Raw genomic sequence first — 57671 nt, forward strand, 5'->3', positions numbered from 1 at the left:
GAAGTAAGGAGACAGGTAACCACGGTCGAACTGCATACCTTCCACTACGTCCAGTTCGTTTTCCAGGCCGCTGCCTTCTTCAACGGTGATAACGCCTTCTTTGCCCACTTTTTCCATCGCTTCAGCGATGATGGTGCCCACGGTGTCGTCGCTGTTGGCAGAGATCGTACCCACCTGGGCGATCGCCTTGGAGTCTTCACAGGGAGTGGACATGCTTTGCAGTTGTTCAACAACGGCGGCAGTGGCCTTGTCGATACCACGCTTCAGGTCCATGGGGTTCATACCAGCGGCTACCGCGCGCAGGCCTTCAGACACGATGGCCTGAGCCAGAACGGTTGCCGTGGTGGTGCCGTCACCGGCCACGTCGTTGGCCTGGGAAGCCACTTCTTTCACCATCTGGGCGCCCATGTTCTCGAACTTGTCTTCCAGTTCGATTTCCTTCGCTACAGACACACCGTCTTTGGTGATGGTGGGAGCACCAAACGCTTTGTCCAGAACCACGTTACGGCCTTTGGGGCCCAGGGTTACTTTAACTGCGTCTGCCAGTACGTTAACGCCTTTCACCATTTTGGCGCGGGCGCTGTCGCCGAATTTAACTTCTTTAGCTGCCATGATAATTTCCTTTTGAATTCCTGAGTTTCTTCAATCGTTAATTGCGGATTAGAGCAAAACCGGGTTCGAGGCTTAGCCTTCCAGAACGCCGAAGATTTCGCTTTCGCCCATGATCAACAGCTCTTCGCCGTCAATCTTAACGGTGCTGCCTGCGTACTGACCGAAGATAACCTTGTCACCGGCTTTGACATCCAGAGGGCGGGTTTCACCATTTTCTGTTACGCGACCGGGGCCCACGGCCAGCACTTCGCCTTGAGAAGGTTTTTCAGTAGCAGAACCCGGCAGCACGATACCACCAGCGCTTTTGGTTTCCTCTTCAACACGACGAATCACGACGCGATCATGCAAAGGACGGATTTTCATGAGTTTTCTATCTCCCAATTAGCCTTGTTTAAGCCAAGTTTCTTAGTGCGTTTGAAGCGCTTTCCATTATTAGCACTCCCAACCTCAGAGTGCTAATAATAGTGTCGCGAATGCATCCGTCAAGAGCCCTGTGCGCTTTTGTGGGCTCATTGCCGGGGATGCCCCTTAAGTGGGGTTGCCGGCTATGATTTCAAGGGTTGATTGCAGGTTTTTTTCAGCGGGGGCGGCTAGCGCTGGGGGCTGTCGTCTTTTTTCTCCACTTCGCCCTCGATTATGAAATGGCCTTGACGATCTTCGCGAACCGTGGGGCCTGATCCCGGGGGCTCGGCATCATAGGTCTGCCCGGGGCTGCGAGATTGCCAGGTACGCTGGTAGACCCAGACATTGCCCTGCCCCGGCCCCCGGTTGAAAGCCTGCATCACCCCCTTCTTCACAATGTAAGACGCCATCCAGCGGCGGCTCTGGGGCAGCAACAGCAGGAACCCGATTGCGTCAGTGATAAAGCCAGGGGTAATCAGCAGGGCGCCGCCCAACAGCAGCATGACGCCCTCCACCATCTCCTCACCGGGCATTTCCCCCTGCTGCATGCGGCTGTTGAGCCGAATCCAGGTCTCAACCCCCTGCCAGCGGAACAGCAAAGACCCCATCATGGCGGTGAGCACCGTCAACAGGATGGTCACTGGCCAGCCGATGGTCTGGGCCACCTGTCCCAGTACGATGGCTTCCAGCAGTGCAAAGATGAAGATGAAAAGAAAAATGCGCCCGAATCCCATGCTTGTCCTACCTGATGTTGTGCTTTCTTGAAGTGCTTTCCTGGCGGGTTTACGCGTTCAGCGGCGTTCGGGCCATTTCCACCAAAATCGCCCTGGCTTCTTCTGAAGTGGTGACGATTCGATCAAAATCAACCCGACGCAGACGATTATTCACCAACAGGGTCATCCCCTCCCCATCGATACCCGCCATGATGGCATCGTTTCCGGGGTTGGGTATCTGCCGCAACGCGCAATAGTGCTGAATGGCATCGCCGTGGTCCTCATTCATATGATCCACAATACGCAGCCATTGTTCCGCAGAAAACGGGCTGGGCTGCACCACATCCCCCGGCGACAGCCAACGGGCCTGGCCAAAGCCCTCGATAAAGCGTAACTGCACCGGGTTCAGGCGATAGAAGTCAAAGTCCAGCTCGTCATGGTAGCCCCGGGCCTGGGGGAAGCAGCGATAGTAACGCTGGGCCGCCGCGGCCACGTCGTCCACCCGCTTGGCGTCTGCGATGAGGGTCAGCCGCTCCACCTGCTGCACGTCTCCCTGCTGGCTGTCTCCCTGGGTAGCCTCGGTATCCAGCAGCGTGAGAGACACCTTGGGGTTGTCGGCAATGTTCTGGGTATGTTGCGCCAGGCGGCTGATGAGGATCAGGGGCTGGCCACTCTGATCCAGGCAGAATGGCACCACCGAACCAAACGGATACCCTGCGTATTTTTTCGAGTGGGTACTGAGCACCCCGCTGAACAGGCTCTGCAAAACACTCCGCGCGCGCTTGCCGGCTTCCATGGTATTCCCCTTTTTTTTAAGCTGATCCCGGTGGTCAATGAACTTTAAGGCGACCATTCCGAATGGTACCATGCCGGCAGATTTTTGCGGGGGCATGAGTAGGAAATGGCAGTCAGCAAGTGGGGCGTCATCGCGCTGGTATTGGGATGCATCGGAGGCACGGCGGTGCGGGCAGAAGAATCCGCCCCGAAGGAACCCGCCAACTACGCCTTTGCCGCCTACATGGGCAGCGGTTTGTATGGCGCCACCGACGCCTCGCTGTTCGTGCTCAACCTGCCCATGACGTTCCAGTGGCGGGAACGAAAAGACATTCGCATTCGATTCTCCACCTCCGCCGGTTTTTTTGATTACGGGCGCGAGAACATTGAAGAGTTGGAAATTCCAGACTCCATCGGCACCCTCACCCTGATTCCAGGCGTGGAAAAAGTCTACGCGGCCAGCGATCGGTGGGAGCTGATTCCCCACATCGATTATGGCTATGCGAAAAACTTCTCCACCAAGGAGGAAGCCCAGGTCTATTCTGTGGGCCTGCACTCCCGCTACTACACTAAAGGGGAAATTGACCGGCATGTGTGGGTGAACAAAATCATCCTGGCAGGTTATCGCACCTTTTCCAGCGATCTGCAGGATAATTATGTAAAGCTGTTGTCCGGTTTTGATTACAAATCCAATCTGTACATCACTCTCAATGCTGGCATTGCCATACCCACCCTCTACGGCTCCGTTTCCTGGAGTTACAACGGCATTGACTACGTGGAAAAATGGAAGGACCGCACCGCCCGGGACCTGAACTACGAAATGGGGATTTCATTGTACGCCCCCAAGCCCATCGACCTATGGGTGACTGAGGTGAACCGGGTTGGGTTAGGTTATCAATACAACCAGTTTGGGAATGTGATACGCCTGTTTGCCGGAACCCCGTTCTGAGATTCCGGCCACGCTGCGCTGACTACAGTGGTTGGGAAACGGACTCCACTGCAGGTTTGGACGGGGGTTTGACCAGCGATACCGCATAAGCTTCGGTGTGTGTGACCACCACCGTCTGGCCGATTCGGAGCTTGGTGATGTTCTCAGGATTCTTGATCACCACCACCCGGTACTTGCCGTTGGCGTCCTTCAGGGTTCCGGTCATATTGACGGCATTCAGGTCCACAATGCTGCAGACAGAACGGTACTGTTTGAGCATGGCCCCCGCCGGTAATTCCTCCGCTTGAGCCTTCACGGTATGGTTCAGTTCCACATAGGGTTGTTTCAACTCTTCCTGGGTGGGCTCACGCACCTCATAAACGGCGGACACGAAGAAATCCACGGTGACCTGGTCACCCACTGCCACCTCATGCAGGCGCTTGACGTGATCCCCCACCACCAGGTGTTTAAGATGTCCGTCAGGATCGCGCAACACCACTTCCCGGGTTTCCAGGTTGATGGCTTCCACCGTCTCGGTCACGCTGATGCGCTCGATATCCTCCCGCCCCGGGGCCTGTGCCAGCAGGGGCTGTGCACACAACATACCGACAACGCCCAACACCCCCATCCAACTGCTCAGTACCTGTTTCATATGTGTCCCTGCCATCCTGTGTGACTCATTATAATAGGTTGAAAAATCGGCACATTTTGCGCTGCACGCCCAACCAACCCGTGCCTTTTCGGCGCAAACATTACTCCACTTGCGCAAGTATTCCAAGCCGGAAACGACAGCGTGACGGCCGGACCACAGCCGTCTGCTGGCCACTCTCCCTCTGGAAATCCGGTGCCAAAACAGGAATAATCGCGACTCGCAAGTCAAGCCGACTATTACAGCGTATTAAAAGCGGACCAAATATAGAGGGTTAGTAGTTATGGATTTAAAAGATAAAGTCGTGGTCATCACCGGTGCCGGACGGGGTTTGGGACGGGGCATGGCTCTGGCATTCGCCCAGAAAGGGGCCAATGTGGCGGTTGTGGACTTGAATGCCGATGATATCGCTCAGACCGTAACCCTGTGCGAAGAACAAGGGGTGAAAGCCAAGGGATACACCGTCAACGTAGCCAAAGACACCGAAGTTGAAAAGCTGTTTGACGATGTGGTGGCGGATTTCGGCACCCTGAGCGGCGTGGTCAACAACGCCGGCATCACCCGCGACGGTCTGCTGGTGAAAGCCAAAGACGGCGAGATCACCAAGATGTCCACCCAACAGTGGCAGATGGTCATTGACGTTAACCTGACCGGCGTATTCCTGTGCGCCCGTGAAGCCGCCGCCAAGATGATCCAGCTGGGTGTGGAAGAAGGCGTGATCGTCAGCATCTCCAGCCTGGCCCGTCAGGGCAGCTTCGGCCAGACCAACTACTCTGCAGCCAAAGCCGGCGTGGTGGCCATGACCGAATCCTGGGCCAAGGAACTGTCCCGTTACAACATTCGGACCGGCGCCATTGCCCCCGGCACCATCAACACCGACATGATCGCGGCCATGAAACCGGAAGCCCGTGATCGCCTGATCGGTGCAGTGCCCCTGAAGCGCCTGGGTGAGCCCAGCAACATTGCCAAGGCAGCCACCTTCATTTTCGAAAACGATTACTTCACCGGTCGGGTGATTGATGTGGACGGTGGTCTGCGCTAAACGCAGATTTCAACATCCCCATTGAAAAGAGTGGCAATTCCGCCGTAAGGTGGAGCCACTCTTTTTTTATGGTTGTTCTTGATGAGCAAACCCACCCCCACCGATACAGCCACCTCCCGCCAGGACGCCAGACACAGCATCATTCAAGTTGTGGGGGCGATTCCCAAAGGCCGGGTCTGCACCTACGGGCGTGTGGCGGAACGGGCCGGACTGCCTGGCTACGCCCGCTATGTGGGCACGGTACTGAAGCAGCTTCCCGCCAACAGCAGCCTGCCCTGGCATCGGGTGATCAACGGCCAGGGTAAAATCGCCTTCCCCGTGGGCAGCGATCAATGGCAATTGCAGAAGCAGAAACTGGAACAGGAAGGCGTTGGCTTTTGTGGCGAACGGGTATCCCTGCGCCAGTATCTATGGTGATCCGGCGTTATTGGATCAATCCGGAGTTTCAGTGCCAGCCTGAGCCAGCTCCAGGTGTTTCGCCGCCAGATAGATGAAGAACAACACCGGCAGCCCCAGCAAGCCGGTAATAGTGAAAAACGGCACGTAACCCAGGGCCTCCACAATGGAACCGGAATAGCCTGCGGTGAGCTTGGGAATCAGCGTCATCAGAGAACTGAAAATGGCGTATTGCATGGCGGTAAAACGCACATTCACCAACGCCGACAGGAACGCGATGAACGAGGCACTGGCAATCCCGGCCGCCAGGTTGTCCGCCGACACCACCCCATAAAGGACATAAACGTCGTGGCCGGTTTGGGCCAGCAGAATGAAGCACAGGTTGGTGGCCACCACCAGAATGGCACTCACCGCCAGCATCAGCATCACCCCAAAGCGCATGGTGAGCACACCCCCGAGAAATCCCCCCAGAATGGTCATCCAAACGCCGAACAGTTTCACCGCCGTAGCGATCTCTTCTTTGGAAAATCCCATTTCCGTGTAGAAGATATTGGAGATCACCCCCAGCACCACATCCGAGATGCGGAACAGGCTCACCAGGCACAACAAAATGACGGTGGTCCGAGTCCCATAGGTATAGAGGAAGTTACGGATGGGCTCCAGGTAGCTGACCACCACCAGCTCCCGGCTGGCCACCCCCATTGCCACCAGTCCCCAGGCGAGCCCGAAGGCAATGGTGACCGCCGCACTGAAGCGAAGCACTTCCAGCAAAAAAGCACTGAGGTGCCCGCCCATCCCGGGTACAGAGGCTTTGAGCTGGGCAATGCCCTGCCCGCCCCAGAAAAAGGTGGCCACAAAACCGGTGGCCGCCAGCACAAACAACGCACAGAGCCTGACGTAGTCGGTATTGGCGAAGCGGTCGTAATCCCGCTTGATCACCGCCGGCTCCTTGATCCAGAACGCGGTCGCCACCCCCACCAGCATGAACAGGGGGATGATCAGGTGGGTCATGCGCCAGGCTTCATACAGATAGTGTTCCCGGGTGGTACCAAAGTAGGCTGCCAGGTACAGCGCGCCGGCGCCGGTGACGATCATGCCCAGCCGATAGCCGGCGATGTAGGTGGCGGACATCATGGCCTGCATGTCGGCATCCGCCGCCTCAATCCGATAGGCGTCGATTACAATGTCCTGGGTGGCGGAACTGAACCCCAACAGCACTGCCGCCATGGCCATCACCAGGACCGCACTCTGCCCTTGTGCCGGATCGGTCACCGCCATCAACAGAATCGCGCTGATGATGCCGAACTGGGCCAGCAGCATCCAGGAACGACGGGCACCAAACGCCCGGGTCAGCCAGGGTATCGGCACCCGATCCACCAAGGGCGCCCACACAAACTTGAACGAGTATCCCAGGGCCGCCCAACTGAAATAGGTGACCTCGGACTTCTGAATGCCCGCCTCCAGTAGCCAGATGGAGAGTGAGGAAAAAATCAACATGATCGGCAGGCCGGCGGAGAATCCCAGCAGCAGCATCACCCAAACCTGGGGCTGCAACACAACAGAGAGGCTCTCGCGCCAGGAGTGATGAAATTTCAGGTGGTTGCTCATAAACGCTGGGTCTACCGACGGCTGCAAGGGAAACTGCACCCGCATGCTAACCAAAAAAAACCGGGCAGGCCAAAAAAATCCGATAAATCAGTGGGCTATTTCACTGAACGGCATCGCGGAATTAGACATATCTCAGACTCTCGGCCACACTTATTCTTCAGAAGCCCGACCACGAATAATAACAAGCCGGAATGAAATAGGTTCCTATGCCGAATGCCGATCTGCCCATCATGATTGTGGACGATGCCAAGTTTTCCGGTGCCGTCATTGGTCGCACACTGAAAGCCGCCGGTTTTAGGGACATACGCACGGCCAGCAGCGCCCAACAGGGCCTGGCCATGCTGGAATCCCGCCCGGTCAACGTCTTGATTGCTGACTGGCTGATGCCGGAAATGGACGGTCTGGAGCTGGCCGGGCGGGTCCGCCAACTGGACGAAGCCACCAATCATTTCACCTACATCATGCTGCTCACTGCCAAGGAAGGGGATCAGGCCCTGCGCCAGGCCTTCGACCAGGGGGTGGACGACTTCATCAACAAGTCCGTCATGAACCAGCAATTGCTGCCCAGAATCTATGCGGCCGACCGCCTGTCCTGTCTGCAGAACCGGCTGCTGCAGGAGAATCAGTTACTGGTGGAATCCAACCAGCGCTTCAAGAAGCACTCCCTGGTGGACCCACTCACCGGGCTGGGGAACGGACACTTCGCCATCGAGCGTCTCACCGCCACCATCAAACACGCCGAATCCCGCCAGGGCGCTGCCTGTGTCATGGTGATCAACCTGGATAACTATAAAGAGTTGATGGTCACCCACGGCAAAAAGATTATGCGGGAGATCGTGGTCAGCACGGCCCGGCGACTGCGGCAGCTGGTGCGCCCCCTGGACGTGGTGTCCCGCCTTTCCAACGAACAATTTGTCGTCGTCACCCACCAACCTGATATCATGCAGGCTAACGCCGTCACCTATCGCCGGATATACGACGCGTTGAACGTAAAGGCCGTGAAGACCTCCAAGGGCTTTGTCAACATTCGGGCCGCCATGTGCATGTCTGCCGCAGATGAGGAAACGGGGTTTCCTTCCGCCGACAAAATGCTGGCGATCACCCAACAGCAAATCCCCAATGCCCGGGACACCGGGCGCCTGATGGTCATTCGCTGGCGCACCGCCAAATCCAACTGACCACACGCGTATGACTGAACCCTGGTATGTCCTGGGGCCCGGTGCCATGGGCTCACTGTTTGCCTGCTATCTGCAACAGGCGGGTTTCCCGGTGCACCTGATGGGGCGCGGGGGGCAGGCCGTCACCTGCACCATTGAACGGATTGAGACAGACGCCCGTTTCCTGCACGCATTTACCAGCGCGCCGACACAAGCCCTCATTCGGCAGCTGCTGGTCACGGTCAAGGCCCACCAGACCCAGGCGGCCCTGCAGTCTGTTCAAGCGCGACTGGCCCCGGATGCGACCATCGTCTTCCTGCAGAATGGTATGGGCGCCTGGGGGGCAGCCGAGCAGGCGTTTCCCCACAGTACCCTGCTGCTGGGCACCACCACCGAAGGCGCCAACCGCCCCACACCCCGCCAGGTCAGGCACGCCGGTGCCGGAGCCACTTACGTCGGCGCCCTCCACCCGGCACAACACCCTGCGGCATTGGCGCTCAGCCGGCAATGGTCGGGGCTGCCATTGACCCTCGGGGCAGACTCGAACATTCAAGTCCGACTTTGGCAAAAACTCGCCATCAATTGCGCCATCAACCCGCTGACGGCGCTCTACGATTGCCCTAATGGGGCCTTGCTGGCGAACCCCGAGGCACTGGCGCAAATGGAGGCGATCTGTGAAGAGGTGGAGGCAGTCATAGCGCGGGTGTTCGAGCTGAACGGGGTTGCGGAACCGGTGCAGGGCCTGTTTCTGCTGGCCAAAACCGTGGCCACCAAAACCGGTGATAATATTTCCTCCATGCTGCAGGATGTGCGCAAACGTCAGGCGACGGAAATCGACTACATAACCGGATTCCTGTTGCAGGAAGCGCGGCGACAGGGCATTCGCTGCCCGCTCAACGAGCGAATCTATGACCAGGTCAGGCAGTTGTGCTGAGGCTTTTATCCACTTTGCGGATCAGGGTACCGCTGGTGGATCTGAGCTCAGAATGGCGGTTCAAGGCGTCCAGAGCCAGCTGCTGGCACAACAGCTCCAGCTCTTCGTTATCGGAACCGGCGCAGAGCACATACGCCATGTTGGCGGTGGCCTCAAGCTGCCCCAGCACATAACATTCATGCTCACTGCCGCGGTGGGTCAATGCGGTACGGGAGGCTGCGTTCAGCAGCTCTCGAAGCAATTCAACGTCTACACTCACTCTGCTCATGCTGCCCTCCGTCTAATACTGCTGCGTGGCAATTTCAGGCCAAATCGCGTCTCCGTCGACTTGACCCATGTAAAGCTTAGTCGTAAATTGCAGCCCGATTCTGTGACTTTTGATACAAAAGAAGCCCGCAATTCCACATAAATTGCTCACCCAGTAGCCGAATAATCCATATTCTATAGCCAAAAGGAGTAAACCCTATGGGCAACCGCCTTTCCAAGATATATACCCGCACCGGAGACCAGGGCAGTACCGGGCTGGGAGACGGTAGCCGTGTGGACAAGGACAGCCTGCGGGTGGAGGCCTACGGCACCACAGACGAACTGAATTCGGTTCTCGGCATGGTGTTGTCTGAAACCGAAGTCAGCGCGCCACTGCGGGACTGGTTATTCGAAATCCAGCACGACCTGTTTGATCTGGGTGCCGAGCTGTGTGTACCCGGACATACCGTATTGACGGAAGCCTTTGTGCAGCGACTGGAACAACACATCGACGCCATGAACGCGGACCTGCCCTACCTGAAGGAATTCATTTTGCCCGGCGGCAACCGGGCCGCCACCACCTGCCATCTGGCCAGAACCGTGTGCCGCCGCGCCGAGCGCCGGGTGCTGACTTTGTCCAAACAGGAAAGCATCAATGACTGGGGCTTGAAATACCTGAACCGGCTCTCCGACTTTCTGTTCGTGGCGGCGCGGGTTCTGGCCCGGGCCAATGGGGGCGAAGAGATCATGTGGAACCGCAAACGCTTTGAATCATGATTGAACTGATCCTGGGTGGGGCCCGCTCCGGTAAAAGCCAACTGGCGGAACAGCGGGCGCTGGCCAGCAATAAAGCCGTGGTCTATGTAGCCACTGCCCAGAATCTGGACGGGGAAATGGCCAAGCGCATCGATCACCACCAGCGCCGCCGCCCACCGCACTGGACCACCCTGGAACAGCCCATTGCCCTGGCGCAAAGCCTGAAGCAGGTGGATGCAAAGGACACCCTGATCCTGATCGACTGCCTGACCCTGTGGGTCTCGAACCTCCTCTGCCTGGAAGAGGGCCACCATTTCGCTCTGGAAAAGCAGGCCCTGTTGGACCTGCTGCCCCAAATGCAGAGCGACGTGATTATGGTGAGCAATGAAACCGGACTGGGTGTGGTGCCCATGGGCGAGCTCAGCCGCCGCTTTGTGGATGAGAGTGGCTGGCTGCATCAGGCACTGGCCGCCCTGGCAGATCAGGTCACCCTGGTGGTGGCTGGCCTCCCCTTACAACTCAAACCGACCCAACTCATACCGACGCAAAACACATGACTGAGACCACTTCGACCGCCCTTGATCCAGCCTGGTGGAGCGAACCCGCTGCGCGCCCCAGCGTCAGCGTAAAGGCCGCCGCCAGCGAGCGCCAAAACCAGCTCACCAAGCCACCGGGGGCCCTGGGCCGGCTGGAGCAGATCGCTATCCAGTTGGCGGCCATTCAGAATCAGGTCAAGCCCAGCCTGGAGCAGGTACACATCGCCGTGTTTGCCGGTGATCACGGCATTGTGGAGGAAGGGGTCTCCGCCTTTCCCCAGGCCGTGACGGTGGAGATGCAGCGTAACTTTATCCGCGGTGGCGCTGCCATCAGCGTGCTGGCCCGGGAATTGGACGCCACCCTGGAAGTGATCAACACCGGCACCCACGCCGATCCCAGCCACCTGGCAGGTGTGGTGCACGGCCCCATCGCCCCGCAAACCGCCAATTTCCGCCACCAGGCGGCCATGACCGAAGCACAATGGCAACAGGCACTGTGCCTGGGGTGGGAATCTGTGCAACGGGCCGCTGAGCGGGGAGTTAAGCTCTATATCGGTGGTGAAATGGGGATCGGCAACACCACCGCTGCCACTGCCTTGCTGGCGCGCCTGCTGAACCTGGCAGTAGGCGACATCACCGGACCCGGCACCGGCCTGAACCAACAAGGGGTGCAACACAAAATCCGGGTGATTCAGCACGCCCTGGATCGCCATACCAACAGCCTGACGGACGCCGGAGCCATTTCCCGCATTCTGGGGGGCTTCGAAATCACGGCCTTGACCGGTGCCTACATTGCGGCCGCCCAACAGGGCATTGCGGTCATCGTGGACGGCTTTATCTGCACCGCCGCTGCCGCCGTTGCCTTGCAGCTGAACCCCTCCATCCGCCCCTACCTCTTCTTCAGCCACTGTTCTGCAGAGCCGGGCCATCAGAAGGTCATTGAACAACTGGGCGTGGAACCCATCGTGGACCTGAACCTGCGCCTGGGAGAGGGCAGCGGCGCCGCCATGGTGGTGCCCCTGCTGCGCCTGGCCTGCGCGCTGCACAATCAAATGGCCACTTTTGCGGAAGCCGCGGTGTCGGAAAAGCTGGAGAACGGATGATGTTTGGCTCCCCCACTGAACAGCGCAAAATCACCCTGGACCTGATCCGCCACGGCGAGCCGGAAGGCGGCGTGCGCTATCGCGGCTCCATCGATGACCCTTTGTCTGCCGCCGGCTGGCAACATATGCACCACGCCACCGACCAGGCCATGGCCAGTGGCACCCGCTGGGACGCCATCATCAGCTCCCCCATGCAGCGCTGCCAGGCGTTTGCCACCACGCTGGCACACTCCCTGGATCTGCCCTTAACGGTGGAGCCCGACCTGCGGGAACTGTGTTTCGGTGAATTGGAAGGGTTGACGCCCACCCAGGCCTGGGCGCAACACCCGGAGTTGCTGCAACGACTGTGGGAGGACCCGACTCAACATACCCCGCCCGGGGGTGAACTGTTCACGGATTTCAGCGCACGGGTAGCCTCCTGTCTTGACCACCGGATTCTGGCCTCTCCTCCGGGTGAGCACCTTCTGCTAGTGGTCCACGGCGGTGTGATCCGCTCGACCCTGTCCCACTTTATCCACCTGACGCCCCAGGACAGTTTCCGTGTAGATGTACCGTACGCCGGGCTGACCCGCTTCAAAATCTATCTGGAAGACAACGGCCACTACAACGCGGCCCTCAGCTTCATCAATCGTTTCACCGGTACCCCATGAACCCGTTGAAGATTGCCCTGGCGTTCCTCACCCGTCTCCCGGTGCGCCACGTGGATTACAACGAGGGCGACCTGAAAGCATCGATTTACTGGTATGGCGTGGTGGGCCTGGTCATCGGTGGGATACTCTGGCTGAGCCAGGCCATTCTGCTGTGGATTGCCCCTCTGCTGAACCCCGCCATTGCCGCCGCCGTATTGCTCGGCGTGTGGGTTCTGGTCACCGGGGCGTTGCATCTGGATGGATTGGCGGACAGCGCGGACGCCTGGCTGGCAGGCGGCGACCGGGAACGAACCCTGGCCATCATGAAGGACCCGCGCAGTGGCCCGGCGGGGGTGGCCAGCATGGTGCTGGTGTTACTGGTGAAATTTGCCTGCCTGCAACAACTGGTTGCCACCGCCCCTGCCTTGCTTTTACTGGCGCCTTCCCTGGCACGGAGCCTGATGCCGATCCTGTTTCTGCACACCCCCTATGTGCGGGAAGCCGGTTTGGCCACGCCCTTCAGAGATGGTCTGGACAGCGCCACCAGCTATCTGCAAGCCGCACTATTGGCCCTGATGTGGTGGTGGTTGATGGGCGTCAGCGCGTTGCTCGCTCTGTTGCTTGTAGGCGCCGTGTTTGGCTGGCTGCGCCGCTTGATGATGCAGCGTATCGGTGGCACCACCGGTGATACCGCCGGAGCCTGTGTGGAGATTCTGGAAGCCGTCGCGCTGCTGGGCATGGCCCTGGCGGTGGCCTGACGAGCTCAGATCAGCCCCTGAATGCAGTCCATATCCAGGTGCTGCTCCGCCGCGTCCGCCAGCCGGTCAATCTGCCGCTCCCGCTCCCGGTTGTAATCAAAGCGTTCCGCCTGGCTCAGGCCCGCCCATTGCAACAGGCTCTGCAGGGCGGCCTCAGTGTCAAAAATACCGTGTAGATAGGTGCCCATCACATTTCCGTCCTGGGAGCAGGCGCCGTCCAGGTCACCGTTGCCAAAGCGCACCAGGGGCTGCGCCAGGGCCGGGCCGGTGGACACGCCGGCGTGGATTTCATAGCCGCTGCAAGGGACATTACCGGTTAAAGGGCTGTTGCCGGTTAGCAGAACACCTTCACGACGCTTCAGTTGTTTCTCGGGCAAGAGGCGGGTTTCCATCGACAGCCAACCCAGCCCCGCCTCCTCGGCAGGCCGCCCTTCGATGCCCAGGTCATCCACCAGCCGTTGTCCCAGCATTTGAAAGCCGCCGCAAATGCCCAGCAGTTTTCCGCCGTAACGCAGGTGCCTTTGCAGGGCCGCATCCCACCCCTGTTGTTTAAGCCAACGCAGGTCGGCAATGGTGTTTTTGCTGCCGGGCAGGATAATCAGATCCGCCGCCGGCATCGGCTCACCGGCGCGAAGGTAATGAAACGCCACCTGGGGATGCAAACGCAGGGGGTCGAAATCCGTATGATTACTGATGCGCGGAAACACCGGCACCACCACCTTCAGGGGCTGTTCCTGCTTGTGGCTCTCATCCACAGGGTTGATGCCGTCTTCCCCATCGATGTGGAGACCGTGCAAATAGGGCAACACCCCCAGCACCGGTTTGCCAGTGTATTGCTGCAACCAATCCAGGCCCGGTTGCAGCAAGGCGATATCACCCCGAAAGCGATTGATGACAAAGCCCTTCACCCGGGACTGTTCCGATGGGCTGAGCAGGGCCAGGGTGCCCACCAGATGGGCAAACACACCGCCCTTATCAATATCGGCGATCAGAATCACCGGGCAATCCACCGCTTCGGCAAAGCCCATATTGGCGATGTCCCGGTCCCGCAGATTGATCTCTGCCGGGCTACCGGCCCCTTCCACCAGAATCAGTTCATATTGCTGTTGCAACCGCTGATGGCTCTCCAGCACCGCACTCATGGCCTGGGTTTTGTACTCGTGATAGTCCACCGCATTCATCTGGTGCCGGGCTTTACCGTGGATGATCACCTGGGCTCCAATGTCGGTGGTGGGTTTCAGCAGCACCGGATTCATGTCCACCACCGGCTCCAGCCCGGCCGCGGCCGCCTGCAGGGCCTGGGCCCGACCGATCTCACCACCGTCTGCGGTGACCGCGCTGTTAAGGGCCATGTTCTGGGGTTTGAACGGCACCACGCGCACCCCGCGGCGGGCGAACACCCGGCACAGCGCAGCCACCAGCGTGGATTTTCCGGCATCGGAGGTGGTGCCCTGCACCATCAAAGTGTTGGCCGTCATGCTACAATCGCTTCCTTTTTCCGGCAGGCTGAAAAACGTGCCTATTGTAGTGATTAAAATTCTGATTGCACTGGGTTTGGACCAGATCCTGGGGGAACCCAAACGCTATCACCCCCTGGTGGGTTTCGGTCGTCTGGCCACAGCGCTGGAAACCCGCTGCAATCGCCCTGATTCCCCCGCACGCACTCGAGCCAGGGGCCTGTGCGCCTGGCTGCTGGCGGTGCTGCCCTTACCCCTGTTCATTACCATCATCAGCCAGGGACTGGGCACATCCTGGTGGGCGTGGGCGCTGGACATCGGCCTGCTCTATCTCTGCATTGGCCGCAAAAGCCTGGCTGAACACGGGCTGAGGGTATTTCAGGCCTTACGTGGAGAAGACCTGGAACAGGCTCGCCACCATACCAGCATGATCGTGAGCCGGGACACCGGGCCACTGGACGCCGCCGGTTGCACCCGCGCCACCGTGGAGTCCCTGCTCGAGAACGGTAACGACAGTGTTTATGGTGCGCTGTTCTGGTTCCTGTTGTTCGGCGGGGCCGGGGCCGTACTGTATCGGTTGGCGAACACCCTGGATGCCATGTGGGGCTACCGCAACGAGCGCTATCTGCATTTCGGCTGGGCAGCGGCAAAACTGGACGACCTGCTGAATTACCTGCCGGCCCGCCTCTGCGCCCTGAGCTACGCCCTGGCGGGCGATCGGCGGCGGGCCTGGCGGAGCTGGCAACGGGAGTCTACCGCCCTCAGCAGCCCCAACGGCGGACCCGTGATGTGCTCCGGGGCCGGTGCTCTCAATGTCAAGCTGGGCGGGCCAGCCCTCTACCACGGGCGACTGCTGCAAAAACCGTACTTTGGTGGCGAAGACACCGCCCAACCCCGCCACATCCCTGCCGCCCTGCAACTGCTGGATCGCAGCCTGATGATTCTGCTCGCAGCACTGTGGCTGGCCTGGCTGGTATTGCCCTCGGGGTGGTTCTTATGAGCGCAGCACCGCTCCATGGGGGCCGCCTGCTGGCGGCAGCAGAGCAGTTCAGGATTCCGCTGAACGACTGGCTGGATCTTTCCACCGGCATCAACCCCACCAGCTGGCCGGTGCCCGCCCTCCCCGACCACGTCTGGCAGCGCCTGCCGGACAGCTATGCACCACTGGAAGCGGTTGCCGGCGACTATTATGGAGCACCGGTGTTTGCGGTGCCCGGCAGTCAGTGGGCCATTCAAACCCTGCCTTCCGTCTTGAATGCAGAGCGGGTTTGGCTGCCACTGGAGGGCTATGAAGAACATCAATATTGGTGGCAGCAATACCAGCACCGGATGCTGAAGTATGAAACCCTGGACAGCATTACTCCGCAGCACGGGGACAGCGTGGTGGTGATCAATCCCAACAACCCCACCACTCATACGGAGAACCCCGAAACCCTGCTGCGCCTGGCGGACCACCTGACCACCCTTCAGGGACATCTGATTCTGGACGAAGCCTTTGTGGACCCGACCCCCCACGCTTCCGTATTGCATCAAAACCGCATGCTGCCGGACAGCCTGGTGGTATTGAGATCACTGGGAAAATTTTTCGGCCTGGCCGGTGTGCGTTTGGGATTTGTTTATTGTAATGACGCCATTCGTGCCCGTCTGCAACCTAAACTGGGGCCCTGGGCCATCAGTCATCCCGCTGCCTGGATCGGTGAACAAGCATTGCAGGACACCCAATGGCACCGCCATGCCCGGGCGTGGCTGATGTCACAGCAAACGCAGTTACATGGCCTGCTCCAGCAGCACATAAAACCCACCCAGCTGCACTCCACGCCACTGTTCTGCACGGTGCAGCTGCCTTCCGCGAAAGCCACCGATTTGTTTAACCATTGCGCAGGACAGGGCATCCTTTTGCGGCACTTCCCACAATGGGACAGAATCCGGGTGGGAATCACGACAAAAAATGGACTGGAGCGGCTGCAATCTGCCTTACAGTGTTGGGATCTTTAACAACTTTCGCATTTTGCAAATTTTACCAATGGGTGGAACCCCCGGGTGCTTAAGCTAATTTATTATGAGCAAGGCAATGGTCAGAACCAGCCTCAATAAGCGCTGAAAAAGACAGCCGGAACGATTGCGCCACAGCACCGCTTTTCCATATTCCAAAACACCATTTGCCGTTGGCAATAATCACAGAATCGATCTTAGTAAAACTTCGTACCGCACCGAACCGTGGCTGCAACTGCAGAAAAGTCCTTCATTTAAAAGGCAGTTTTTGACAATTCACGGCAGCTTTTCCAGATCGCCTTATATCCGCCCATTACTAAACGCTACATTATTCAACCGATATTTCATTGAAACATTCCTGATCCGGGCCGATCTTAATATCAGGAGTCGGCGAAACAGGACAACCCCGGCTGGCAGGTTCTTTGCTTCACTCCGGTACAGGCAGTATTTTTGACAGGAGTATCGACATGGGCATTAACTGTCGTGAATTTCTAGAGTATGTGGTTCAACCCACGCTGAAACAGCTGGGTGTGGAATCCCCCAAAGTGGAGCAACTGTTGCTGGCCACCGCCTGCCATCAGTCGGAGATGGGCCATCACCTGCAAAGAGAAGGCGGTATCGGTCTGTACGGCATCACAGAAACCATGCATCACAATGTATGGGATCATTACCTGGCCATGGACCCGGATCTTGCCAGTCAGGTACGCGGCATGGCGTCGCAACATGAATTTCCCAAATCACCCCACTCTGAGCTGGTCACCAACTTGCGTTACGCCACCGCCATCGCCTGGATGGTGTATCGTCACAAAGGCGTAAAGCTGAATGAACAGACCTCCGCCAACAAGCTTACGGACATCTGGCAACGCTGCTTTATGGATCGCCCCATCAGCTTCAAGGAACGGGACGAGTTCACCCGCTGCTGCGAAAAATTTGACCCCAATAAAAAATCCATTGCCGCCTGACGACAGCAATGGATTTTCATTTACGAACGGCAGGGAGCTTACAACAGTAAACGCCGGATGTCCGTTAACAGACTGGAAAGATAGGTGGTAAAGCGTGCCGCGTCCGCCCCATCAATCACCCGGTGATCGTAAGACAACGACAACGGCAGCATCAACCGCGGATCAAAATCCTTACCATTATAAACCGGTTTCATTTGCGAACGGGACAAGCCCAGTATCGCCACCTCAGGCCAGTTCACAATGGGTGTGAATGCCGTTCCACCAATCCCTCCCAACGATGAGATAGAGAAACAGCCACCCTGCATATCACCGGGGGACAGTTTTTTGGCTCGTGCCTTCTCACTCAGCACCTGCATGTCCTGGGCGATCTCCTTCACCGATTTTTTATCGGCGTCCTTGATCACCGGCACCACCAAGCCGTTGGGTGTGTCCACCGCGATACCGATGTTGATGTAGCGCTTGAACACCAGGTGCGTACCTTCCGGATTCAGCGAACTGTTGAAACGGGGGAACTCCTGCAATGCCTTGGCACAGGCTTTCACCATGAATGCCAGGATAGTGAGTTTGACACCCTGCTCTTTCAACGCCGCGGTTTCCGATTTGCGGAACGCCTCCAGACTGGTGATATCCGCCTCATCAAACTGCGTGACATGGGGAATATGAACCCAGGAGCGATGCAGGTTGGCGGCACTGGCTTTATTGATCTTGCTCAGCTCCACACTTTCCACTTCACCCCATTTGGAGAAATCCATCTCCGGCAAGGGCGGCAAACCGGAGCCCGCAGCCACTGCCGTTTCGGACTTGCCTTGCAGGCGCCCTTTCACATACTCATGGACGTCTTCCTTGAGTATACGGGCCCGGGGGCCACTGGCCTTAACCGCCGCCAGGTCCACGCCCAATTCCCGGGCCAGACGACGTACCGCCGGCCCCGCATGGACCCGCTTGCTGGGGCCGGAAGCCGGTGCGGCTGCAGAGGCCGGCTTCGCCGCCGGTGTAGCAGATGCTTCAGAAGCCTGCGCTGCGGCGCCCGCTGTTGATTGAGCTGCCGGAGCACTGGCCGCCTTGGCAGGCGCGGCTTCGCCCACCACCAGCAATTCCAGCACCGGAGTCCCCTGGGACACCTTGTCGCCCACCTTCAGCAACACCTTGCGCACAGTTCCCGCCTTGGGGCAGGGCACTTCCATAGTGGCTTTATCGGATTCCAACACCACCATGGTCTGCTCCGGCTCCAGTTGGTCACCCTCCTGCACCGAAACCTCAATGACGTCCACCCCATCCGCACCACCGATATCCGGCACGGTGACGGTTTCCATCTGGCTGCTGCTGGCGGCGGCCGCTTCCGCCTTGCCGGGCTCCGGTTGCGGGGCCTCGGCGGCGGACGGCTCGGCTTTGGGTTCCGCTTTGGGGGTAGCCGCTCCGGCGTCCTCCACGTCCATTTTGGCCAGCAGATCGCCCTCTTTCACCGTCTGGCCTTGAGATACCTCGAAGGAGGCCAGCACCCCACTGAAGGGCGATGGCACTTCCACCGTGGCCTTGTCGGATTCCAGCACCAACAAGGTGTCTTCTTTCTCCACCCGGTCGCCGGGTTTTACGGTTAATTCAATTACGTCCACCCCATCTGTACCGCCCAGATCGGGCACAAACACGTCTTTCACTGCCACGTTCGTTCTCCTCGATCACACACTGGGTGGGTAGGGTTTGTCTGCACTGATGTTAAACCGGCGCAAGGCGTCTGCCACCTTACTGCGGCCCAACAGGCCTTTATCCGCCAGTGAGCTCAACGCCGCCACCGTAATGAAGTAACGATCCACTTCGAAGAAGTGACGCAGTTGTTCCCGGGAATCGCTGCGGCCATAACCATCCGTGCCCAGCGCTGTGTAGTGATTGCGCACGAAAGGACGAATCTGGTCAGCATGGGTTTTGATGTAATCCGACGCCGCCACCACCGGTGCCTTGCGGGCCCGCAGGGCCTTGGTCACATAAGGCACCTTGGGTTCCTCTTCCGGGTGCAGCATGTTCCAGCGCTGTTTCTCCAGGCCGTCATTGCGCAACTGGGTGAAGCTGGTGACGCTCCAGATATCCGAGGTGACGCCATACACGTCCTGCAGGATCTCCGCCGCCGCTTCCACTTCCCGCAGGATGGAGCCACTGCCCAACAACTGCACTCGCAGTTTGTTGTTGTCATCCCCTTCCTTCAGCAGGTACATGCCTTTGAGGATGCCTTTCTCGGCGCCCGCTGGCATGGCCGGGTGTTCGTAGTTTTCGTTTTCCACCGTGATGTAATAGAACACGTTTTCCTGTTCCTGATACATCCGGCGCAGGCCGTCGTGCAGCACCACGGCCAATTCATAGGCGTAGGCCACGTCATAGGCCACACAGTTGGGTATGGTGGACGCCAGCACATGGCTGTGACCATCCTGGTGTTGCAGACCTTCCCCATTCAGAGTGGTACGACCGGCCGTGGCGCCAATCAGGAAGCCCCGCGCCTGCGCATCACCCGCCGCCCAGGCCAGGTCGCCGATGCGCTGGAACCCGAACATGGAATAGAAAATATAGAAGGGAATCATGGGGTGATTGTTGACCGAATAAGAGGTGGCCGCCGCAATCCAGGCAGACATGGCACCGGCTTCATTGATGCCCTCCTCCAGAATGCGGCCCTTGATATCCTCCCGGTAGTACATCACCTGCTCGGAATCTTCCGGCTTATAGAGCTGCCCCACCGCAGAATAAATACCTAACTGGCGGAACATACCTTCCATACCGAAGGTACGGGCTTCGTCCGGCACAATGGGCACCACCCGCTCGCCGATGGACTTTTGCTTGATCAGCGAGTTCATCATGCGCACCAGCGCCATGGTGGTGGACATCTCGCGGCCACCGGAGCCTTCCAGCAAGGGCCCGAACACACCCAGTTCCGGCACTTCCAGCTTCTCGCTCTCGGTGCGACGGGAAGGCAGATATCCACCCAGTGCGTTGCGGCGTTCATGCAGATACCGCATCTCGTTACTGTCATCCGCGGGGCGATAGAACGGAATTTTCTTCAGCTCTTCATCACTGAAGGGCATATCAAACCGATTACGGAAGGCCTTCAGGCTTTCCATATCCAGGGTCTTCATCTGGTGGGTTTTATTGGCGGCCTCGCCACTGCCCATGCCATACCCTTTCACGGTTTTCGCCAGGATCACCGTGGGCTGACCCTTGTGGTTCATGGCCGCATGATAGGCGGCGTAGACCTTGAACGGATCATGGCCACCCCGGTTGAGGTGATAGATCTCCTCATCGGACATGTGTGCCACCAGGGCTTCCAGCTCCGGATACTTGTTAAAGAAGTGTTCACGGGTATAGGCGCCACCGTGGTTTTTAAAACTCTGGTACTCGCCATCCACGCATTCTTCCATGCGCTTGCGCAACACGCCTTCATTGTCGCGGGCCAGCAGCGGGTCCCAGCGTCGGCCCCAGATCACTTTGATCACGTTCCAACCGGCACCGCGGAACACACCTTCCAGCTCCTGGATGATTTTGCCGTTGCCACGCACCGGACCGTCCAGGCGCTGCAGGTTACAGTTCACCACAAACACCAGGTTATCCAGCTTCTCGCGCCCGGCCAGCGAGATACAGCCCAGGGATTCCGGTTCATCGGTTTCGCCGTCCCCCAGGAACGCCCACACTTTGCGATCGTCTTTCTTGATCAGCTCACGGTTCTGCAGGTACTTCATGAAGTGGGCCTGGTAGATGGCCTGAATCGGCCCCAGCCCCATGGACACCGTGGGGAATTGCCAGAAGTTGGGCATCAGCCAGGGATGGGGATAGGAGGACAGACCCTCGCGGCTCACTTCACGGCGGAAATTCTCGATCTGTTTTTCCTGAATTCGCCCTTCCAGGAAGGCCCGGGCATAAATACCCGGAGCGGAATGGCCCTGATAGAAAATCAGGTCACCGCCGAAGGCTTCGTTGGCCGCGCGAAAGAAATGGTTGAAGCCCACATCATACAGGGTGGCCGATGATGCAAAGCTGGAAATGTGCCCCCCGAGCTCATCGTCAGAGAGGTTGGCCCGCTGCACCATGGCCAGCGCATTCCAGCGAATCAGGGAGCGAATGCGGCGTTCCATAAAGTGGTCGCCAGGCATTTGTGCCTGATATTCCGGTGCGATGGTATTGATGTAGGGAGTGGTGAGATCGTTAACCTGTACGCCCGCCTGCCGGGCCTTCTCACCCATTTTATCGAGGAGGTATTTGGCCCGTTCCGGCCCCTCGTTTTCGAGCACCGAAGCCAGCGCTTCCAGCCACTCCTGGGTTTCGACAGGATCACTGTCACCATAAAAACGTTCACGCGTCATAAAGACAAAACTCCTGGTCTACGAGGGCTTTTGGCCCTGCATTACATTCCGTCATTCTCAACAGTATAGGATTGGGATGACACTTCTGGTCACCTGGAATCCGGATGGTGTTCCGGCTCAGGCAATAATGGTTAGCACCGCAATAACGACCAACCAAAAAACGAACACATTGCTGCGCAAATCCTGAACAGCATGAAGACGACGGGCCCCTTCTGAAGCCATGTCCTCATCGCTCATGGGCAGCTCCTGGAAATCCAATCCCATTTTTACTGCCAGCTTCAGCACCACTTCCGCCTCTCTGTCGGTAGCCCGGAAACGCCGTAGTGCAACCGCAACCACTTTGCCGTTGAAGCAAAGCGCCGCAATGGTTAACGCGATGGCCCGGGCGGGTACCCCGTCCAACGCATACAAAAATTCGGTTCCAATCTTCTTCCAGCCGGGCCGGTCATTGGCCTCATCGCCACGCTCAAGCAACGCGGTGAGCACATACAAAACCAATCCCGCCAGGCCGAAAATGGCAAACCAGAACAAGGGGGCGAACAAAGTCTGGTTGATTCTTACCCAATACTGGGTAATGGTCTGATTCAGCAACTGGCTGGGGCTGACCATGCGCCCGTAATCAAAACTGCCGGAGCCATATTCATAGGCCGCCTGCCATTCCTGATTGCGCCACCGCTTCAAAAAGGGCGAGAGCGCTGCCTCCACTTTGCGGTAGTCGAGGATGGCCACAAACACGATCACCGCCGCCACGGCCTCCAGGAACGAGAAGAACCAGCGATCGTGCATTTCCGCGAAATACCAGGCCAGCAGAACCGGCGGCAGGATGTAAAACCCGTACCCCAGGGCCGGATGGGCGTTGTTCAGAAAGGCGAGTTGCTGGGCCTGTTTCATGTAGGCCTGACCCCATTGGCAATCGGCAAAATAAGCGGGCACGTAGGATTCCTTTACGCCCCATAGCGCCACCAGTAATGCCAACAATGTCATCCAGCACTCCTTTTTGTTATCACTTTATAGCCTAACAGATTATGACCATCTTTCCCGAAAAAACTGTTTACAAATCATGACAATCCAAGCGCCTGGTATAACTTCTGCCAATCGAAATGGGGGCCGGGGTCCGTCTTGCGCCCGGGGGCGATGTCACTGTGCCCGGTCAATGCCTGCAGATTGAGAGCGGGGTAATGCGAAACCAGCGTTTCAATCACCTGTTTTAATCGCTCGTATTGAAGTGCTTCAAAGGGGCTGTCGTCGGTGCCTTCCAGTTCAATACCGATGGAAAAGTCGTTGCAGTTGTGCCGCTCGCCATAACAGGATTGGCCGGCGTGCCAGGCCCGCTTATCAAACGGCACAAATTGCACGATCTCCCCATCACGCCGGATCAACAGGTGGGACGACACCTCCATGCCCTGGATCTCCTCAAAGTACGGGTGCTCATCCGCACACAGCCCATTCTGAAAGAACTGCTCAATGTGGTGACTGCCGTATTGGCCCGGCGGCAGACTGATGCAATGGATCACCACCAGCTCTGGCTCCATGCCTTGCGGCCGCTCATTGAAGTTGGGGGAAGGCACCCGCTTCGCCTCCTCCAGCCAGTGATTCTTGATGTGCACGAACAGCTCCCGGCCTGATTATTGGGGAGAGCCTAAGTTACAGGCAAAAAAAAGCTGCCACAAGGGCAGCCAGGAAAGGTGTAGGAAATAGGTTGAAGGTCGGCACGCAGGCTTACAGGTTAGACTCTTTGACCTTGCGCAGGTTACCGATCACGTTCTGCAGGGCGCGATCGAACAACAGAGAGTCTTCCAGAATCAGCACCTCACCCTTTTTCAGGGCGTGGGCCAGACCCAGCGTGGTTTTCTCATCGATTTTCACCCCGGTACGGTTCACGAAAATCATCTTGTCGGCAGACTTGATGTGGGCCGCCAGCTTGGAGCGGGTTTTATTGCCCTCCGCATTGCGAAACTCCAGCCAGGCACCCACGTTAAGCTTCTTGGCCTGCTGCAGATAAGGATCGCTGTCCGGCAACGCCTCCAACTGGGCATCCGGTGTGGCGGTAGCGGTACGGGTGATGTCCAGGGGCGAGACTTTGCCCCGTTCCGGCAATACCGGGGTCGCCCCCATGCGTTCCATATCTTCAGTGACGGCGGCCACCAGATCCTTGGCCGGGTCCTTGCGATCATCCAGGTGCTCCGGGGTTTCCCCGCGTAACACCTGCATCTGCAATTGTTCCAGCTCGGTCAGCATCTCGCCCATCTCAAAGGGATTGAACGACACGCTGTTCAAACCCTGGCGCAGATTCTTCAACAGGATCGGCACAATATTGAAAAGTTTCTTACGGGCCGCATCATCTTCAGTGGGCGCCACACTCAACAGCAGGTGATCAATGGTTTTCACCGCACCCAGCCAGTTGTTGCTTTCCGGGCCGTATTTCAGGAACACCAGCTTGAGCACCGACATCCAGCCATCTGTCAGCAAACGCACCACCACTTCCGGTACCGTTTTGCCATCCAGACGTTTGCGCACGGTTTCCAGGGCCGTCTTCTCCGCCAGTTGCGCCTTGGCTTTACCTTCCTCGGCGGCCTTGGTGCGCTGCTCGATCATTTGTGAACGACGCACTTCCGTTTGCATGAACTGGCTGAAATCGTGCAACAGCTCATCAAACAGGGCCGCATCTTTCTCATATTCACTGAGAATGCGTTGTGCCGTGGACTGGATTTTCTTGAACACCATGTCCTTCTGCAGATGATCGGCATCTTCGTTCAGGCCGATGCCGGCCCGGGCCAGCTCGTTCAATAATTTTCGCGCCGGATGACCGCCCCGGCTGAAGAATCCGTAATCCTGAATGGCCAGTTTCAGATAGGGAATCTGCAAGCGTCCGATCAGGGCTTTCACCGGCACCGGCAGGTTGTCATCATCCAGGATAAAGTCGAACAGCATGGACACCAGATTGATGACATCGGTATCCGTTTGGCCCACTTTCTCCGGGCCCTGCTTGGACTCCCGCTGACGCAGGATATTGGACACCACACCGCGCACATTGACCTTGGGCAGACTGATTTTGCCGTTGATCACGTCCTCACCCTGGGGCTGCACCTGCTGCACCCGGGACAACACCTCAAACAATTCTGCGTTGCTCATCTCACGGGCATCCGCCGCGGACGAACCAATGGGGCCCGACACCATGTTGGTGACCATGGGCACGTTTCTCACCGAGGCCAACAAGGTCTGCAGCTGGGTGAAAAATTCGTTGGCCGCCTGTTTGGCTGCACTGACCTGGGGGCCCGACTGGGATTCGCCCTGGGACTCGGCAGCCTTCGGCTCCTGGGCGCGTCGGCGCACGGACGCCAATGTCGGTGTACCTTTCAGATCGGGCAAGACACCTGCTTCCGCCAGCACGGCATTGGCGGTATCCAGCACCACGTCGTAATCCGATATCACGAACTTGTCGAACAGCTTGTACAACACCAGGCGCTTTTTAATGTCGCACTGCACCACCTGGGTGGCACTGTTGAATGCCTCACAAATCTGCTGAGGGTGGAACGGGTTGTTCTTTTCATTCACCTTGATATGGGAATGCACCAACAACGCTTCCATCCGGGTATTCAACTGATAGATCTTGTCGGCAAATTTATTCTTGGCCTTGGACACCATCGCATCCAGGGCCACATTCATTTCCAGATCGTCATCCGCCACCAGCGACAGGCCTTCGAGGGCGGAAATCGCCTCCAACGACACGCCTTCTTCTGCCGAATGGGGCAATTTCTTGAACAGCACATTGAGCTTCTGATAGAAGTTACGCTCGATTTCCTTACGGTTCAGGCGCAACTGGCGCATGGTCTCAATGTAAGAGTCTTTTTCCTGATCACTTTGCGCCTTACCGGCGTATTCAAAAAAGATATCGTCGGCCTTGTCAAACACGTCTGCCAATAACTGATGCAGCTCTTCCAGTGCCGAGCGGCGCGCTTTCATCAGCACGCTGGGCAATCCGGCATTAGGTTGGGCCTTATCGTTTTGCATGGTGTTTGCTGAACCATTGGGGGAAGCCGACATCCCATTGCTGGTGACACACCGAAGTTCTGGCTTCTGATTCATGGCGGTTAGCCTCGTCTACGCGAACATACATCTTTTTACACAAAGTCCACTCAACATCCGTTTTCTGCGAGCGTGAATCTGTCTCTTCCGTGCTGACTGACAATCTTTGTCATCTTTTGCAAGAACGCAGCACGTCACTAGGAGTATAGGAGCGATTTTATGGTGCACCGGGCAGATGTGACCCATTTGGGACTCAGATCACAAAGAAAACCGTCTATTTTTTGCCCTGTTTTAGCCGGTTTTTTGACAGGACAACTGACCAATCAGTAACCCGTTGATATTCGTAAAAATTGTAACTTTCGCGTAAAATTGCCCCACACAAACTAACCAGTTTCAGGTGGGCGGGATGCAAAACCTAACCGAATTTCTCTCTTGGCTAAGCGGAAACATCCTCTGGGGCGCCCCCATGCTCATCGCCCTCTCCCTCACCGGTATCGTACTCACCCTGGGCCTGCGACTGGCCACTCTGCGCAAAATCCCCTATGCCTTCGGGCTGCTGATGAAGGGCCGCAAGTCTGCTGCATCCGGCGACATCCCCCCCTTCAGCGCACTGATGACCGCCATGTCCGCCACCGTGGGCACCGGCAACATCGCCGGGGTGGCCACCGCCATCGCCATGGGTGGGCCCGGTGCCCTGTTCTGGATGTGGTGCATTGCCCTGATCGGCATGGCCACCAAATACAGCGAAGCGGTATTGGCGGTGCGCTTTCGGGAACAGGACGACCGCGGCAATTTTGTGGGCGGCCCCATGTACTACATCAAGAACGGCATGGGCAAGAACTGGGCCTGGCTGGGGACCCTGTTTGCGCTGTTCGGATTACTGGCCGGATTCGGCATCGGCAATACGGTGCAATCCAATTCAGTAGCGGATGCGCTGGACGCCACCTATGACGTGCCCCACGGTGTGACCGGCGCCATCCTCGCCATCATCGCCGGGCTGGTGTTGCTGGGCGGCATCAAACGCATCGGCCAGGTGGCCTCCAAACTGGTGCCCACCATGGCGATCCTGTACGTGGCCACCGGCCTGGTGTTCATTCTGATCAACCTTCAGCAAGTGCCTGCTGCGGTCAGCCTTATTGTGGACAGCGCCTTCAACGGCCATTCTGCCGTGGGCGGTTTTGCCGGTGCGGGCATCATGGCGGCAATCCGCTTCGGGGTGGCCCGGGGCGTGTTCTCGAACGAGGCCGGCTTGGGCAGCGCCCCCATTGCTCACGCGGCGGCGCAAACCAACAACCCGGTACAGCAGGGCTTTATCGCCATGCTGGGCACCTTCATCGACACCCTCATCATCTGCTCCATTACCGGCCTGGTGATCGTCATGAGCGGCGCCTGGACCAGTGGCGCCAGTGGCGCTGAACTCACCCAACAGGCCTTCGATATCCTGGGTTACAATTACGGCGCCCATGTGGTGGCACTGGGCCTGGCCCTGTTTGCCTTCACCACCATTCTGGGCTGGAGTTACTACAGCGAGCGTTGCGCGGAGTACCTGTTCGGCACCCGCGTCATCATGCCCTTCCGCCTGCTCTGGATACTGGCCATTCCCGCCGGTGCGCTGCTGTCGCTGGATTTCGTCTGGCTGCTGGCGGATGTGCTGAACGCCATGATGGCCATCCCCAACCTGATTGCCCTGCTGGTGTTGTGCCCGCTGGTGTTCAAACTGACCAAAGAATATTTCGATAAGTAGACCCGTATGACAACTGAATACCGCTTGCTAGACCTGACCCGCACCGTGACCTTCGCCATTGAGGAAGACGTTCGCGACGGCGACATCACCGCCGCCCTGATCCCGACCACCGAACAGGCCACGGCCCGCGTCATCACCCGGGAAGATGCAGTACTGTGCGGCGTGGACTGGGTCAACGAAGTGTTCCGGCAGATTGACCCCAACGTTCAGGTCAAATGGCAGGTTCAAGACGGGGATCGGGTGACGCCCAATCAGGTGCTGTTTGAGCTGGCAGGCAACGCCCGCAGCCTGCTCACCGGCGAGCGTTGCGCACTGAATTTTCTGCAGACGTTGTCGGGCACAGCCACGGTATGTCGCCGCTATGCCGATCTGGTGGAAGGCACCGGGGTTAAATTACTGGACACCCGCAAAACCATTCCCGGCCTGCGCACCGCCCAGAAATACGCGGTTACCTGCGGTGGCTGCTTCAATCATCGGGTTGGGCTGTATGACGCTTACCTGATTAAAGAAAATCATATTGCCGCATGCGGGGGGATTGCAGAAGCGGTCAGCACCGCCCGGAAGCAAGCACCTGGCAAACCCGTGGAAGTGGAAGTGGAGAATTTCGTTGAGTTACAACAGGCCCTGAGTGCCGGTGCCGACATCATCATGCTGGACGATTTCAGTATCGACGATATGGCGAAAGCGGTGCAGCTGGTCAATGGGCAGGCCAAGCTGGAAGCGTCCGGCGGGGTGACGGATGAAACGCTACGGGCGATTGCGGAAACCGGGGTGGATTATATTTCCATTGGCGGTTTGACCAAGCACTGCCGGGCCGTGGATTTGTCGATGCGGATTGGGTAACGGATTAGCAACCGACCGGACGCAAACTATCCGGGACATTAGCCACGCTGCAAGACCAACTGCCATTACTCTGCCTTTGCCAAGTGACGTTAGCACCCACTCCTTGCAAGCGGGCAGTAGCCCGATTACCAAAGGTTGCTGTGATGGTGGCATCGGATTCGAGCGGCGAACTCACCTGCGGCACTCCAGTGCTGGGTGGGAGCACCTGCCCCGTTTGGCTTTGGCCAACAGCTGTATCGATCAAGTCTGACGCAGAAGCCCCAGGATCACATTGATCCGAGCCAGGCCCGACCGTAAGGCGACCATCATTAATACACACCTCAACAGCAGCCCGCAACGCGCCGGATTCTTGCATCACACGAGTCACTTGCGAGCGCCCAACATAATTTTGATACTGCGGAATAGCCACTGCGGCCAAAATACCGATGACAGCAACCACGACCATCAGCTCAATTAATGTAAATCCAGAGTGTTTTTGCATACCTGCCTCCCATCATTGAACCGAGGTTAAAAAGAAGGGCGCTAACAAGCGCCCTTCTTTTTGTTCTAGCTTGATCTATTGATTATTAGATGGCAGTACAACCATTTGGAATCAAGTTGGTGGGCACTTGAGATGTTTCGCAAACCCAAGAGCCAGTGTTATTTCGTCTCCAGCGCAGTGATGCACCTGCATCTTGCAATACTGCTGCAGCATTACTACCAAAAGTAGCAGTAATAATGGCGGTCGCATCCAATGGATTCACAAGCGGTACACCAGTCAACGCGGGAAGAGCGTTACCGACCTGATCATTGGCAGCAGCAGCCAACAGGTTAGAACCTGTCGCACCGGGATCGCACTGACCAGCGGCGTTACCGATAACCAGACGACCTTCGTTAACGCAAGCCTCCACTGCAGTTTTAATCGCACCGGCTTCCTGCATTACACGAGTAACCTGTGAACGAGCGATATAATTCTGGTACTGGGGAATGGCCACAGCAGCCAGAATACCGATGATCGCTACCACGATCATCAATTCAATAAGAGTGAAACCCTGTTGCATTTGCTTCTTCATAAATGTTTCTCCAAGCGTTTGGTAAAGTACAACGTTCTTCGCAATTGACATCGGCACTATGCCAACCAACTAATTCTAAGAAAAGCACAGCTCGTGCCAGATTCAAGAAATTAATCTTACCCTCCAAAATTCAACACATTAGCTGTTCACTAAACATACAAACTCAAAAAGCGACGGGGTCCAGCAGACACTCACCGCCACAAGATGACAATTTTTGTCACCCCAAGGCATATTTTATTTTACCGGGGCTTTGCGTTCTGAGCGTTTGATCTACTATTAGAAAAGAATCAATATATACAATTGATTAACGCCCAATCTTCAATTGAACCGACAACCAACCCGGCAATCGACTATTAGCTATGAATTTAAGCGGCCTGGCCAAAAAATTACTCCATGAAGGTGCCATTGCGGAAGATGCCATCCGTAACGCATCAGAAACCGCCCAAAAGCAGAAGATCCCCCTGGTCACTTACCTGGTTCAGAACAACCTGATTCCGGCCCGCACCATCGCCCTGGCGGCCGCTGAAGAGTTCGGCACTCCCTTGTTGGAGTTGGATTCCATGTCGGCGGACGCCTTTCCCAAAGAGCTGGTGGCCGAAAAGCTGATCCGCAAGCACCGGGCCCTGCCCCTGTTCAAACGCGGCACCCGGCTGTATGTGGCGGTGTCTGACCCCACCAACCTGCAGGCCATGGACGAAATCAAGTTCAATACCGGCCTCAGCACCGAAGCCATCATTGTCGACGAAGACAAGCTGGACGGTGCCATTGATCGCTATCTGGAAAGCTCCGACTCCGGCTTCAGCGACCTGGGCGATGCGGACCTGGATGACCTGGACATCGAAGCCGGTGGCGACGACGACAAGGGCAACGACGTCACCGCGGAAGCGGCCGATGATGCCCCTATCGTACGCTTTGTGAATAAGATTCTGTTGGATGCCATTAAAATGGGGGCGTCGGACATTCACTTTGAGCCCTATGAGAAGGCCTATCGCATTCGCCTGCGGGCCGACGGCATTCTGCGGGAAGTGGCCAAACCGCCAGTGAACCTGGCGGCCAAACTGGCAGCCCGACTCAAGGTTATGTCCCAACTGGATATTTCCGAGCGCCGGGTACCCCAGGATGGCCGTATCAAACTCAAACTGTCGAAAACCCGGGCCATTGATTTCCGGGTCAACACCCTGCCCACCCTGTTCGGCGAGAAAATCGTGCTGCGAATTCTGGACCCGGACAGCGCCAAGCTGGGCATCGACATGCTGGGCTATGAGGAAGACCAGAAAGCCCTGTATATGAAAGCCCTGGAGCAACCCCAGGGCATGATTCTGGTGACCGGGCCCACCGGTTCCGGTAAAACCGTGTCCCTTTACACCGGTTTGAACATTCTCAACACCCCGGAACGCAATATCTCCACAGCGGAAGACCCGGCGGAGATCAACCTGGAAGGGGTCAACCAGGTGAACGTAAACTCCAAAGTGGGGCTGGATTTCGGTTCTGCCCTGCGGGCCTTCCTGCGTCAGGACCCGGACATCGTCATGGTGGGGGAGATCCGGGACCTGGAAACCGCCGAGATTGCCATCAAGGCAGCCCAGACCGGGCACCTGGTGCTCTCCACCCTGCACACCAACAGCGCCCCGGAAACCCTGACCCGATTGCGCAACATGGGGGTGCCCGCCTTCAACATTGCCACCTCGGTCTCCCTGATCATTGCCCAACGCCTGGCCCGCCGCCTGTGCAAGAACTGCAAAAAGCCCATCGACGTGCCCAAAGAGACGCTTATCGCCGAAGGTTTTAAGGAAGAGGAGATCGGCACCTTCACGATATATGGCCCCCATGGATGTGATAAATGTGTGAACGGGTACAAAGGTCGGGTGGGTATTTATGAGGTGGTTAAGATCACTGACCCCATTTCACGCATTATAATGGAAGAAGGCAATGCGATTCAGATCGCCGACGCCGCCCGCGAGGAAGGCTTCAATGACCTGCGCGCCAGCGGCCTGAAAAAAGTGAAGGATGGTTTAACCAGCCTCGAAGAAGTTAATCGCGTAACCACAGGACATTAGTAATGGCTACGGCAACCGCTCAAGCGAAACAAACAAAAAAGGCAGCCCCCTCCAAAATCCAGACCTTCACCTGGGAAGGCCTGGACCGCAAGGGCAATAAAGTCAAAGGCGAGATCCCGGGGCAGAACATTACCCTGGTGAAGGCGGAGCTGAGAAAGCAGGGCATTGTCGCCAACAAGGTCAAGAAAAAGGCCGCCTCGCTGTTGGGTGAACGCAAAAAGAAAATCACCGCCCTGGACATCGCCATCTTCACCCGTCAATTGGCCACCATGATGAAAGCCGGTGTGCCTCTGGTGCAATCCTTTGAGATTGTGGCGGATGGTCATGACAACCCCTCCATGCGCGACCTGTTGATGAAAATCAAGGGGGATATCGAAGGCGGTAACAACCTGGCCAACTCCCTCAAAGCGCACCCGGCCTATTTTGACGACCTGTTTGTCAGCCTGGTGGAATCCGGTGAGCAATCCGGTGCCCTGGAAACCATGCTGGACCGGATTGCAATTTACAAAGAGAAAACCGAGGCATTGAAAGCCAAGATCAAGAAGGCTGTGAAGTACCCCATCGCCGTACTGGTGGTGGCTGCCGTGGTGACCGCCATTCTGTTGATCAAGGTGGTGCCCACTTTCCAGGAACTGTTCGGCAGCTTCGGTGCGGAACTGCCGGCCTTCACCCAGATGGTCATCAATATGTCGGAGTGGTTACAGACCTGGTGGTGGGCTGTACTGTTAATCGGCTTCGCAGTGGGAGTCACATTTTCTGAAACCAAGAAACGCTCGGAAGCATTCCGGGACGCCATCGACCGTTTTGTACTGAAGCTGCCGGTGGCGGGTGACATCATCTACAAAGCCACCATCGCCCGTTACGCCCGCACCCTGGCCACCACCTTTGCTGCCGGTGTGCCCCTGGTGGAAGCCCTGGAGTCCGTGTCCGGTGCCACCGGCAATGTGGTCTATAAAAATGCCGTGGACAAAATCCGGGATGACGTGTCCAGTGGTACCCAGCTTAACTTTTCCATGAAAGCCACCGGTGTATTCCCCGCCATGGCCGTGCAGATGACCGCCATCGGCGAAGAATCCGGCGCCCTGGACACCATGCTGGAAAAAGTGGCCACCTATTACGAAGACGAGGTGGACAATGCCGTCGACGGCCTCACCAGCTTGCTGGAACCGATGATCATGGCCTTCCTGGGCGTGGTGGTGGGTGGCCTCATCGTCGCCATGTACCTCCCCATCTTCCAACTGGGTTCCGTTGTCTAATTGGTCCAAGGGCACATCACGCATCAATGACAAATCCGATCCTGCAATACCTGTCCGCTAACCCCGACTACTTCGCCGGGGTTATTTTTTTCTTCGGCCTGATTTTCGGCAGTTTTTTCAATGTGGTGATTTACCGGGTTCCGGTGATGATGCAGCTGGAATGGCTGGAGAACTGTCGAGATTTCATCAAAGACATGTTCGGCGCACTGCCCAAAGAACTGGACAAGCATCCGCAGAGCCTGCCCCAACCGCCTTTCAATATCGCCAAGCCGGACTCCACCTGCCCCCATTGCGGGCACCGGATTCGCTGGTATGAGAACATCCCGGTGGCCAGCTACCTGGCCCTCAAGGGCAAATGCAGCCACTGCAGCAACCCCATCTCTCTGCGGTATCCCATCATTGAACTGGTTACCGGTGGGCTTTCCTGCTTTGCCGCCATCCAGTTCGGCTTCAGTTGGGAAACCGCCGCCGCCCTGGTGTTCACCTGGGTTTTGATCTGCCTCACCATGATCGACTTTGATCACAAGCTGCTGCCGGACCAGATGACGCTCCCCCTCCTGTGGCTGGGCCTGTTGCTGAACATCAACGGCATGTTTGCCAGTCTGCAGGATGCCGTGATCGGTGCCGCCGTGGGGTATATGTGCCTGTGGAGCCTGTATTGGGTATTCAAGTTGCTCACCGGCAAAGAGGGAATGGGTTACGGTGATTTCAAACTGCTGGCGGCATTGGGCGCCTGGATGGGCTGGCAGTACCTGCTGCTGATTCTGGTGCTGTCCTCCATGGTGGGGGCCGTGGTGGGCATCAGCCTGATTCTGATCAAAGGCCGCGACAAAAACATTCCCATCCCCTTCGGCCCCTACCTGGCTGCCGCCGGCTGGATCGCATTCTTCTGGGGCGAGGCCATCCTCAGCCACTATCAAAGCCTGTTACGGTAGAGCCCCCGGGTAAAGCCGCCCTCGCCCCGGCCGGCTTTACAACCAGGCTCCGGCCCGGGACAATAGACCGCCTAAATTATGCCCCCCCCCTCAATCATTGGGGCGGTATCCGCAATCCTGCGATGAACCGGCATAAGCGTTTTTTCGAATTTGATGGGCACAGTATGCAGAACAGGTTAGTAATCGGCGTTACCGGGGGAATCGGCAGTGGCAAAACCGCCGCCACAGACCGCTTTCAAACTCATGGTATTACCGTAGTGGATGCCGATCTGGCTTCCAGGGTCATCGTGGAGCCCGGCCGACCGGCGCTGGCGGCCATAGCTGAGCATTTTGGTGGCCACCTGATCACCGCCGACGGCAACCTAGACCGCCGCGCCCTGAGGGAGATCGTCTTCGCCGATCCTGAACAGCGCAAATGGCTGGAGCGCCTGACCCACCCGCTGATCGCCCAGGAAATCCTCGCTCAGTTGCAGGCCAGTCAATCGCCCTACACCATTCTTGCCTCGCCCCTGTTGCTGGAGAGCAGTCAGCACCAGATGGTGAGCCGGGTTCTGGTCATTGATGTTCCGGAAGCCGTGCAGGTCGCCCGCACCATCACCCGGGATGACACCACCGAAGCCGGGGTGAAGGCCATCATCGCCGCGCAAATGGCCCGCGAGGAGCGCTTGCGGCGGGCCGACGACGTAATCTGCAACGACCAGGATCTGGCGCACCTGCACCGGGAAGTGGATGCATTACATGAAACCTATCTGGAACTGGCGCAGTCCGCGGAGCAATCATCATGAAAGTAAAATGCCCCACCTGCGACAAAGAGCAGGAATACTCGAAGGACAACCCCTTTCGGCCTTTCTGCAGCGAGCGTTGCAAATTGATTGATCTGGGGGAGTGGGCCAGTGGCGAACGCTTCATTGCCGGCGAACCGGACTGGAGCCTGCCGGAAGACGATCACCCGGATCAACCGCTACACTAGCCTGAGGCCTGGCCCCAGAAACCCCGAATGCCAGCTACCCCCTGGGCACCCAGCGCCTGCACACTGGCTTCATCCGCGGGCGTCAAGCCGCCTAGCGCATACACTGGCAACTTGGCCGCCGCCACCCAGCGGGCAAAGTCCCGGGCCTCCAACGGCGACGCCTCAGGATGACTCAGTGTTTTGCGGTAAGGGGACAGAGTCACTAAATCCACGCCCAACCTTTCCGCCCGCCGGATATCCTCATCATTGTGACAGGATGCTGCCACCCAGCGGGCCCCGGCCGGGCGCTCCTGGATCCGATGCAACTGAGCGGCGGTGAGGTGCACCCCATCCAGCCGCGACCACGCCGCCGCTGGCATATCACTGTTGACCAGCACCACCGCCCCATAACGGGCACGCAATACTTCCACCTGGCTCAGCAGGCTCTGTAGGCAATCTTCTTCGAGGGTTTTGAGGCGCAACTGAAGCAGGCGAACACCCCGCTCCAGCACCCTGCGCAGCGAGTCGACAAAGTCCTCCATGGAACCACCCAACTCCGGGGAAATGACGTAAACCGACGGCAGACGGGCCGCGGCCACGATGGGTACATTGGCGGCAGGAAACTCATACTGCGGCAGTTGCTCCCCCGTAACCCAGCAAATGTCCTGCCCTTCCATGCCCCGGGCCTCGCCGTTAAAACCGGTCACCCGCCACACGTCCAGCAACACCTGCTTGTCCGGATAGTCATGGGCGATGGTGATCAGCGGGCTGCAGTTTACCGCCTCAATGCCCAATTCCTCCTGAAGTTCTCGCCGCAGGGCCGAAGTCACCGCTTCACCCGGCTCCACCTTGCCACCGGGGAACTCCCACTTTCCACCCTGGTGCAGGTGATCCGGGCGGCGGGCGATCAGTATCTTGCCCTGGCGCTCAATGACCGCGGCCACCACATGAATGCGTTTCATTATTCAGGAACGATAGTCAGCGTTGATCTTCACATAGTCGTAAGAGAAGTCTGTGGTCCAGATGGTGGCTTCGGCCGTGCCCCGCTCCAGCACAATCCGAATCGTGATCTCCTCTTTCTGCATCTCAGCAGCGCCGGCTGCTTCGGTATAGCTGGCCGCCACCGCACCCTGCTCAGCGATCAGCACACCGTTTAACGACACCGACACCCCGTTGACATCCAGGTTTTCTATGGAGGCCCGGCCCACCGCCGCCAGGATGCGCCCCCAGTTGGGGTCACTGGCGAACAATGCTGTTTTCACCAGTGGCGAGTGGGCCACGGTGTAGGCCACTTCGCGAGCCTCGTCCACTGAAGCCGCCGCCACCACTTCCACCGCTACAAATTTGGTGGCGCCCTCTCCATCCCGCACCACCGCGTGGGCCAGTTGCAGATAAACGTCCATCAGGGCAGCCCGAAAGCGCTCCAGTTCAGCCGCATCAGCGGCCGAGACCGCCACCCCTGACTGCCCGGTGGCCACCAGCATGCAACAATCATTGGTGGAAGTGTCGCTGTCCACTGTGATGGAATTAAATGAGGCCTGGGTGGCAGCGGAGGCCAATTCCTGCAGCAGGTCCGGCGCAACGGCGGCATCAGTGGCCACGTAGGCCAGCATGGTGGCCATGTTGGGTTTGATCATGCCGGCGCCTTTGGCAATACCGGTGATGGTCACCGTGCCGTTCGCCATCTTCAGTTGCACAGAGGCACCTTTGGGACGGGTATCCGTGGTCATGATGCCGTGGGCCGCGCCCTCCCAGCCATTTTCCTGCAGGGCAGCAAGACCATTGGGCAAAGCGGCGTTGATGCGCTCTGCGGGCAGGTGCTCACCAATCACCCCGGTGGAAAAAGGAAAGATATTGGCCGGCTCAACCCCTGCCAGCTGCGCCATTGCCTGGCAGACCGCGCGGGCATTTTCCATGCCCAACGCCCCGGTTCCGGCATTGGCACACCCGGTATTGGTGACCAGGAACAGTGGCTGCTCCGAGCGCCCAGCCAGGCTGGACAGGTTGTGCTTGCAGATCGTCACCGGCGCGGCACAGAACGCGTTTCGGGTAAAGGTTCCGGCAATGGTGCTGCCCGCTGCAGCCTCCATCACCACCAGATCACGGCGATTACGGTATCTCACACCGGCCTGGGTGGTGCCCAGGCGAAACCCTTTTACAGGATGCATCACTCCGAAGGTTTCTTTTCCTACCGCCATAACGACTTTCCTCTTAATTGATAAACTCTTGCTCGCTTGACACCGCATTGAACCACAAAAAAAGGGGCTGCTCAGCCCCTTCTTCAGCGCCAGGTTGGCATTACTCCACCTGGCCGTGGCAGTGCTTGTATTTCTTGCCGGAGCCACAGGGGCAGGGTTCATTGCGCCCCACCTTGCGTTCCTGACGCTGGAACGGCGCATTCCCGGCCGGCTCCGGCGCTTCGCTCTCCGCCGTCGCTGATGCGTCTGCGTGCTGCAGGGTCAGTTCCCGTTCAGCCGCTTCCCGACGCTGCCGCTCCAGCTCTTCCACTTCCTCCTGGCGCCGCAACTCCACCGTGGTGAGGATGCGGATCACTTCCAGCTTGACGTTCTCCAGGAATGCCTGGAACAGCTCAAACGCCTCCCGCTTGTACTCCTGCTTGGGATTCTTTTGGGCATAACCGCGCAAGTGGATGCCCTGCCGCAGGTGATCCATGTTGGCCAGATGCTCTTTCCAGAGCCGGTCCAGGGTGGCCAGCATCACATGCTTCTCCAGCTGGCGCATTACATGGGCTTCATCCCCCAGGTTGGCCTCTTTGGTAGCATAGGCCTCTTCCAGAATACCTATGATCTTTTCCCGCAGCGGCTCTTCGTGGAGGGATTTATCCTCATCCAGCCATTGCTGGATCGGCATCGGCAGCCGGAAATCGGTCTCCATGGCATGCTGCAGGCCTTCCACATCCCATTGCTCCACCATGCTTTGCGGCGGGATATAGCCGCTGATGAAGTCGTTCACCACATCCCGGCGAATCGCCTTGATGTTCTCCGACAGGTCTTCTGCATGGAGGATGTCATTACGCTGCTCGTACACCACCCGCCGCTGATCATTGGCTACGTCGTCGTATTCCAAAAGGGATTTACGAATATCAAAGTTGCGGCCTTCCACTTTCTTCTGGGCATTTTCAATGGACTTGGTCACCCAGCGGTGCTCGATTGCCTCGCCCCGCTCCATGCCCAGGGTCTGCATAAGGCCTTTCACCCGGTCCGACGCAAAGATCCGCATCAAACCATCCTCAAGGGACAGGAAGAAGCGGGTGGAACCCGGATCACCCTGGCGCCCGGCACGGCCACGCAGCTGGTTGTCGATACGCCGGGATTCGTGGCGCTCGGTACCGATAATATGCAATCCGCCCGCTTCCTTCACCGCCGTGTTACGCGCTTCCCACTCGGCCTTCAACTTGGCAATCTGTTCCGGTGTCGGGTTATCCAGGGCATCCACTTCAGCCTGCCAACTGCCGCCAAGCACGATGTCCGTCCCCCGGCCTGCCATGTTGGTGGCGATGGTCAATGCGCCGGGCCGCCCGGCCTGGGCAATGATGTCCGCTTCCTGGGCGTGGAATTTGGCGTTCAATACCTTGTGCTCGATCTTCTGCTTCTTCAACAACGCCGACAGGTATTCCGAGCTTTCAATGGACGCCGTACCCACCAACACCGGTCGTTTGGCCTCCAGCGCTTCTTTGATGTCTTCGGTAATGGCCTCGAATTTTTCCTCCGCGGTCATGAAGATCAGGTCATTGTGGTCTTTCCGCACCATCTCTTTGTTGGTGGGAATCACCACCACGTCCAGCCCATAGATCTGGCGGAACTCGAAGGCTTCGGTATCTGCCGTACCGGTCATGCCGGACAGCTTGTCATAAAGGCGGAAGTAGTTCTGGAAGGTGGTGGAGGCCAGGGTCTGGTTCTCGTTCTGAATCCGCACCCCCTCCTTCGCTTCGATGGCCTGATGGATACCGTCAGACCAGCGGCGCCCGGGCATAGTACGCCCGGTGTGTTCATCCACAATCACAATTTGATTGTTCTGGACGATGTAATCCACATCGCGCTGGAACAGGCAGTGGGCTTTCAGGGCGGCATGCACATGATGCAGCAGGTTCAGGTTGTTGGCCGCGTAGAGACTGTCACCTTCCTGCAGCAGTTTGTATTCCGTCAGCAGTTCCTCAACGTATTGATGGCCATCCTCGGTCAGTTCAACCTGGCGGTTCTTTTCGTCGATGGAATAATGAAACGGCTCTGCGCCTTCACCAATCTCAGCTTCCTCGTAGCCACGCTTGAGCTTGGGAATCAGAACGTTGATCTTCTTGTACAGTTCGGAACTGTCTTCGCTGGGGCCGGAGATGATCAACGGGGTGCGGGCTTCGTCAATCAGGATGGAATCCACTTCGTCCACCACCGCAAAATTCAGCGGGCCCTGCACCCGGTCTTCCAGGGTGAAGGCCATGTTGTCCCGCAGGTAGTCAAAGCCGAACTCGTTGTTGGTACCATAGGTGATATCGCAGGCATAGGCTTCCCGCTTGCTGGCTGGGTCCTGCTGCGACAGGATCACCCCGACGCTCATGCCGAGAAACTCATACAGCGGTCGCATCCAGTCCGCATCGCGCTGGGCCAGATAGTCATTCACCGTCACCACGTGAACACCACGGCCCGAGAGCGCATTCAGGTATACCGCCAGAGTCGCCGTCAGGGTTTTACCCTCACCGGTTCGCATTTCGGCGATCCGCCCCTCGTGCAGGGTGACACCACCGATCATCTGGCAATCGAAGTGACGCATGCCCATCACCCGCTTACTGGCTTCCCGGGCAACGGCAAAGGCTTCAGGCAAAAGCGTGTCCAGGCTTTCTCCCTGCTCCAGTCGAGAGCGAAATTCCGGAGTTTTGGCCTTGAGCTGATCGTCGTCCAGGGCCTGGATCGCGTCTTCCAGCCCATTGATCTGGGTAACCAGCTTACCCATTCGCTTAAGTTCGCGATCGTTCTTGCTGCCTAAAATCTTGCGAAACAGTGGTCCTAGCATAGGTTTTCACTTCTTTTACTGAGGCTTTCCTGACCGGCTGACATATTGGACCAAGCGCAGAGGGTAACGGGTCCAAATCTCCCAAATGCCAACAGGAATAAAATTAAAGGGCCAATTCTAACGTTATTTTCCCAGAAGGATAAAGCATTTACGTGCGGGAATGATGACAGGCGCACCGCAATGATGCGCCATCTTGACGAACTCGGCGACGACTCAGAAAATCAGCCGCGCTTGCGGTAAACGTAACGGGCAGGGTCCACTGCCTTGCCGTTTTGACGGACTTCGAAATGCACATGCGGCCCGGTGGATCGGCCGGTGCTGCCCATTCTGGCCAGTGGCTCTCCCTGCTTGACGATATCCCCCACCGACACCAGGATCTCTTTGGCGTGAGCGTAGCGAGTGGTGATGCCGCCACCATGATTCACCTCCACCAGCAGACCATAGCCGTAGCGCTCACCCGCCCAGGTCACCACACCGGAACCCACCGATACAATGTCAGAACCCTCTTTACCGGCAAAATCCACTCCGGCGTGCCAGGCAGGGCGCCCGGTGAACGGATCAGTGCGGCGGCCAAAGCGGGAAGATAGCCAACCCCAGGTTACCGGACGACCCGCAATGGAGACTTCCTGCCGCAACTTGCGGTTTTCCAACAGGCTCTCCAGCACTTCCAATTGTTGTTCGCGGGCTTCTATATCAGCGGCTAACTGGTCCAGATCCGCCAGGAACGTGGGCCGATCCAGCTCCAACTGCTCCGACTCTTCCGGACCGCCCACCGCCGGCACCCGGGAAAATTCAAACTCGCCACCGTTGAGCTTGGCCACCTCCACCAAGCGCTCACCCAAGGCGTCCAGGCGCATCAATCTGGCCTGCAACTCCGCCATGCGCACGGTCATGGCCACCAGCTGGTCTTCAGCCTGTTTGCGCGCCTGCGCCACTTTTTCGGCGTTATTGGCAATATCGCCTTTCAGGAAAGTGACCAGATCCCCGGGGCTGCTGTGCTGAGCCTGCTTCAGCCAGAACCCACCCGCGACGCCACCGGCCGCGGCCAGGCCCAGACCGACCACCGCCAGCAGCACCAGCAACGGCGTGCGCAGCTTGAGGGTTCTCGAGTGGCCGGTTTTGGGATCAAAAAGAATAATGTTCATCAATTACTACTCTAGAGCTCATCGCCATTTTGGTTCAGAATCCCATCTGGGCTTTCGACCCGGGAGCCGCAATTCACTCAGTGAACTGGACAGTTTTCTATCAATGGCGCAGGACAGTACCATAAAAAATATAAGAGATCTCATGCTTTGCAACCAGGAAGTGAAGTCTCTCACCGAAAATTCTCTCCAGATTGCTGAGCTGAATCACATTTTGGCGACTGCGCTCCCCTCGAAGTTGGCGCAATTTTGTTCAGTCGCAAGCTATCGAAATGGGGCGCTGGTTCTGGAAACCCGCACCGGCTCCGCCGCGACCCAGCTTAAGTTCATGCAGCCCCAGATTTTCGGAAAACTCAAAAAGTCCAGTAAATTCAGAGCACTACAGAACATAAACATTCGCATAGCCGCGCCACAACCGAAACTGGACAGGCACTACATACGAAGAGCTCCAGCCGTTTCTGCGCAAAATCGCTCCCTGATTCGACAAACTGCGGACACACTGAATGATCAGGATCTCGCATCGTCCATGCGGAAACTCGCAGACACCTTGGAAAACTATGGCAAAAACTGATGGGATTTCCACCTAACCGGACCGGTGGGCCCGATTAGGTGGACGGAAGGAAGGTTTTAGCTAACTGTCTTTGGCTAATCCATTGCCAAAGTGGGTCTTGCATACGAGATGGGAGCGACTTTCTCGTCATCGAAGGTCACGATTTCCCATGCATCCTGCTGTTTCAGCAATTCACGCACCAGCATGTTGTTCAACGCATGGCCGGATTTGTAGCCCTGGAACTCACCAATCAGGCTTTTGCCTAACTGATAAAGGTCGCCGATGGCATCCAATACCTTATGACGTACAAACTCATCGTCATAGCGCAGACCGTCTTCGTTCAGAATCCGGTAGTCGTCCACCACAATGGCATTCTCTACGCTACCGCCCAGTGCCAGGTTGCGCTCCCGCAGATATTCGATATCACGCATGAAACCGAAAGTACGGGCACGGCTGACTTCACGAACGAAAGACGTGCTGGAGAAGTCCAGGCTGATGTTCTGGCTTCGACTTTTGATCACCGGGTGATCAAAATCAATGGTAAAGCCAACTTTGAAGCCATTGAACGGCAGGAAGGTCGCCGTTTTATCTCCATCCTTGACTTGTACCTTGCGCTTAATGCGGATGAACTGCTTGAGCGCGTTCTGCTCTTCGATACCCGCTGACTGCAGCAGGAATACGAAGGGACCGGCACTGCCATCCATAATAGGCACTTCCGGCGCACTCAAGTCCACATAGGCGTTGTCGATACCCAGACCCGCCATGGCGGAGAGCAGGTGTTCCACCGTAGAAACCCGGACATCCCCGTTCTGCAGGTTGGTAGATAAAGTGGTGTCACCCACGCTGTTGGCGTCAGCGCGGATGGTCACCACCGGATCCAGGTCTGTGCGGCAAAACACGATGCCGGTGTTCACCGGAGCCGGGCGCAGGGTCAGGTAGACCTTGTCACCGCTGTGCAGACCGATACCGGTTGCACGAATCGTATTTTTCAATGTGCGTTGTCTAATCATGTTGTTCCACACAAATCAAAGGGTTAAAAGATCAAAAGGCACGAAATCTTAGTCTGCCGCAATATTAGCAGTAACTGTCAAGATAACCAAATATTTAGCAAACAATTGTGCACTCTTTAACCTATTTAATCCGCCTGACGTCGCAGGAAGGTCGGAATATCCAAATATTCACGATTTACATCCGTTTCCATCATGGGACGACGACGGGTTTCGCCGGCCGGTTCGCGACGAACGCGGTCCACGGCCGGTTTATCAAACTGCTTGTAATCTGAGACAGCTTCAACGGGTGACCGTTTAGTCACGGACTCCACAGCGCGAACCGGAGCCGGTTGTTCCGCGGCCACCGGGCCCAGTCCCGTCGCCACCACGGTAACCCGCAGGTCATCCCCCATGGAGGGATCGATCACGGTGCCCACCACCACAGTGGCGTGCTCGGATGCAAATTCTTCCACCGTATCACCCACTTCAGAGAACTCGCCCAGGGACAGACTCTCGCCGGCGGTGATGTTCACCAGGATGCCGCGGGCTCCCTGCAGGTTCACATCTTCCAGCAATGGGCTGCGAATGGCTTTTTCTGCCGCTTCACGAGCGCGGTTTTCACCGGAGGCATGACCGGTACCCATCATGGCCATGCCCATTTCGGACATGACGGTGCGGACGTCTGCAAAATCCACGTTGATCATACCGGGACGGATGATGAGGTCAGCAATGCCCTGCACAGCACCCAGCAAGACGTCATTGGCAGCCTTGAAAGCATCCAACAGGCTGGTTTTCGGACCCAGCACTGCCAGCAACTTTTCGTTGGGGATGGTGATCAGGGAGTCAACATTTTCTGTCAGCTCCTTCATCCCTTCCATGGCCACCTGCATGCGCTTGCGACCTTCGAACGGGAACGGCTTGGTCACCACTGCCACGGTGAGAATACCCATTTCCTTGGCGATCTCAGCGACAATGGGTGCGCCACCGGTACCGGTACCACCACCCATCCCAGCGGTAATGAAGACCATGTCGGCACCGTCCAGCACTTCGCGAATGCGCTCACGATCTTCCAGGGCAGCGTCCCGGCCCACGTTGGGGTTGGCACCGGCACCCAGGCCTTTGGTGACCGCTCCGCCCAACTGCAGCAGGGTTTTGGCGTTCATGTTTTTCAAAGCCTGAGCATCGGTATTGGCACAAATGAACTCCACACCATCCACTTCATTGGACAGCATGTGCTCGACAGCGTTGCCACCGCCACCACCGACACCAACTACTTTGATGACTGCGTTCTGAGGAACGTTATCAACTAGTTCAAACATATTTATCTCCCTTCCTTTCCTTCAGCTATGGTTTCTCGTGTTGAGAACTTTTCAAATTTGTAATGACGGCAATCAGAAATTGCCTTTTATCCAGGTTTTCATTTTATCCATGAAGCCCGTCTGGTCGACGACGGGGACGTTTTGCGTTGCCGCCCCACTGGCCACTTGTTTCTGTCCGTACTTGAGCAGGCCGACACCGGTTGAATAAATGGGGTTCTTCACCATTTCGGTGAGGCCTGCCACGGTCTGTGGCGAGGCCAGCCGGACCGGCATATGGAAAATCTCTTCCGCCAGCTCCACCGCACCTTCCATTTTGGATGAGCCACCGGTAAGGACGATGCCCGCAGCAATCAGATCTTCATAACCGGAGCGACGCAACTCCGCCTGCACCAGTGAGAACAACTCGTCGTAACGGGGCTCCACCACTTCGGCCAATGCCTGGCGGGATAACTCCCGCGGCGGCCGGTCACCCACACTGGCCACTTTGATGGTTTCATCCGGCCCCGCGAGCTGGGTCAGACAGCAGGCGTATTTGATCTTGATGTCGTTGGCGTGTTCCGTCGGCGTACGCAGGGCCATGGCAATATCGTTGGTCACCTGATCCCCCGCGATGGGAATCACTGCGGTATGGCGAATGGAGCCTTCTGTGAACACGGCGATATCGGTGGTGCCTCCGCCGATGTCCACCATGCACACGCCCAGCTCTTTTTCATCTTCGGTGAGCACGGCGTATGCGGATGCCAATTGCTCCAGAATGATATCTTCCACTTCCAGGCCACAGCGGCGCACACAGCGCTCTATGTTCTGTGCTGCGTTCACAGCGCAGGTGACCAGATGTACTTTGGATTCAAGCCGAACACCGGACATGCCCATGGGTTCCTTGATACCTTCCTGGGAATCGATCACGTATTCCTGCGGCAGGATATGCAACACCTTCTGGTCCGCCGGGATGGGAACCGCCTGCGCGGCATCAATTACCCTTTCCAGATCCGCCCGGGTGACTTCCCGATCCCGGATGGCGACGATACCGTGACTGTTCAGGCTGCGGATGTGGCTTCCGGCAATCCCCACGTAGACTGAGTGAATCTGGCAGCCGGCCATGAGCTCCGCCTCCTCCACAGCCCGCTGGATGGACTGCACCGTGGATTCGATGTCCACCACCACCCCTTTTTTCAGGCCGCGGGAAGGGCAGGAACCAATTCCCACCACTTCAATTCGTCCATCACCTTTTAACTGGCCGACGATGGCGACCACCTTGGTGGTTCCAATATCGAGCCCTACAATCATTCGGCTACCCATATTTCTGACTACTCCACTGGACTTTTCCTGTGTACTTACGGGATGGGATTCCCCCAGGCCAAACATATTACGCAGCGTCTGTGTCACCATCGTCTTTCTTCCACTTGATTGCCAGTCCGTTCTCGTATCGCAAATCGACTTTGAACAGTTGTTGTTTTTGTTGTTCGGTGAACATGGCGTACAGTCGGGTGAAACGTTTGAGCTTCTCCATACTGTCCTTGTCATCAACCACCAACATCAACCCATTGTCGAGTTGCGCTCTCCAGGAAATGCGATCTTCCAGTTCAATGGTTTTGACTGAGAGACCCACTTCGCGCAAAATTTTCTGCATTTTCGTGAAACGTTCTGCAATAACAACGGCTTGATCCGGCTTGCCTATAAAAGTAGGCAAATTTACATCAGGCTGCACGTGTTCCGCAGAAAATATTTCACCTTTTACACTTAAAAATTCACTTTTTCCCCAGTTCGCCACCGGAACACGTTCCTGCAAATAAACGATCACGGTATTCGGCCATTCTTTTTTCGCATCGGCGTAATCAATCCAGGTCAAAGATTCTGCCGTTTCTTTTACTTTTTCCAGATCCACAGTAAAAAAATTTTCAACCATGTAGGGCGCGAGCGCTGCCTGTAACGTCTGCTGATCCACATGCTGCAGTTGCCCCATCACCGTGATGCGCTGGATGGGGTAACGGTCAAACCAACGATAAACCGCTACTCGCCCTGCCAACACGGTTGCCGCCAGTATCAGCAGGGCCAGCACCAACAACACCATCCGCAGGGTGTCCCGATTCACGTGCTGTTGAGTGGCCTTGGCTTTTGTCACGTTTCGATCCCGTTAGCCTTTTGCGCTCAGTGCGATGGTCTGCACTAACTCTTCAAAACTGTATCCCTTGGCCCGCGCCGCCATCGGCACCAGGCTGTGATCGGTCATTCCTGGTACAGTGTTGACTTCCAGCAACCAGAATTTTCCGTCTTTATCCTGCATGGCATCCACCCGGCCCCAGCCTTGGCAACCCACGGCCTTAAACGCATCCAGGCAGAGCTGCTGCAACTGCTGCTCCGCAGCCTCATCCAATCCACAGGGAATCAGGTACTCGGTGGTATCGGACTGATACTTGGCATCGAAGTCATAAAACTGGTGAGGCGTTTTCAAACGAATGACGGGCAACGCCTCTTCACCCAGAATGGCGCAGGTGTATTCAGCACCTTCCACCCACCGCTCCAACAGAATCACATCACCGTGATCCAGTGCTTTGTCCACAGCCGTTACCAGTTCCGCCTCGGTGGTTGCGCGGGACATACCGATACTGGAGCCTTCCAGAGGCGGCTTCACCATGACCACGCCGCCCATACTTTCCAGAATCCCGTCCAGGTCGTCGCTGCTGGTAACGGATTTGAAATCCGGCGTGGGCAACCCCATGCCGGACCAGATCAATTTGGTGCGCAGCTTGTCCATGCCAATGGCGGAGGCGGCAACACCACTGCCGGTGTAAGGGATGTTAAGCACTTCCAGCAACCCCTGGATCACGCCATCCTCACCACCACGCCCGTGCAGGGCAATGAACGCCGTATCGATCCCCGCCAGTTGCTTGAACAGCGCATCATTAAACCGGACATCAATACCGATGGCATTTGCCCCCAGGGCTTTCAGGGCAGCCAATACGGCGTGGCCACTGCGCAGCGAGATGGCCCGCTCAGCGGATTCCCCGCCGTACAACACACCCACTTTTCCCAATGCTGCCAAAGTGCTCATACTGCTCTAGACCTCATTCAACTGGCTGGTCGCCAGTTTGTTTGAAATTGCACCCACGTTACCGGCACCCTGCGTAATCAGTACATCACCGGGTTTCAATACGTCTTTCAAAATTTGTGGAATTTTCTGAGCATCATCCACAAAAACCGGATCCACCGCTCCCCGTTGGCGGATACTCCGGCTCAGGCTACGGCTGTCCGCCCCGGGAATGGGATCTTCACCGGCGGAATACACATCCATCAGCAGCAACAGATCCACCTGGGACAGCACGCTGACAAAATCCTCGTACAGGTCTCGGGTTCGACTGTACCGATGAGGCTGATACATCATCACAATTCGACGCTCCGGCCAGGCGCCGCGGGCTGCATTCAGCGTCGCCGCCACTTCGGTTGGGTGATGGCCATAATCATCCACCAAGGTCACGCTGCCCTCTGCCAGAGGAAGGTTGTCGCACACCTGAAAGCGGCGGCCGACGCCCTGGAATTTAGCCAGAGACGTGACAATGGCCTGATCGGAGATGCCTTCGTCCGTGGCCACCGCAATGGCGGCCAGGGCATTCAATACATTGTGATGCCCGGGAATATTCAGTGACACTTTCAGGACGCCGGGCTTATCCTGCCGCACCACATCGAAATGGGAGCGGGTACCTTCCATGACGATGTTCTCTGCACGCACATCCGCCGCCTCGCTGACGCCGTAGGTCACCACCGGGCGCGAGACCTGGGGCAACAGACTGACGATCACCGGATCGTCCACACACATCACCGCCAGACCGTAAAAAGGCAGGTTGTGCAGAAACTGGATGAAGGTGTCTTTGAGCTTATTGAAATCACCGCCGTAGGTGGCCATGTGATCCGCTTCAATATTGGTCACCACCGAGATCATGGGCTGCAGGTGCAGGAACGAAGCATCGCTCTCATCCGCCTCCGCCACAAAATACCGACTGTCGCCCAGGCGAGCGTTGGTACCAGCGCTATTCAGCAGTCCGCCAATCACAAAGGTCGGGTCCAGCTCTCCCTCCGCCAGAATCGATGCAATCAAGCTGGTGGTGGTGGTTTTACCGTGGGTTCCGGCCACCGCGATGCCATGGCGATAGCGCATCAACTCACCCAGCATTTCCGCCCTGGGTACGACTGGCACCCGCATTTCCTGCGCCGCCACCAATTCTGGATTATCCGCTTTCACGGCAGAGGAAACCACGACCACACTGGCCTGCGCCACATTGTTCTGATGATGCCCGATGAAGACTTTGGCGCCCAACTCCTCCAGTCGCTGAGTGGTCGCACTGGCTTTGATATCACTGCCGGTGATCTGGTAACCCTGGTTCAGCAGCACTTCGGCAATACCACACATACCCGCACCGCCGATGCCCACAAAATGTATGGTACGAATACGGCGCATCTCAGGAATTTCGATCATCCGGGTGATGGCTTTTCGACTACTCACTGGCCACCTCCAGGCAACGCTGCACCAGTTTTTCGGTGGCATTGGTCATGGCCAGTGCCCGCGCTTGCTCTGCCATTCTCTTCAGTTCATCCCGGCTACTTAATTTTTCTTTCAACAACGCTGCCAAATCTGCCTCATTCAATTCACTTTGCTGCACCAGCACTGCGGCTCCGGCAGCGCTCAGGTACTCGCCATTACGGGTCTGGTGATCATCCACCGCAAACGGATAGGGAATCAGCACCGAGGCCACTCCGGCCGCCGCCAGCTCACTCACGGTTAACGCCCCGGAACGACACACCACCACATCCGCCCAGCCATAGGCTGCCGCCATATCGTTGATGAACGGCACCACTTCCGCATCCACTCCGGCTTGTCGATAACAGTCCGTCGCCGCTTCGATATTGCGGGCACCGCACTGATGACGCACCTGAAAATGCAAGTCATCCTGCAGCAGGGCCAGTGCTTTAGGCACCAATTGATTCAATGCAACCGCACCCTGGCTGCCCCCCAGGATCAAAATGCGCACTGGGCCATCGTGCTCGCCATACCGTTGCGCCGGCAGTGCTAACTGGGCGATCTCCCTGCGCACCGGGTTGCCAGTGGTTTCCACCTTGGGCCCGGCGGCAAACGCCCCCGGAAACGCCTGAAACACTTTGCGCGCCAATCGTGCCAGCATCTTGTTGGTAAAACCGGCAATGGCGTTCTGCTCGTGGATGAATACCGGGCGCCCGCACAACCAAACACCGACGCCAGTAGGCCCCGTTACAAAGCCACCCATCCCCAGCACCAGGTCGGGCTGATAACGGCGCACGATTCCCACCACCTGGGACACGGCCCTGACAATTTTCAAGGGTGCCCACATCAGTCGGGACAGCCCCTGCCCCCGTACCCCGGCGATATCCAGATATTCGATGGCAATCCCATTGCTGGGAACGATGTCTGCCTCAATTCCCTGCCGAGTACCGATCCACAACACCTCTACGCCCTGCTCCTGAAACAGGCGGGCCGCCGCCAATGCCGGGAACACATGCCCTCCGGTTCCCCCGGCGGTGACCAAGACGCGCTGTACCTTAGTGCCTGATGTCATAGCACAGGCTCCTTACGCGATGCAGCTACGGCTTTCCTGCCGGCCTTGGTTTTGCTGGGGCCTTTGCTTTTGCTGGAGGCCTTGGTTTTGCCGGGCGACCGCGTAGCCTTGGCTGCGTCACCCGCAACCGCCATCTGATTTTCCAGATCAGCGCGCATGATCAACGCCAGCACAATGCTCATGATGATCAGGCTACTGCCACCATAACTGATGAACGGCAGCGTCAGACCCTTGGTCGGTAACAAGCCGCTTGCTACCCCAACGTTGACCATGGCCTGCAATCCAATCAGGGTGGCAAAGCCGTAGACCATATAGGCGTTAAAGAGATTGCCCACTGCTTCTGCCCTGCGGCCAATCCCAAACGCAATCCACACCAGTGCCAGATAGAGGGCAATCACCACCAGATTGCCAACGAAACCAAACTCTTCAGCCAGGATGGCAAACACAAAATCCGTATGAGCCTCCGGCAGATAGAACAACTTCTGGATGGAATTACCCAACCCCACTCCGGTCCACTCACCGCGCCCGAAGGCAATCAGGCTTTGCACCAGCTGATAACCAGTGGAGTACTGATCTGCCCATGGGTCGATGTACCCCATCACCCGCTTCCAACGATAATCAGAGGACGCCACCAACAGATAGCCGATGCCTGCACTGCCAAAGGTTACTGCCAGGAACTGGCTTAAACGGGCCCCCGCCAGGAACAACATGGCGAACACCGCAGTCATGATCACCACCACAGCACCAAAATCCGGTTGTTTCAGTAGTAAAACCACCATCACAGACAGCACCATCACCGGCTTCATGAAGCCCCAGAATGTGCTACGCACCTCGTCCACCCGCCGCACCAGGTAACCGGCCACAAACATAATGCTGAAGACCTTCACGATCTCTGAGACCTGAACATTAATGGGGCCCAGGTGAATCCAACGGGTGCTGCCGTTGACCGTTTTGCCGATCCCCGGCAGCAACACCAACGCCAACAGCAGATAAGCCACGATCAACAGGGCACCGCTGCTGCGCTGCCAGACCGCCAGGGGAATCTGATACACCAAGACCGCACACACCACGCCAGCGGCCAGATAAACACCGTGCCGCTTCAGAAAGAAGAACGGTGACTCATAGTTCAGTGACGCCATGTCCATGGATGCGGAGGAAACCAGGACCAGACCAATGCACATCAAAACGCAACCGAGCAGCAGCAACCACTGCCTGGAGGACAGTGGCGGTCTGGATGTGATGACGTTAGCCTGGATCGACATCATCTATCTCCTTTCACCGCAGCCACAAACTGGTAACCTCGATCTTCATAATTGCGAAACTGATCGAATGAAGCGCAGGCAGGAGAAAACAGCACCACATCCCCAGCCACCGCTTTTCCCCGGATCAGGGATACCGCCTGCTGCATGGTCTCTACCTGCTGTACCGGTACAACCCGGGACAGGCTATTGTGGATCAGCTGGGCATCCCGACCGTACACTACCACCTCACTGACCCGACCCTGGGCAGCATCAGCCAGCGGCGCAAAGTCAGCACCCTTGCCTTCGCCACCGGCAATCAAAAACAGACGCCCTTTGACACCGCCTTCCAAACCATTGAGAGCGGCAACCGTTGAACCCACATTGGTGCCCTTGGAATCATTGAACCAGGTGACGCCATCAATGTCCGCCACCCACTGGCAACGATGGGGCAAACCGGAAAACTGCTTGATCGCCGGCAGCGCCTTTTCATAATGACCAGCGGTGAATTCCGCCAACACGGTTAAACAGGCCGCCACGTTCAACAGGTTATGGCCACCGCGAATGTGAAGCTCCTCCGCTGACAGCACCTGTCGGGTTCCGTCCATCACCGCCCAGGGCTGCGTTTCCGTGTTTACGTAAAACCGTCCGTGGGTTGCAGCATCACCGCCGAAAGGCAATTGGGTGCGCGCCCCTTGAATGGGCTTGCTGCGGTGATCTTCAAGCCAATACACCGCAGCTTCGCAGCCTTCAAAAATACGCTGTTTGGCCATGGCATATTCGTCCAGAGAACCGTAACGATCCATATGGTCTTCCGTCACATTCAGGTTCACCGCCACTTTTGCCCGCAGGCTGTAAGTGGTTTCCAGTTGGAAGCTGGACAACTCCAATACCCAGACATCAACATCAATGGCGGAAGACAAGGCGTCCAACACCGGCAATCCGATATTGCCTGCCACGCACACGTTGTATCCAAGCGCCTCGAGGGCTTTGCCGATAATGGATACCACTGTACTTTTGCCATTGGAGCCCGTAACGGCAATCACCGGTGCCGCCACTGACTTGGCAAACAGCTCGACATCTCCGGAACAAGGCACACCAGCCGCCACAGCCTTGGCAATGGCAGGGGTCTGGATCGCAATCCCTGGACTTACCACCAACTCGCGGGCTTTGCTCAAATCAAACTGATCCAGCTCGCCACAGTACAATTTGACGTCAGAATACGCCTGTTCCAGCTCTTCCCTGCCAGGAGGCTCAGATCGGGTATCGATCACAGCCACATCACAACCGAGGCGCTTTAAAAAACGGACGCAGGACAGCCCGGTTTTACCCAGACCAATCACCACATGCTTGTCTTTCAATTTCGCCACGTCAGTATCCTTAGTTACCTTAATCCATTACATTCTTATCGAAGCTTGAGCGTCGACAAGCCAAATAGAACCAGAATGACCGTAATGATCCAGAATCGCACAATCACCTTGGGCTCGGCCCATCCTTTGAGTTCAAAATGATGATGAATGGGCGCCATACGGAAGATCCGCCGCCCCGTCAGCTTGTAGGAACCCACCTGGAGAATCACTGACACCGTCTCCATCACAAATACACCACCCATGATGAACAGCACGATCTCCTGGCGGGTGATGACTGCAATCACACCCAGGATTGCACCCAGCGCCAACGCGCCCACATCCCCCATGAAGACCTGTGCGGGATACGTATTGAACCAGAGAAAGCCCAAACCGGCTCCCACCAGAGACCCACAGACCACGATCAACTCGCCGGTTCCGGAGATATGCGGGAATCCCAGATAGCGCGAGAATTCGGAATGACCAAACACGTATGCGAATACCCCAAGGGCGCCACCGACCAATACCGTTGGCATAATCGCCAGCCCATCGAGACCATCCGTAAGATTGACGGCGTTTGAGGTTCCCACAATCACAAAGTACGTGAGCACAATGTAAAACCAGCCCAGATCCAGATAGACTTCCTTGAAGAAAGGCACAATCAGTTTGGTTTCGAATCCACAACTGACGGCTTCGGGCGCGCAGTCCGGCGCCGTGAAATACAGGAAGAGGGCCGCACCCAAACCGCCCACCGACTGCCAGAAGTACTTCCACTTTGCGGGCAAGCCCCGAGAGTTGCGCTGCACCACTTTACGGTAATCGTCCACCCAGCCCACAGCACCAAATATCAGAGTCACCCCCAGCACCACCCAGATGTAACGATTGGACAGGTCTGCCCAGAGCAGCGTGCTGACAACAATGGCCACCAGAATCAGCGCACCGCCCATGGTGGGTGTGCCCGCTTTGCTGAGATGGGATTTGGGGCCATCATCCCGCACCGATTGACCGATCTGGTGGTAACTCAACCGCTCAATCAGGTAAGGCCCAACGATGAACGCAATCACCAACGCCGTCAGCACGCCCAGTATTCCCCGGAATGTCAGGTACTGGAACACGTTAAATACGGTGTAATATTGTTGTAAATAGTCAGCCAACCACAGCAGCATCAGCAATCACTCCCCTGAGCCCGTTGGCGTTCCAGCATGTGTGCTATTACTTTTTCCATCGCGGCGCTTCTTGAACCCTTTACTAAAATGGTTTTGTTCCGTTGGTTGGCAAACAGATCGTCTGCCAACCGCTGATGATTTTCTGCGGTAATGAAAACGCCGCTACCGGGCTCCGACAGGAAGCCTTCCCGATACAGCGCGGCGGACTCTCCCACGCCATACACTGTGGAGATGCCTTTGCGGGCAGCATAGGCTCCCACTTCACGGTGCAACCGGTTACCGGATTCACCCAGTTCAGCCATTCCACCGATCACCAGACAGGTTTCACCCTCCAGCCCCGCCAACACGTCAATGGCGGATTTCATGGAGTCGGGGTTGGCATTGTAGCTGTCGTCAATCAACTTATGCTGCTGCAACTCTTCCACAACGCGCAATCGTCCGGGCACAGCCTTAACCGCATTCAAACCGGCTGTGATTGTTGCCAAAGGGCATCCAGCCGCCTGAGCGACAGCAATGGCTGCCAGGGCATTGGCCACGTTGTGGCGCCCGATCAACGACATCTGCACGGTGATCCTTGCACCGTTCACCCGGGCATTGAAGTGATACTGGCCGGTTGCCGTCATCGACTCGGATTCCAGATACACCTCTGCGCTTTCATCTGCACGCGAAAAAAACACTTGCCGGCAATGACGGGTCTTGGCTTTGAACACCTCAACAAACGCATCATCCCGGTTGATGACGGCCACGCCAGCTGGCGGCAATGCCTGATAGATCTCTGACTTCGCTTCAGCTATGTTCTCGATTGAACCAAAGCCTTCCAAGTGTGCCGAACCCACATTGTTGACCAGCGCAATATCCGGTTCCACCAGACCTGCGGTGTATGCGATTTCACCCAGGTGATTGGCGCCCATTTCCACAACGGCGTACCGGTGTTCCGGCGCCAACCGACAAAGGGTGAGTGGCACGCCGATGTCATTATTCAAATTGCCCAGGGTGGACAGGGTTGGGCCGTCCTGAGACAGGATGGACGCCAGCATTTCTTTCACCGTGGTTTTACCGCAGCTGCCGGTAATCGCTATTTTCACCGGCGTATACTGTTGCAGCCAGGCTTTTGACAACGCCCCCAAACCCAGGCGAGTATCCGCCACACTGATCTGGGGCATATCTATCGCCTGCGACTTGGACACCATTGCTGCTACCGCACCACCAGCTTTGGCAGTGGCGACATACTCGTGACCGTCGAAGTGTTCACCCTGCAACGCCACGAACAGGTCACCGGCCTGAAGGGTCCGTGTATCGGTGGAGACCCGAGCGAATTCGCCATCGCTACCCAGCAAGGTTCCGCCAATCTTGTGCGCCAGAGTGGACAATTGCATTTAGCAGCCCTCCCCATCCGGCGTGCCGACAGCCACAGCGGCATTGAGGGCCGCCTGGGCGGCAGACAGGTCGCTGTATGAATACTTGTGCCCGGCGATCTCCTGATAATTTTCGTGACCTTTACCGGCAATCAGGACCACATCACTTGCCGCGGCGTGCGTGATGGCATAAGCAATGGCCTGGGCCCGGTCCTCCATCACCTGAAATGCCACCGCAGCGGGAATACCCTTCACCATATCGGCAACGATGCCGACAAAAGTCTCACTGCGGGGATTGTCCGCGGTAATCACCAGCTCATCGGCCAGATCCGCCACCACGCCGGCCATCAGTGGTCGCTTGCCAGCATCACGATCACCGCCACAACCGAACACACACCAGATGCGCCCGCTGGCATGGCGCTTCAGTGCCAGCAACACTTTCTCCAACGCATCCGGGGTGTGGGCAAAATCAATGATCACCATGGGCTGGCGTGCCCCGGCCTCAACCCGCTGCATTCGGCCCTCCACCGGGCCCAGGGCGCTGAGCGCAGCCGCGGCCTGCTCCAGGCCCACATCCAAAGTCAGCAACAGGGTAAGGCAGGCCACCAGATTGGCAGCATTGAACTCACCGATAAGCGGGCTGCGAATGCTCGCGTGTTGCTGGCCATATCCCACCGTCAAATCGATGCCCTGTTTGTCATAGTGAACGGACAGCACTCTCACCGTCACGTCATCACGATTCTGCATGGAGAAGGACCACAAACGCGTACCTTCCTGACGGGCAGACACCATGGCTGCCACTCGCTCGTCGTCCCAATTCAATACCAGATGCCGCAATCCGGGATGCAACACCAACTGGGCCTTGGCCTGGGCATAAGCTTCCATAGTGCCGTGATAATCCAGGTGATCACGACTGATGTTGGTGATCAAACCAGTGTGAATAGTGACGCCATCCACACGCCCCTGCACCAGCCCATGGGAGGACACTTCCATGGTGGCCGCATCAGCACCCGCAGCCAGCATCTCCGCCAACAGGCGATTGCACTCCACCACGTCCGGCGTGGTGTTCAAAGTGGGCTCCAGGTGCCCGACAATCCCGTTACCCAGGGTGCCCACCACGCCGCAACATACCCCTAGCCGATCCAGTGCCTGTGCCGTCAATTGGCTCACGCTGGTTTTACCGTTGGTTCCGGTGATGGCCAGCAGCTTCAACTGGGTGCTGGGATTCCGGTAAAATTCAGAAGCGATGTGTCCCAGATGCTTTTTCAGTCCGGGAATGGCTACCACCGGCACAGAAGCCTTGGCAGCCACACCAGAGTGACGCTCGAAGCCCTCTGCCTCCACCAACGCAGAACCGGCTCCGGCCGCCAGAGCCGAAGACAGGAAGTCGCGGCCATCCGAGTGGTGCCCCGGATAGCCCAGAAAGCAGTTGCCTGCCTTAACTCTTCGACTGTCTACCGCCAAACCTGTCACGATGGTTTTCTTCCAACACTCGTCCAGTTGCAAAAAAGGAACGACATCCTGCAGATAGCGCTCCGTTACCTGGCTTCCACTCATGAATCCGGAGCCACTTTTTTAGAAAGCCCGACGTAGGTTTCCACCGCCTTGTCGGGAGGAATATTCTTAACCCGGAGCAAACCGGCCATAACCCGGGAGAACACCGGCGCCGCCACCTGACCGCCGTAATACATATCGCCTTTGGGATCATCAATCACCACCACCAGGGCGATGGCCGGATCTTCCACCGGCGCCACACCGGCAAACAAAGCCAGGTAACGGTGATCCTGATAGCCGCTGGCTGCCACCTTATGCACGGTGCCGGTTTTACCTGCCACGCGATAACCCGGCACCTGCGCTTTCTTGGCAGTACCTTGTGCATCCACAACGCCTTCCATCATCTGCACCACCTGGCGAGCAATGGCTTCGTCCATGACCCGCTCACCGGGCACCGGCCCTTCGGTTTTCAAAAGGCTCACCTGGCGTTTGATCCCACCGCCGCCCAACACCGCATAGGCCTGTGCCAGCTGCAGTGCCGTCACCGAAAGTCCGTAACCGTAGGACAGGGTAGCTACTTCGATACGGCGCCATTTCTGTCGCGCCGGCAACATACCGACACTCTCGCCGGGAAAGCCCACCCCTGTGGGCTGACCCAGACCCATTTTTTGAAAGAACGCGCTCAGGTAATGCTCTTCCAATGACAAGGCCAGCTTGCTGGCCCCGACGTTACTGGACTTGGCGATGACTTTACCCAGATCAATTACGCCATAGTTACTCATATCCCGGATGGACTTGCTGCCAATACGCAAATACCCGGGCGATGTATCCAGCTTGCTGTAAGGCTTCCATTTACCACTCTCCAGCGCCGCAGCCACCGTAAAGGGTTTCACTGTGGAGCCCGGCTCAAATACATCAGTCAATGCCCGGTTACGAAAATTGGGGACATCCTTCTTGCTACGATTGTTCGGGTTGTAAGACGGCTGGTTGACCAGCGCCAGCACTTCCCCGGTTTTGATATCAATGGCCACAGCCGTGCCGGCACTGGCACGATATTCGGTGACGGCGGACAGCAATTCCCGATAGGCCAGGTACTGTGCGCGCAAATCAATGCTTAGCGTAATGTCCGTTCCAGGTGCTGCCGGCTGAATCAACCCCACATCTTTAATGATGCGACGGCGCAAATCCTTAATCACCCGCTTCTTACCCGCTTCCCCTTTCAGGAACTGATCGAAGGACAACTCGATGCCCTCCTGCCCCTCTTCATCAATATTGGTAAATCCCACCAGGTGGCTGGTGACCTCCCCTGCGGGATAGTAGCGGCGGTGTTCCTCCACGCTGTACACCCCAGGGATATTCATCTCCAGGATTTCCTCTGCCTTGGCAGGGTTCATATGACGGCGCAAATAAATGAACTGCTTGTCTTGATTCCGCAAAATGCGATCGCGCAAACTGCTTTCCTGCACCCCGGTTTTATTGGCAAGAAAATCCCAGGCATACTGGGCTTCAATCAGTTCCTGTGGATTGGCCCACAAGGTTTTGACCGGTGTACTCACCGCCAGCGGCTCGCCATTGCGATCCTGGATCATGCCCCGGTAAGCGGGAATGT

Annotated in this window: 53 protein-coding genes (2 of these 53 cut by a window edge); 21 read left to right on the forward strand and 32 right to left on the reverse strand. The window is 57.3% G+C overall.

What is annotated here, in order from left to right:
• The 4 genes from groL to D9N14_RS07900 all read right to left on the reverse strand — a co-directional run.
• Nucleotides 1–612, reverse strand: partial view of a chaperonin GroEL gene (gene groL, locus D9N14_RS07885; protein ID WP_290578770.1) — the start only. The gene continues 1038 nt to the left of window position 1, outside the view; the window shows 612 of its 1650 coding nt (coding positions 1–612); the start codon lies at nt 610–612; its stop codon lies beyond the left edge, outside the window.
• Nucleotides 613–684: 72 nt separating this feature from the next.
• Nucleotides 685–975, reverse strand: a complete 291-nt coding sequence (locus tag D9N14_RS07890; RefSeq protein ID WP_290578773.1) for a co-chaperone GroES — start codon at nt 973–975, stop codon at nt 685–687.
• 227 nt (nt 976–1202) lie between these two features.
• Nucleotides 1203–1748 (reverse strand): FxsA family protein, encoded by a 546-nt coding sequence (locus D9N14_RS07895; RefSeq protein WP_290578775.1) that lies wholly within the window; start codon nt 1746–1748, stop codon nt 1203–1205.
• A gap of 49 nt (nt 1749–1797) precedes the next feature.
• Nucleotides 1798–2523, reverse strand: coding sequence for a HugZ family protein (locus D9N14_RS07900; protein WP_290578777.1), 726 nt, complete (start codon nt 2521–2523; stop codon nt 1798–1800).
• Between the two features lie 105 nt (nt 2524–2628).
• Between D9N14_RS07900 and D9N14_RS07905 the strand changes: the two genes are divergently transcribed.
• On the forward strand, nt 2629–3450 hold the full coding sequence (locus D9N14_RS07905; protein WP_290578779.1) for a hypothetical protein: 822 nt from the start codon (nt 2629–2631) through the stop codon (nt 3448–3450).
• A gap of 22 nt (nt 3451–3472) precedes the next feature.
• Here D9N14_RS07905 and D9N14_RS07910 read toward each other — a convergent pair whose 3' ends face one another.
• A complete protein-coding gene (locus D9N14_RS07910; RefSeq protein WP_290578781.1) occupies nt 3473–4081 on the reverse strand; it encodes a hypothetical protein in 609 nt (202 codons plus the stop codon).
• 280 nt (nt 4082–4361) lie between these two features.
• On the opposite strand from D9N14_RS07910, the gene D9N14_RS07915 reads away from it, so the two are divergent.
• The gene (locus D9N14_RS07915; RefSeq protein WP_290578783.1) at nt 4362–5120 is read left to right on the forward strand and encodes an SDR family oxidoreductase; all 759 of its coding nucleotides are present in this window, start codon (nt 4362–4364) and stop codon (nt 5118–5120) included.
• Between the two features lie 81 nt (nt 5121–5201).
• A complete protein-coding gene (locus D9N14_RS07920) occupies nt 5202–5537 on the forward strand; it encodes an MGMT family protein (protein WP_290578785.1) in 336 nt (111 codons plus the stop codon).
• A 15-nt stretch (nt 5538–5552) separates the two neighbouring features.
• Here the strand turns inward: D9N14_RS07920 and D9N14_RS07925 are convergent, their stop codons facing one another.
• A complete protein-coding gene (locus tag D9N14_RS07925) occupies nt 5553–7124 on the reverse strand; it encodes an AmpG family muropeptide MFS transporter (protein ID WP_290578787.1) in 1572 nt (523 codons plus the stop codon).
• 206 nt (nt 7125–7330) lie between these two features.
• Here D9N14_RS07925 and D9N14_RS07930 point away from each other — a divergent pair, with 206 nt between their 5' ends.
• Both D9N14_RS07930 and D9N14_RS07935 read left to right on the forward strand, forming a co-directional pair.
• Nucleotides 7331–8302 (forward strand): response regulator, encoded by a 972-nt coding sequence (locus tag D9N14_RS07930; protein WP_290578789.1) that lies wholly within the window; start codon nt 7331–7333, stop codon nt 8300–8302.
• Between the two features lie 10 nt (nt 8303–8312).
• Entirely contained in the window at nt 8313–9215 is a 903-nt protein-coding gene (locus tag D9N14_RS07935) for a ketopantoate reductase family protein (protein WP_290578791.1), read from the forward strand.
• On the opposite strand, the gene D9N14_RS07940 is transcribed toward D9N14_RS07935, so the two are convergent.
• Nucleotides 9199–9483 carry a hypothetical protein gene (locus D9N14_RS07940; protein WP_290578793.1) on the reverse strand — a complete coding sequence of 95 codons (285 nt, stop codon included), beginning with the start codon at nt 9481–9483 and terminating at the stop codon, nt 9199–9201. The genes D9N14_RS07935 and D9N14_RS07940 overlap by 17 nt on opposite strands.
• Before the next feature lie 197 nt (nt 9484–9680).
• Between D9N14_RS07940 and D9N14_RS07945 the strand changes: the two genes are divergently transcribed.
• Genes D9N14_RS07945 through D9N14_RS07965 form a run of 5 tightly spaced genes read left to right on the forward strand, consistent with a single transcriptional unit; the run spans nt 9681 to nt 13243 of the window.
• On the forward strand, nt 9681–10238 hold the full coding sequence (locus D9N14_RS07945) for a cob(I)yrinic acid a,c-diamide adenosyltransferase (protein ID WP_290578795.1): 558 nt from the start codon (nt 9681–9683) through the stop codon (nt 10236–10238).
• Nucleotides 10235–10774, forward strand: coding sequence for a bifunctional adenosylcobinamide kinase/adenosylcobinamide-phosphate guanylyltransferase (gene cobU / locus D9N14_RS07950; protein WP_290578797.1), 540 nt, complete (start codon nt 10235–10237; stop codon nt 10772–10774). The genes D9N14_RS07945 and cobU overlap by 4 nt, the downstream gene beginning before the upstream one ends.
• The gene (gene cobT / locus D9N14_RS07955) at nt 10771–11856 is read left to right on the forward strand and encodes a nicotinate-nucleotide--dimethylbenzimidazole phosphoribosyltransferase (protein WP_290578799.1); all 1086 of its coding nucleotides are present in this window, start codon (nt 10771–10773) and stop codon (nt 11854–11856) included. The genes cobU and cobT overlap by 4 nt, the downstream gene beginning before the upstream one ends.
• Entirely contained in the window at nt 11853–12506 is a 654-nt protein-coding gene (locus D9N14_RS07960) for a histidine phosphatase family protein (RefSeq protein WP_290578801.1), read from the forward strand. The genes cobT and D9N14_RS07960 overlap by 4 nt, the downstream gene beginning before the upstream one ends.
• Nucleotides 12503–13243: an adenosylcobinamide-GDP ribazoletransferase gene (locus D9N14_RS07965; protein WP_290578803.1), complete on the forward strand. Its 741-nt coding sequence runs from the start codon at nt 12503–12505 to the stop codon at nt 13241–13243. The genes D9N14_RS07960 and D9N14_RS07965 overlap by 4 nt, the downstream gene beginning before the upstream one ends.
• A 5-nt stretch (nt 13244–13248) precedes the next feature.
• Here D9N14_RS07965 and D9N14_RS07970 read toward each other — a convergent pair whose 3' ends face one another.
• Nucleotides 13249–14721 carry a cobyric acid synthase gene (locus D9N14_RS07970; protein WP_290578805.1) on the reverse strand — a complete coding sequence of 491 codons (1473 nt, stop codon included), beginning with the start codon at nt 14719–14721 and terminating at the stop codon, nt 13249–13251.
• 37 nt (nt 14722–14758) lie between these two features.
• On the opposite strand from D9N14_RS07970, the gene cbiB reads away from it, so the two are divergent.
• From cbiB to D9N14_RS07985, 3 genes are all read left to right on the forward strand, one after another.
• Entirely contained in the window at nt 14759–15700 is a 942-nt protein-coding gene (cbiB, locus tag D9N14_RS07975; protein WP_290578807.1) for an adenosylcobinamide-phosphate synthase CbiB, read from the forward strand.
• Nucleotides 15697–16695, forward strand: coding sequence for a threonine-phosphate decarboxylase CobD (gene cobD / locus D9N14_RS07980; RefSeq protein ID WP_290578809.1), 999 nt, complete (start codon nt 15697–15699; stop codon nt 16693–16695). The genes cbiB and cobD overlap by 4 nt, the downstream gene beginning before the upstream one ends.
• A gap of 464 nt (nt 16696–17159) precedes the next feature.
• Nucleotides 17160–17654, forward strand: coding sequence for a hypothetical protein (locus D9N14_RS07985; protein ID WP_290578811.1), 495 nt, complete (start codon nt 17160–17162; stop codon nt 17652–17654).
• A gap of 38 nt (nt 17655–17692) precedes the next feature.
• Here D9N14_RS07985 and aceF read toward each other — a convergent pair whose 3' ends face one another.
• From aceF to D9N14_RS08010, 5 genes are all read right to left on the reverse strand, one after another.
• Nucleotides 17693–19315 carry a dihydrolipoyllysine-residue acetyltransferase gene (aceF, locus tag D9N14_RS07990; protein ID WP_290578813.1) on the reverse strand — a complete coding sequence of 541 codons (1623 nt, stop codon included), beginning with the start codon at nt 19313–19315 and terminating at the stop codon, nt 17693–17695.
• Nucleotides 19316–19330: 15 nt separating this feature from the next.
• Nucleotides 19331–21991: a pyruvate dehydrogenase (acetyl-transferring), homodimeric type gene (gene aceE, locus D9N14_RS07995; protein ID WP_290578815.1), complete on the reverse strand. Its 2661-nt coding sequence runs from the start codon at nt 21989–21991 to the stop codon at nt 19331–19333.
• A 117-nt stretch (nt 21992–22108) separates the two neighbouring features.
• Complete coding sequence (locus tag D9N14_RS08000) at nt 22109–22975, reverse strand: hypothetical protein (protein ID WP_290578817.1); 867 nt, start codon at nt 22973–22975, stop codon at nt 22109–22111.
• 74 nt (nt 22976–23049) lie between these two features.
• Nucleotides 23050–23598, reverse strand: a complete 549-nt coding sequence (gene ampD / locus D9N14_RS08005) for a 1,6-anhydro-N-acetylmuramyl-L-alanine amidase AmpD (RefSeq protein WP_290578819.1) — start codon at nt 23596–23598, stop codon at nt 23050–23052.
• A 112-nt stretch (nt 23599–23710) separates the two neighbouring features.
• Nucleotides 23711–26002 carry a DUF1631 domain-containing protein gene (locus tag D9N14_RS08010; RefSeq protein ID WP_290578821.1) on the reverse strand — a complete coding sequence of 764 codons (2292 nt, stop codon included), beginning with the start codon at nt 26000–26002 and terminating at the stop codon, nt 23711–23713.
• Between the two features lie 421 nt (nt 26003–26423).
• Between D9N14_RS08010 and D9N14_RS08015 the strand changes: the two genes are divergently transcribed.
• Both D9N14_RS08015 and nadC read left to right on the forward strand, forming a co-directional pair.
• Complete coding sequence (locus D9N14_RS08015) at nt 26424–27761, forward strand: alanine/glycine:cation symporter family protein (RefSeq protein WP_290578823.1); 1338 nt, start codon at nt 26424–26426, stop codon at nt 27759–27761.
• 6 nt (nt 27762–27767) lie between these two features.
• Nucleotides 27768–28604, forward strand: a complete 837-nt coding sequence (nadC, locus tag D9N14_RS08020) for a carboxylating nicotinate-nucleotide diphosphorylase (RefSeq protein WP_290578825.1) — start codon at nt 27768–27770, stop codon at nt 28602–28604.
• 4 nt (nt 28605–28608) lie between these two features.
• Here nadC and D9N14_RS08025 read toward each other — a convergent pair whose 3' ends face one another.
• Nucleotides 28609–29085, reverse strand: a complete 477-nt coding sequence (locus D9N14_RS08025) for a pilin (protein ID WP_290578827.1) — start codon at nt 29083–29085, stop codon at nt 28609–28611.
• Nucleotides 29086–29170: 85 nt separating this feature from the next.
• On the reverse strand, nt 29171–29644 hold the full coding sequence (locus D9N14_RS08030) for a pilin (protein WP_411267926.1): 474 nt from the start codon (nt 29642–29644) through the stop codon (nt 29171–29173).
• A gap of 371 nt (nt 29645–30015) precedes the next feature.
• Between D9N14_RS08030 and pilB the strand changes: the two genes are divergently transcribed.
• The 5 genes from pilB to D9N14_RS08055 all read left to right on the forward strand — a co-directional run bounded on the left by pilB (nt 30016) and on the right by D9N14_RS08055 (nt 34874).
• The gene (pilB, locus tag D9N14_RS08035; RefSeq protein ID WP_290578829.1) at nt 30016–31713 is read left to right on the forward strand and encodes a type IV-A pilus assembly ATPase PilB; all 1698 of its coding nucleotides are present in this window, start codon (nt 30016–30018) and stop codon (nt 31711–31713) included.
• Between the two features lie 2 nt (nt 31714–31715).
• Nucleotides 31716–32969 carry a type II secretion system F family protein gene (locus tag D9N14_RS08040; RefSeq protein WP_290578831.1) on the forward strand — a complete coding sequence of 418 codons (1254 nt, stop codon included), beginning with the start codon at nt 31716–31718 and terminating at the stop codon, nt 32967–32969.
• A 26-nt stretch (nt 32970–32995) separates the two neighbouring features.
• Nucleotides 32996–33904, forward strand: a complete 909-nt coding sequence (locus D9N14_RS08045; RefSeq protein WP_290578833.1) for a prepilin peptidase — start codon at nt 32996–32998, stop codon at nt 33902–33904.
• Nucleotides 33905–34068: 164 nt separating this feature from the next.
• Nucleotides 34069–34689 (forward strand): dephospho-CoA kinase, encoded by a 621-nt coding sequence (gene coaE, locus D9N14_RS08050; RefSeq protein ID WP_290578835.1) that lies wholly within the window; start codon nt 34069–34071, stop codon nt 34687–34689.
• Entirely contained in the window at nt 34686–34874 is a 189-nt protein-coding gene (locus D9N14_RS08055; RefSeq protein WP_290578837.1) for a DNA gyrase inhibitor YacG, read from the forward strand. Before coaE ends, D9N14_RS08055 begins: the two co-directional genes overlap by 4 nt.
• Here D9N14_RS08055 and D9N14_RS08060 read toward each other — a convergent pair.
• The 4 genes from D9N14_RS08060 to D9N14_RS08075 all read right to left on the reverse strand — a co-directional run bounded on the left by D9N14_RS08060 (nt 34871) and on the right by D9N14_RS08075 (nt 41023).
• Complete coding sequence (locus D9N14_RS08060) at nt 34871–35815, reverse strand: Nudix family hydrolase (RefSeq protein ID WP_290578839.1); 945 nt, start codon at nt 35813–35815, stop codon at nt 34871–34873. The genes D9N14_RS08055 and D9N14_RS08060 overlap by 4 nt on opposite strands.
• A 3-nt stretch (nt 35816–35818) precedes the next feature.
• Nucleotides 35819–37051, reverse strand: coding sequence for a bifunctional glutamate N-acetyltransferase/amino-acid acetyltransferase ArgJ (argJ, locus tag D9N14_RS08065; protein WP_290578841.1), 1233 nt, complete (start codon nt 37049–37051; stop codon nt 35819–35821).
• Between the two features lie 100 nt (nt 37052–37151).
• On the reverse strand, nt 37152–39878 hold the full coding sequence (gene secA / locus D9N14_RS08070) for a preprotein translocase subunit SecA (RefSeq protein ID WP_290578843.1): 2727 nt from the start codon (nt 39876–39878) through the stop codon (nt 37152–37154).
• Nucleotides 39879–40099: 221 nt separating this feature from the next.
• Nucleotides 40100–41023 (reverse strand): M23 family metallopeptidase, encoded by a 924-nt coding sequence (locus tag D9N14_RS08075; RefSeq protein WP_290578845.1) that lies wholly within the window; start codon nt 41021–41023, stop codon nt 40100–40102.
• Here D9N14_RS08075 and D9N14_RS08080 point away from each other — a divergent pair.
• Complete coding sequence (locus D9N14_RS08080) at nt 41016–41591, forward strand: DUF721 domain-containing protein (RefSeq protein WP_290578847.1); 576 nt, start codon at nt 41016–41018, stop codon at nt 41589–41591. The genes D9N14_RS08075 and D9N14_RS08080 overlap by 8 nt on opposite strands.
• 74 nt (nt 41592–41665) lie before the next feature.
• Here the strand turns inward: D9N14_RS08080 and lpxC are convergent, their stop codons facing one another.
• The 13 genes from lpxC to D9N14_RS08145 all read right to left on the reverse strand — a co-directional run.
• Nucleotides 41666–42580, reverse strand: coding sequence for a UDP-3-O-acyl-N-acetylglucosamine deacetylase (lpxC, locus tag D9N14_RS08085; protein ID WP_290578849.1), 915 nt, complete (start codon nt 42578–42580; stop codon nt 41666–41668).
• A gap of 125 nt (nt 42581–42705) precedes the next feature.
• Nucleotides 42706–43878, reverse strand: a complete 1173-nt coding sequence (ftsZ, locus tag D9N14_RS08090) for a cell division protein FtsZ (protein ID WP_290578851.1) — start codon at nt 43876–43878, stop codon at nt 42706–42708.
• A 72-nt stretch (nt 43879–43950) separates the two neighbouring features.
• On the reverse strand, nt 43951–45177 hold the full coding sequence (gene ftsA / locus D9N14_RS08095; protein ID WP_290578853.1) for a cell division protein FtsA: 1227 nt from the start codon (nt 45175–45177) through the stop codon (nt 43951–43953).
• Nucleotides 45178–45244: 67 nt separating this feature from the next.
• Nucleotides 45245–46000, reverse strand: a complete 756-nt coding sequence (locus tag D9N14_RS08100; RefSeq protein WP_290578855.1) for a cell division protein FtsQ/DivIB — start codon at nt 45998–46000, stop codon at nt 45245–45247.
• Between the two features lie 12 nt (nt 46001–46012).
• A complete protein-coding gene (locus D9N14_RS08105; protein ID WP_290578857.1) occupies nt 46013–46930 on the reverse strand; it encodes a D-alanine--D-alanine ligase in 918 nt (305 codons plus the stop codon).
• Nucleotides 46931–46936: 6 nt separating this feature from the next.
• Entirely contained in the window at nt 46937–48349 is a 1413-nt protein-coding gene (gene murC, locus D9N14_RS08110) for a UDP-N-acetylmuramate--L-alanine ligase (protein ID WP_290578889.1), read from the reverse strand.
• A 19-nt stretch (nt 48350–48368) separates the two neighbouring features.
• On the reverse strand, nt 48369–49463 hold the full coding sequence (gene murG / locus D9N14_RS08115) for an undecaprenyldiphospho-muramoylpentapeptide beta-N-acetylglucosaminyltransferase (RefSeq protein ID WP_290578859.1): 1095 nt from the start codon (nt 49461–49463) through the stop codon (nt 48369–48371).
• A complete protein-coding gene (ftsW, locus tag D9N14_RS08120; RefSeq protein WP_290578861.1) occupies nt 49460–50725 on the reverse strand; it encodes a putative lipid II flippase FtsW in 1266 nt (421 codons plus the stop codon). Before ftsW ends, murG begins: the two co-directional genes overlap by 4 nt.
• Entirely contained in the window at nt 50725–52071 is a 1347-nt protein-coding gene (gene murD, locus D9N14_RS08125) for a UDP-N-acetylmuramoyl-L-alanine--D-glutamate ligase (protein ID WP_290578863.1), read from the reverse strand. Before murD ends, ftsW begins: the two co-directional genes overlap by 1 nt.
• Before the next feature lie 35 nt (nt 52072–52106).
• Nucleotides 52107–53213 (reverse strand): phospho-N-acetylmuramoyl-pentapeptide-transferase, encoded by a 1107-nt coding sequence (mraY, locus tag D9N14_RS08130; RefSeq protein ID WP_290578865.1) that lies wholly within the window; start codon nt 53211–53213, stop codon nt 52107–52109.
• Nucleotides 53213–54589 carry a UDP-N-acetylmuramoyl-tripeptide--D-alanyl-D-alanine ligase gene (locus D9N14_RS08135; protein WP_290578867.1) on the reverse strand — a complete coding sequence of 459 codons (1377 nt, stop codon included), beginning with the start codon at nt 54587–54589 and terminating at the stop codon, nt 53213–53215. Before D9N14_RS08135 ends, mraY begins: the two co-directional genes overlap by 1 nt.
• Nucleotides 54590–56125 carry a UDP-N-acetylmuramoyl-L-alanyl-D-glutamate--2,6-diaminopimelate ligase gene (locus D9N14_RS08140; protein ID WP_290578869.1) on the reverse strand — a complete coding sequence of 512 codons (1536 nt, stop codon included), beginning with the start codon at nt 56123–56125 and terminating at the stop codon, nt 54590–54592.
• A protein-coding gene (locus D9N14_RS08145) for a peptidoglycan D,D-transpeptidase FtsI family protein (protein WP_290578871.1) crosses the window boundary here: on the reverse strand, nt 56122–57671 show its 3' portion. The gene runs 166 nt beyond the window's last position; 1550 of the gene's 1716 nt are visible here — the last part of the coding sequence; its start codon lies beyond the right edge, outside the window — the gene reads right to left on this strand; its stop codon occupies nt 56122–56124. The genes D9N14_RS08140 and D9N14_RS08145 overlap by 4 nt, the downstream gene beginning before the upstream one ends.

Source organism: Ketobacter sp. (assembly GCF_003671495.1).
Lineage (GTDB): Bacteria > Pseudomonadota > Gammaproteobacteria > Pseudomonadales > Ketobacteraceae > Ketobacter.

Excerpts from the sequence above, each read along its gene's own strand:
- D9N14_RS08140 (WP_290578869.1), bottom strand. The coding sequence starts at position 56,125 with ATGAGTGGAAGCCAGGTAACGGAGCGCTATCTGCAGGATGTCGTTCCT.
- D9N14_RS08080 (WP_290578847.1), top strand. The coding sequence starts at position 41,016 with ATGTTCATCAATTACTACTCTAGAGCTCATCGCCATTTTGGTTCAGAA.
- nadC (WP_290578825.1), top strand. The coding sequence starts at position 27,768 with ATGACAACTGAATACCGCTTGCTAGACCTGACCCGCACCGTGACCTTC.
- D9N14_RS07900 (WP_290578777.1), bottom strand. The coding sequence starts at position 2,523 with ATGGAAGCCGGCAAGCGCGCGCGGAGTGTTTTGCAGAGCCTGTTCAGC.
- D9N14_RS07915 (WP_290578783.1), top strand. The coding sequence starts at position 4,362 with ATGGATTTAAAAGATAAAGTCGTGGTCATCACCGGTGCCGGACGGGGT.
- D9N14_RS07920 (WP_290578785.1), top strand. The coding sequence starts at position 5,202 with ATGAGCAAACCCACCCCCACCGATACAGCCACCTCCCGCCAGGACGCC.
- D9N14_RS08060 (WP_290578839.1), bottom strand. The coding sequence starts at position 35,815 with ATGAAACGCATTCATGTGGTGGCCGCGGTCATTGAGCGCCAGGGCAAG.
- D9N14_RS07970 (WP_290578805.1), bottom strand. The coding sequence starts at position 14,721 with ATGACGGCCAACACTTTGATGGTGCAGGGCACCACCTCCGATGCCGGA.
- coaE (WP_290578835.1), top strand. The coding sequence starts at position 34,069 with ATGCAGAACAGGTTAGTAATCGGCGTTACCGGGGGAATCGGCAGTGGC.
- cobU (WP_290578797.1), top strand. The coding sequence starts at position 10,235 with ATGATTGAACTGATCCTGGGTGGGGCCCGCTCCGGTAAAAGCCAACTG.
- D9N14_RS08045 (WP_290578833.1), top strand. The coding sequence starts at position 32,996 with ATGACAAATCCGATCCTGCAATACCTGTCCGCTAACCCCGACTACTTC.
- secA (WP_290578843.1), bottom strand. The coding sequence starts at position 39,878 with ATGCTAGGACCACTGTTTCGCAAGATTTTAGGCAGCAAGAACGATCGC.
- D9N14_RS08025 (WP_290578827.1), bottom strand. The coding sequence starts at position 29,085 with ATGCAAAAACACTCTGGATTTACATTAATTGAGCTGATGGTCGTGGTT.
- D9N14_RS08015 (WP_290578823.1), top strand. The coding sequence starts at position 26,424 with ATGCAAAACCTAACCGAATTTCTCTCTTGGCTAAGCGGAAACATCCTC.
- D9N14_RS07985 (WP_290578811.1), top strand. The coding sequence starts at position 17,160 with ATGGGCATTAACTGTCGTGAATTTCTAGAGTATGTGGTTCAACCCACG.
- D9N14_RS08000 (WP_290578817.1), bottom strand. The coding sequence starts at position 22,975 with ATGACATTGTTGGCATTACTGGTGGCGCTATGGGGCGTAAAGGAATCC.
- D9N14_RS07910 (WP_290578781.1), bottom strand. The coding sequence starts at position 4,081 with ATGAAACAGGTACTGAGCAGTTGGATGGGGGTGTTGGGCGTTGTCGGT.
- argJ (WP_290578841.1), bottom strand. The coding sequence starts at position 37,051 with ATGGCGGTAGGAAAAGAAACCTTCGGAGTGATGCATCCTGTAAAAGGG.
- D9N14_RS07925 (WP_290578787.1), bottom strand. The coding sequence starts at position 7,124 with ATGAGCAACCACCTGAAATTTCATCACTCCTGGCGCGAGAGCCTCTCT.
- D9N14_RS08055 (WP_290578837.1), top strand. The coding sequence starts at position 34,686 with ATGAAAGTAAAATGCCCCACCTGCGACAAAGAGCAGGAATACTCGAAG.
- D9N14_RS07965 (WP_290578803.1), top strand. The coding sequence starts at position 12,503 with ATGAACCCGTTGAAGATTGCCCTGGCGTTCCTCACCCGTCTCCCGGTG.
- D9N14_RS08135 (WP_290578867.1), bottom strand. The coding sequence starts at position 54,589 with ATGCAATTGTCCACTCTGGCGCACAAGATTGGCGGAACCTTGCTGGGT.
- murC (WP_290578889.1), bottom strand. The coding sequence starts at position 48,349 with ATGATCGAAATTCCTGAGATGCGCCGTATTCGTACCATACATTTTGTG.
- cobD (WP_290578809.1), top strand. The coding sequence starts at position 15,697 with ATGAGCGCAGCACCGCTCCATGGGGGCCGCCTGCTGGCGGCAGCAGAG.
- D9N14_RS07895 (WP_290578775.1), bottom strand. The coding sequence starts at position 1,748 with ATGGGATTCGGGCGCATTTTTCTTTTCATCTTCATCTTTGCACTGCTG.
- D9N14_RS08075 (WP_290578845.1), bottom strand. The coding sequence starts at position 41,023 with ATGAACATTATTCTTTTTGATCCCAAAACCGGCCACTCGAGAACCCTC.
- D9N14_RS08040 (WP_290578831.1), top strand. The coding sequence starts at position 31,716 with ATGGCTACGGCAACCGCTCAAGCGAAACAAACAAAAAAGGCAGCCCCC.
- D9N14_RS07960 (WP_290578801.1), top strand. The coding sequence starts at position 11,853 with ATGATGTTTGGCTCCCCCACTGAACAGCGCAAAATCACCCTGGACCTG.
- D9N14_RS07945 (WP_290578795.1), top strand. The coding sequence starts at position 9,681 with ATGGGCAACCGCCTTTCCAAGATATATACCCGCACCGGAGACCAGGGC.
- D9N14_RS08010 (WP_290578821.1), bottom strand. The coding sequence starts at position 26,002 with ATGCAAAACGATAAGGCCCAACCTAATGCCGGATTGCCCAGCGTGCTG.
- murG (WP_290578859.1), bottom strand. The coding sequence starts at position 49,463 with ATGACATCAGGCACTAAGGTACAGCGCGTCTTGGTCACCGCCGGGGGA.
- aceE (WP_290578815.1), bottom strand. The coding sequence starts at position 21,991 with ATGACGCGTGAACGTTTTTATGGTGACAGTGATCCTGTCGAAACCCAG.
- cobT (WP_290578799.1), top strand. The coding sequence starts at position 10,771 with ATGACTGAGACCACTTCGACCGCCCTTGATCCAGCCTGGTGGAGCGAA.
- mraY (WP_290578865.1), bottom strand. The coding sequence starts at position 53,213 with ATGCTGCTGTGGTTGGCTGACTATTTACAACAATATTACACCGTATTT.
- D9N14_RS07935 (WP_290578791.1), top strand. The coding sequence starts at position 8,313 with ATGACTGAACCCTGGTATGTCCTGGGGCCCGGTGCCATGGGCTCACTG.
- D9N14_RS07930 (WP_290578789.1), top strand. The coding sequence starts at position 7,331 with ATGCCGAATGCCGATCTGCCCATCATGATTGTGGACGATGCCAAGTTT.
- D9N14_RS07940 (WP_290578793.1), bottom strand. The coding sequence starts at position 9,483 with ATGAGCAGAGTGAGTGTAGACGTTGAATTGCTTCGAGAGCTGCTGAAC.
- D9N14_RS07890 (WP_290578773.1), bottom strand. The coding sequence starts at position 975 with ATGAAAATCCGTCCTTTGCATGATCGCGTCGTGATTCGTCGTGTTGAA.
- lpxC (WP_290578849.1), bottom strand. The coding sequence starts at position 42,580 with ATGATTAGACAACGCACATTGAAAAATACGATTCGTGCAACCGGTATC.
- D9N14_RS07905 (WP_290578779.1), top strand. The coding sequence starts at position 2,629 with ATGGCAGTCAGCAAGTGGGGCGTCATCGCGCTGGTATTGGGATGCATC.
- D9N14_RS08030 (WP_411267926.1), bottom strand. The coding sequence starts at position 29,644 with ATGCAACAGGGTTTCACTCTTATTGAATTGATGATCGTGGTAGCGATC.
- ftsA (WP_290578853.1), bottom strand. The coding sequence starts at position 45,177 with ATGGGTAGCCGAATGATTGTAGGGCTCGATATTGGAACCACCAAGGTG.
- pilB (WP_290578829.1), top strand. The coding sequence starts at position 30,016 with ATGAATTTAAGCGGCCTGGCCAAAAAATTACTCCATGAAGGTGCCATT.
- ftsW (WP_290578861.1), bottom strand. The coding sequence starts at position 50,725 with ATGTCGATCCAGGCTAACGTCATCACATCCAGACCGCCACTGTCCTCC.
- ftsZ (WP_290578851.1), bottom strand. The coding sequence starts at position 43,878 with ATGTTTGAACTAGTTGATAACGTTCCTCAGAACGCAGTCATCAAAGTA.
- D9N14_RS08105 (WP_290578857.1), bottom strand. The coding sequence starts at position 46,930 with ATGAGCACTTTGGCAGCATTGGGAAAAGTGGGTGTGTTGTACGGCGGG.